Here is a 57,671-nt window from a genome sequence, read left to right on the forward strand (position 1 = left end):
TTTCCCGAAACGTCAGCAGGCCGTCAGATCCGCTGCCGCCGAAGCTGGTCAGCAGGGCGGGCTGCGCAGCACATTTCGGCGCTCGAGCTGTGACGACGCCGTGGGTTGCAAAGTGGACGATGCGATATTCATCCAGGTCATCGCGCGCTTCGATGCCGGTGTCGGTGAACTGATCGCGCGTCACGATCTGCACGCCGTTGGGATCGACGGTGGAGAAGATCGCCCCCGCCGTCTGCAATTCCTTGGCGGAGATCGGCGTTGCCCATGACGACAAAGGCAAGATGCAGTCGCGGTCGGCGGCTGCCGGAATGGGTACCGCGCCGCTCGCCGGGGGGGTGTTCTCGCCAAGTCCGAGATAGAGCTTCGACCCCGCCGCCGCCGGCGCGGCGCGCAGATCCGCAAAGGCGCGCGGCGAAACCGAGGTGCTGATGTCGCGGTCGCGGCCGAACCATTTGATCCCGCGAAAATCGAATTCCGCATCCCCACCGGCCGCGGCGCGCTTGGCGTACATGTCGACCGACGCCTGATCCATGACGAGCAGGTTGGCGGGCAGCTTGAGCATCGCCCCGTCGGGCTCGAACACCAGATGCTGGACGCCGGCGAGGTCGCCTTCAAACGGACGGAAAAGCTGGCCGTAAAGCTGGTGCGACAGGCCCACGTCGAAGGCGTAGGTCACGCGCTGGCCGTTATCGATTGTGGAGATTGTCTCGCGCAAAGCGTTGACTTGCTCGTCGAGCTGCTTGCCCGTGATCTCAAGCTTGACGGCGCGCGCGGAGTTCGCGCTGACGAGGAAGGCGTAGGCGTGATCGCCGACGATCGTCATGCGATAATAGGCCTCGCCCTTGCGCATGCTCTTCTGCAAGTCGGAAAGAGTGATGATATCGCCGGCGACGGCACGGTAGCGCGGGAAGCTGGCGAGCGCGGCCTGGCTCGCCGTTTGTTGCCGCTTGGCCTCGCGGACAGATGCGCGGAGGACGCGCATCCGGGCGAGTTCCTCCGGAGCAGGCTGCGCGTTGCTTTCGAGCCGCGCCAGCTCGACGCGGGCGCGCTCGAGTTGGCGAGTCAACGTGACCGACTGCCGGAAGAGGCGTGAGGCCTCCGATGTGCCGCCGCTCAACTCCCGAGCCAGGATCGCCTGCGTCTGCGCGAGGCCGGGACGCACCATCAACTGCGTCGTCGCAAAGATTTCGGCGGTCGCGGCCGGGTCGTTCTTGGCGAGCAGAATGTCGACATAGGGTCGAAGGACCTGCGCGAACGACGGCGGCAGGTTGCTGGTGTCCGGCTGCGAATGGACGATTTCGCGGAACATCGCTTCGGCCGGTGCGACTTGCCCGGACCGTGCGAGATAGCCGGCGAACCGCGCCCGAGCGTTCAGGAGGGCAGCCGAATCGGGATAGCTTCCTTCCAGCAGCGCAACGCCCTGACGATACATTTGCTCGGCTTCGGCAGCATTGCCCCCGCTTTCAGCAATCGCGGCAAGATCGCCGAGGATTTGCGCGCGCATCCAGATGATCGAAACAACCTTGCCACCGCGCACCGCCTGCAGCTTGCCGTCGGCGCGCCGCAGGGATTCGGTCGCCTGCGCGACGTCGCCGGTAAGACGCAGCGCGGTGCCGCGGAGCTGCGCCGCCTGTCCGTCGAGGATTTCGGCTTTCTCCTCGGGCAGAAGCTCGTCGGAACTCTCGCCGAGTTGCTGGCCCAGCTTCGAATCTGCGTTCAGCCGGCGCGCGGTCGGTGAGTCGATTTCGAGCGCCCGAGTCTCGGCGAGGCCGGCAATTTCGGACCCGCGAGGCAAGGGTTTGTCGAGCTCCGCCAGTGCGTCTTTCGCCCGGTTTTGGTTGAGCAAGTGCATCGCGCGATAGTTGCGCAACCGGCGAACGACGATTGGATCGGTGCCCACGGCTTCGGCAGCGCGCGCGAACAATGCGTCGGCCTCTGCATAGCGACCCAGGTTCGATTTTTGCAGCGCTTCGTTGGCAAGGCCTTCTGCCTTGCTCAGCGGCGCATCGCCAGCCCCGCTGACCGCTGCGAAAAATTCGGCCGCCTCGGCGTAGCTGCCGCTGTTGTTGCGGCGGTAGGCTTCCGCAAGGGCTCGCGACGGGTCGAGCGTGCCCGCCTGGACCCGGGCAAAGGCCGACGGATCGCCGGCACCCGTCGTCGCGATCGAAATCTCACCCTTGATCGCACGATCGGCAACCAGGCTGCGGAGCGCAAGCTGAAGCGCGCTGTCGTAGCCTGCCAAACCTTCGACGCTGTAGAACAGCTTGCCGCGTGTCAGCTGATACACGCGATATCCGACATCCGCCTCCTTCAACTTGCATTCGATTTGCTGAACCGGTCCCAGGCCGGCGACCGACCCCTGCGACGGCGCCGAGCAGGTCGCCTGGTCGGCGCGAACGCCGGCAAGCCGAGCCGCCGCCTGGTTGACACCGCGAAGCTTGTACAGCTTGCCGACCGGCATCGCCGCGTCCTTGCAGGTCAGGGCGTAGCCGGTGTCGAACATGTCGGTGAGGCCGGCGTCCGTGGCAAGGCTTTGCGCCGTGCAGAAGATCGTGCCGCCGCTTCCGACGCGGAAGCTGTCCCGCACGCTAAGCGATTGCGCGCCCAAGGACGCCGGGGCCGATCCTACGAGGGCAGCGACGGCGGCGGCGAATGCGATGACGGTCGTGCGCATGGTCAATCTCCGCTTACAGGCCGCCCGGGCCATCGTTGCCGCTGGTCACGGGTTGTTCGATCGGAACGTCGAGCGTGACCGGGCCGCTGTTGATCAGGCTCGTCCCGACGTTGACTCCGGCCCGCTCGTCTTCGCTCTCTTCCTCTTCTTCGCTTTCCTCTTCCGATTCTTCCTGCGTGCCTTCGTCGGTGCCGGCAGGATCGCTGAACTCCGCTTCCGTCGAGACAAGCGCGCTCGGGCCTTCCATCAAGCCGATCGGTCCCAGGATGACTTCGACGCCTCCGCCCTCGACCGGCGGTTGGTCCGGCCCGCAACCGGCCCCGGGGTCGCATCCATTGACGTTGGAGCCGTCGGCGAACTGATCATTTCCAGCGAAGGTCACGCCCTCCGCGAAATCATCGCCGCCGGACACCGTGCCGTCGGACTTGGCCTGCCGCCCGTAGATGACCACGGTCGCGGGGTCGGCGCCTTCATTGACGATGGTCAGGCCGCCGTCGCCCACGGTGAGGCCAGCCAGGTCGGACTCCGTGCCCGTATTCTGAACCATGAAGGTGCTTCCCAACATGGTCACGGTCATTTCACCCGCCTGCAGTGCGCCCGCGGGGTTGGCCGCGCCGCTGTTGGTCGCCAAGGCCGCATCGCGTCCGGGGAAATTCGGATTGGCGTTGAGCTGAGCCAGCACGTCGCTTTCGGCGACCCACACATCGTGCGCGGTAAGTTCGAGTACGCCCGACACATCCGTGCCGTTGGTCATCGCAATCCCGCCGCCGCTCGATGTGTCGACCTGGATCGAATCGCCGGCGTTGATGGCGAGGACGTCCGTCGCGGCCGCATTCAGGAACGCGACCGGGCCTTCCACGAACACCGAAGCGTCGGTGTTGAGGGTCACCGACTTGGCGCCGCCGCCATCCGTGTTGCTGCCGTCGATCTCGACGGCGCGCACGATGACGTCAGGCGCAGCCCCGCCGCTGCTGGAGGCCACTGCGTTGATAACGATTGCGTCGGAACTGAGTTCGCCTTCGCCGGTGAGGTGCCACTGGCCTTCCTGGCCCGGCTCCTCGCCGCCGATCAGGATGGCGAGATCGTCGCTCACGGCATTGAGGGTGATCAGCGTGGTCACGCCATATTCGCCCAGACCGCCCGCTTCATCGAAGAAGATCTGCGCGGAGGTGACCGAGATTTCGGGGGCGACAACCATTCCCCGGAAGCTGGCAAGGCCACCGGCAAGGAAAGCGGCGGTCGTATCCGCAGTGACATTGCCGACGGAAAGGTCGGTCCCCGCTGCCAAGTCGACAGTGCCGGCCGCGATATCGAGCACGGTCAAGGCCGTTTCCGCCGACAGGATGACGTCCTGCCCGGCAAGAATATTGCCGGTCAGTAATTCGGTGCCGGCCAGCCCTTCGATCCCCGCCAGAGCATCGAGATCGCCGGTGGTGATCGAGCCTGCGGCATCGAGCAGGATGTTCCCGCGCGATGTAATGCTCTCGGTCAATAGATCGCCGTCGGACGACAGCGCGATGTCATATTGGGTGGGCACGATCGCTTGCGTGCCGAATCCCTGGCCGACGATTGGCGGGGCCCCCGATTCGAGGATTCCAAGGCCCACGTTGCCGCCCGCATCTACCGTGATGCCGGTGCCGGCGAACACATTCCCCGCCGTCACTGCGCCACCTGCCAAAAGCGCAATGCTCCCGTCCGCAGAAAGGTCGAGCGCGACGAGGTCGAGGCCCGCCGAAAGCGCCAAGTCCCCGCCCACGAACACATTGCCCGCCGTCAGGCTTCCGCCCGCCGAGATCGACATCGAATTGTCGGCAAACAGGTCGCCGATGACGAAATCCCCGGCAAGCGCCAGCGCGATGCTTGGCGCATCGAGCGAAACCGCGTCGAGATTGCCCCCCGTCGTCAGGCTGATGCTTTCCCCTGCCGCCGATGTTCCCAACGTCAGGTCGCCGTCCGCAATGGCGTTGATCGCTGTTGCCGCCGAAAGAGCGCCAGTGGTGAGCGTTCCGCCGGCATCCAGGTAGATTTCGCCGTTCGCGCTGATGCTGTCGAACGACATGTTCGTTCCCGCGGCCGCGTAGATGTTGCCGGCGGTCACCGGGCCGGTGACCGTGACCGACCCTGCCGTGCGAACCGGCGTGAGCGGGAGGATCAGCGACGGATCGAATTCGGTGTTGGGCCCACCGCCGCCGAGCGCGAACATCGACCAATCGGCGATGTAGAGCGTTCCACCCGCGTCGGTGGTGATCGCGCCGAAATCGGCATTGCTGCCCGATAGGGTCATCACCAGCTCGCCGCCGCTGATGTCGCCGGTGCTGAGCGTGCCGGCGGTGGCAAAGCCGACCCAGCCGGGGCTGGTCACGTCGCCGACGCTGATCGAGGTCAGGGAGCCGATCCCGACCGCGAAATCGCTAAGCGGCACGTTCGGGCCGGCACTGATGTTGCCGAGGACGACCGCGCCATCAGCCTCGCCATTGACGTTGCTGACTGCGGCAATGTTGCCGCCAGTTACCGATCCGATCGCTTCGAATTCGAACCACAGCGCGTCGACATTGCCGAATTGCGCATTCCCCGACGTATTGATCTCCGCGCCGCCGGCAGCGGTCACGTCGGCCACCGTGACGTTGCCGGTCGCGTTGAGCGCGATGTCGCCGCCCGCTTGCAGGTTGCCGGCTGTCAGGGTGCCCCCTGAACTGAGGGCGAGGAAGCCGGTGACGTTGAGGTCGCCCGTAGTCAGATTGTCGATTGTCGCCAGCGCGATACTGCCGGCGTCAAGATTGGCGGTGTTGGCGATCTGGAAGGCCGCCGCGTCGAGCACGCCGGCCTGGATCAAAGCCGCGCTTCCGTCGCCGACAAAGCGGATCAGGCCGGGCGTCTGGATTTCCAGGGTGCTGTCGACGTCAAGCTGACCGCCGGTCAGCGCTTCGATCAGAATGTCGTCGCTCGAGGAGAGCAACATCGAGGTTGCGCTGATCGTGCCGAGCGCGCCGATTTCGATTCCATCTTCGTCGAAGCCCGGCGTTCCGCCGACCGACGTCAGGACTACGCTGCCGAGCGACAAGCTGCTCGTCGCGTCCGCGTCGATCAGGATATCGCCCGCGCCGAATCCGCCGTTGGACAAGGCGAACAGCGAGCCCAAGGTGATATCGCTGCCGTTGATCGCGTCGATCTCGATCGTGCCGCCGGCATAGTCACCGCGCGCGGTAAAGGTCGTGGCGCCGCCGCTGATGACGGAGTTGAAGGCGAGCAAGGTGACGCTGCCGCCGTTACCGACCGAGCCGGTGGTGCCCGTGCCCGACAGCCCGTTGGCGGAGGCCAGCAGGCTGCCGAAGCTGGCGCTGTCATCGAACACGCGGAAGCCGACATTGCCGCCCTGGCCGGCGCCGAACGTGCCGGCCCCGCTGGAATTGCCGCCCAAGCCGTCGGCATAAAGTTCGGTCGGGCCGTTGAGGGTGAGCGTCGAGCCCAGGTCGAACACCTCGACTTGCGCGCCGCCGCCGCCTTCAAGATTGTCCCCGCCGTAGCCGAAGCCGGCATTGATGCCGTCGCCACCATCGCCACTGCCGTTGATCGTCAGCACATTGGCCGTGACCGAACTGCCCGAATACACGCCCAGCGTGGCGTCGCCGCCGTAACCGTCGCCGCCATTGCCGCCCAACGCCGATCCGCCGGTGCCTTCGGCTTCGATATTGGTCGCCGTGCCGAGTTGGACCGTCGCGCCATTGTAGGCGAACAGCTCGGCGTTGCCGCCGATGCCGTTGCCGGCACCGACGTCGCCGTCGCCGCCTTCGCCTTCGGCGCTGAGGAACAGCTCGCCGGTGACCGTCAGACTGCTGCCGTCGACCTCGATCCGGGCCAGCCCGGCATCGGCGACGCCGCCGACCGTGTTCGTCGCTGTCCCGAGAATGCCGCCGCCGAACGCGTCGCCGCCAAGGCTGAGGTCGGTGAATGACGCGCTGCCACCGTTGAGGATAGCAATTCGCGCGGTGCCGCCCTGCGCGCCGCCGCCGGTACCGTTGGTCGCCGCTTCGCCGCCGGAGCTGTTGGCGGAGATGATCGCGGCGCCGGTCACGGTCAGCGACCCCCCGTCGACCGTCACGACTGCGGAGCCGCTATCGGCAAAGCCACCGGTGACGCCGTCGCCGCCGAACGAGTCCGCCGACATCGTCAAGGCGCCCGCGGTCAGGCTGGCCGCTGCGCCGGTGATGTTCAGCGTGAGACTACCCGCGTCTCCAAGCCCGCCACTGCCGCCCGTCGAGCTTCCGCCGATGGCGTTGACGTTGCCGGTCAGGCTGGCGACGTTAACCAAGCCTTGGATATTGAAGGTGACGGGGGCGCCCGTTGCGCTCCCGCCGTTGCCCGACCCGCCGTTACCGCCAGACACGAAGTTGTTTACCGACATGCCGCCGGCGAGCGAGATGCGCGACGTCGCATCGACGTTGATCGTCACATTGGCGCCGGTCGCCGATCCGCCACTGATGGTACCCGCGCCGCCGGTCGCGGTTGCGCCCGGGCCAAAATTTGCGGTTGCGATGGCCGACTGGACGACCCCGCCGTTGGTGATGTTGACGATCGCCGCGCCGCCGCTGGCGTTTCCGCCCTGCGCGCCAGCGCCGCCTTCGCCGCCGGCGAATACGCCAAGCCCGCCGAGCAGGTGCACGGTCGAACCGTCGACTTCGAAGGTCGCGGTCCCGCCGGAAGCGCTACCGCCATTTCCGCTGCCGCTGGCAGAGCCGCCGCCGGCGCCCGCGCCACCCGTCGCCGCAATCGACATCGTCGCGCCGTTGCGGGCGTAAATGGTCCGCGTCCCGCCGATCGCGTTGCCGCCGTGAACGTTGGCGACCGGGGTTGCGTAGTGGCCGCCCTGGGTGAAAGTGCTGGCCAGCAAAGCCGGGAGCGTCATCGTCGCATTGTCGGCGCCGATCGTGATGTCGCCGCCAAATGCGGTTCCGGCCGTGCTTCCGGCCAGCGTCGCTGAGCCGCCGTAGCCACGTGCATAAATGTTGCTGATCTGCGACCCAACGGGTGTCGGGAAGGTGATGCTTGCGCCGGCTGACGCCAAGATGCTGGCATCGCCGCCGGTGCCCATCCCACCATTGCCGCCGGAACTTGAGCCACCGATGCCGTTCGCCGACAGCGTGGCGTTCTGCAGGAAATATCCTGCGACCGGCTGCGTAAAGAAGAGCACGCCGATGTCGCTGCCGGCACCGCTGGCGAGGATTTCGGCAATGCCGCCGGTTCCGTTGCCGCCCGCGCCGGCGCTGCTCGAACCGCCGGTACCGTCGGAGCGGATCGATACCCTGGCCAGCGTTACATCGCCGCCGAGGGTGGCGTGGACACGGCCCGTTCCTGCCGTCGCGTTGCCGCCGATGCCGCCGCCGCCGCCGAGCGCGCCCGCGTCGAGCAGGGCCTGCCCGCTCGTGTTGAGGGTGCCACCCTCGGATTTCAGCAAAACACTTCCGCCTTGGGCGTTGCCGCCCGTCGCGCCATTGCCGCCGGTCCCTTTGGCCGTCGCGGTGAGGATGCCAAGGCTGACATTGCTGCCCGCTTCGGCGGTGACATCCACGGTCCCGCCGGTTGCCTGGCCGCCCAGTCCGCCGGTCGAATTGCCGCCGGTGGCGCCGGCCGTGAAGAAGTTGGTGCCGGTGAAGTTGGCGTTGCCGCCAAATTCCGAAACGACGCTGGCGATGCTGCCCGTGGCGCCGCCGCCATTCCCGGTCGTGCCGCTGCCGCCTGCCGCCTGGGCCTGCAGTCCGACGCCGTTGATCGCCAGCGTTGAGCCGACGCCGCTGGCGACATAATAAGCCGTGCCGCTGGTCGCCGAACCGCCGCTGACGCCGTTGCCGCCGCTTGCGCCAGCAGCCACGGTCACGTTGTTGCCGGTGACGGTGGCGCCGTTGAACGCGTTGAGCTTGGCCGTCCCGCCGGTCGCGGTCCCGCCGGCTCCGCCGGACGAGTTCCCGCCGGCGGCCGTCGCCGAAATGATGGTCGATGACGAGCCGAGGCCGAGCGAAACGCTACCGTCTGCCGAGACGTCGGCCAATCCGCCGGTCGCACCGCCGCCCGCGACCGAACCCGAACCGCCGGTGGCGTTGGCTGAGGCTTGAGTCACCCCGGTAAGGCTTAGCGTGCCGTTGGCTGCGATTTGCGCCGCGCCGCCGGTTGCGCCGCCGCCGACGCCCGAAGACCCCGCGCCGCCGGTGCCGTTGGCGGAAATTTCAGCCGCGCTCCCGGACACGCTCGCGCCGTCGAAGATGTTGAGCGACGCCGCGCCGCCTTGGCCCGAGCCGCCGTCGGCGCCCGCGCCGCCGATGCCGTTCGACCAGGCACGCAGGGTGGCGCCGCCGGTGATCGTGCCGTCGATGAACATCAATGCGTTGCCGCCGGCGGCGAATCCGCCAAGCCCGGTCGTCGCGAGCCCGCCGGTCGAACTGGCGTCGATCAGCGCAATGCCGCTCAGCACAGCGGTCGAGCTGCTGTCCATGTCGAAGCTTGCAGCGCCCTCGACGTTCTGGGTCGCATCGCCGCCGCTGGTGGTTCCGGCGCCCCCGTGGCCGCCGTTGAGATGGTGACGTTGCCGGAGGTCAGGTTTGAGGCGGACAGGCTCAACCTGGCATCGCCGCCCGTCGCGTCTCCGCCGTCGCCGTCGCTGGCCGCGCCGCCGGTTGCGGACGAATCGACCGTGGTCGAGGTCACCGTTGCATCGCCGTTGAGGGTGGCGAGCGCCATGCCGCCGGTCGCCGTGCCGCCGAACGTGGTGCCGGCCCCGCCAGTCGCGGTCGTCGCGACCGTGACGCTGCCGTCGAGCATGTCGCCGTTGAGGGTAAAGTAAGCCTGCCCGCCGGAGGCGTCGCCGCCCGCACCGCTGGACCCCGCGCCCCGGCCGCACGCGCGGTGACCTGCATCCAGGTTTCCACGTCGAGCGTGCCGTTGACGATAAGCTGCGAGTAGCCGCCCTGGCCGTCGCCGCCGGTCGACCCGGCGCCGCCACCGCCGAACGAGGTGACGACCAAGCCGACGAATTCATCCAAACTGGTGAAGGTCGCGACGCCATCGATCACGATGGTTGAGGAGCCGGCAAAGCCATCGCCGCCAATCCCGGTCGCCGTCGTGCCAATGCCGCCGTTGCCGCCGGCGCCATTGCTCTGCAGGCTCATCGCGGTCGCGGTCAGCGATCCGGCGATATTGGCCGCAATCGAGCCGCCAGACCCGGTGGCGCCGTCGCCGCCCGCACCCGAGGTAGCGGCGCCGCCGTCTCCGCCGACGGCAATGGAGAAGAGCCGTACGCGGCCAGCGGTGGCCGTTCCGCTTCCGAAATTGAAATTGGCCTCGCCGCCGACCGCCGTATTGCCCATCCCGCCGGTGGCGCCAGCGCCGCCGTTGCCGCCGCTGGCGAAGGCCGAAATGTCGGCGTCGCCCAACGTCAGCTGGACGGAAGCGCCCAACGCGAGTTCGGTCGGCGTATCCAGCGACGCCGTGCCGGCTTCCGCCAGGCCCCCGGAGCCGCCCGCGCCACCAGCATTGTCGAACCCGTTACCGCCTTCGGCTTCCGCCAAAATCTGGGTCAGGCCGATGACGTTCAGCTGGCCGCCATTCGCATCGATCTGCACGCGCGCTTCATTGGCAATGCCGTCGCCGCCCAGGACTCCGCCGTCGCCGCCAGTCGCGTTGGCGTTGACCTCCAGCGACCCCGCCGACACCGCACCGCCGCCGATCGACAGCATGGCCAGGCCGCTGTTGGCGAGCCCGCCGTTCTGGCCGCCGTTGCCGCCGGACGTTTGCGCCAGGACCATGAGGGCCCCGCTGGTCGACAAGCTTGCGGCATTGCCGATGATCACATTTGCACTGCTGGCGCTCGCATCACCGCCAGTGCCGGTGGTGGCCGCGCCACCCGTGGCGCTGGCTGAGACTTTCGACGCACCGGTGACGTTAAGCGATGTGCCAGCACCAAGCTCGAGCGTCGCGTTGCCGTCGATCATGTACGCGTCGCCGCCGCGCGTCGTGCCGTTGCCGCCGGTCGCATCGACGACCACGTTGAGGTTGCCACTCGTCGCGCTGCCGCTGAGCAGCCGGATTGTCGCATCTCCGCCGATCGCGTTGCCGCCCGCGCCGGCGCTCGCCGCACCGCCAATCGCATTGGCGGTCACGTCCGTGATCGACAATGATGCCGAGCCGCTGAGGTCGAACGCCGCGGTGCCCGAAACCGCATTGCCGCCCGACGTCGTACCCGCGCCGCCAGTAGTGAACGTCGCCACATTGACCCGCGCGCCCGTGATGGTGCCGGTAGAAACCAACGTGGCCGTACCGCCGGTGGCGTTGCCGCCGGCCCCCGCCGACCCCGATCCGCCAAGTGCGGACGCGGTCGCTTGGATATATCCGCCGGTATAGCTGCCGTTGATTGCCACGTTGACGGTGCCGCCTTGGCTCGCACCGCCGATCGCGCCGTTGCCGTTGCCGCCGAATGCCGTGACGAGCAGGCCCTGATTGGGGTTAGTCGACGTCGTGACAAGTGCGCCATCGATGATGGCCGTGCCGCTGCCGCCCTGACCGAAGCCGCCGTTGCCGGCGATGGTCGAGCCCGCGCCGCCGGCGCCCGCGTTGCCGGAATTGATGTTGGTGTAGCTGAAAGCGGTCAGCGTTCCGCTCATGTTGAACGTGCCGGTGCCGCCGAAGCCCGCGCCGCCGGCGCCGCCCGAACCGGCCGATCCGATCCCGCCCACGCCGCCATTGCCCTGGTTCGTGACGTTGACTGCCCCGGTCGCGAGCATGCTTGCGCCGCGCAGGTTGAAAATGTTGTTCCCACCGCGGCCTTCGCCACCGGCGCCGCCGAAGGTGCCGTTGCCGCCCGCGCCGGCGAACCCGGCCGCGCGGAGGTCGAAGGCGCCGTTGCTGGTGATGTTGACCGACGCCCCGCTGTTAAGCGTCGCTGCGACGTCGAGGATCGAGGTGCCGCCGCGGCCGATGCCGCCGGCACCGCCGACCGTCGTGGCATTGTTATTGCCCACGCCGCCGAAGCCCTGCGCCGCGATGATTCCCTGGCCGGTCGAGGTCAGCGACCCGCCGCCCGCGAGAAATTCGAGCCTGGCGGTGCCGGCGGCGCCTTCGCCCGCGGTCTCGCCGCCTGTCCCGCCGGTGCCGTTGGCGCGCACCTCGAGCGGGGCGGCGGTCAGCGACCCGTCGTCGATCGACACCGTGGCGGTGCCGCCGATGCCCTTGCCGCCGAACTTCTGCGCATTGCCGCCGTTGCCGACTGCTTCGACCCGGACCATGCCGGTCGAGCTGACGCTGCCGTCATTAGCGATGGTGAGAGTCGCAGTGCCGCCGGTACCGTTGTTCGCAACTCCGGTCGGTTCATTGGTGTGGCCGGCGAAGCCTGACGCATAAAGCTCAAGCACGCCGCTCCCGGTGACCGTGCCGCCAAGCACGTCCATGGTCGCGGTGCCGCCCTGTGCGGTGCTGCCGCGAACGTCGCCGTCTTGTCCCTGACCATTGGCGTTGACCTGGAAGGTGCCGAAGCTGAGCGCGCCGTTGGCGCCAACATCGACGTCGGCGATGCCGCCCGTCGCGAGGCCCGCAAAGCCCGTGGTGCTTGATCCACCGCTGCCCATCGCCATGACCAGCGCGCTGTTGGTGATGTTCACATTGGCGTTGACGTCCATTTCGGCCAGGCCGCCCAAGCCGTCGCCACCGTTGCCGAAGACGTTTGCGCCGTAACCGTTAGCCGTCAGCTGCAAATCGGTCGCCGACACTGTCCCGCCGGAAGAAGATTGCAGGTAGACTTCACCGCCTGTGCCGTCGCCGCCGGTCGCGCCGATGCCACCGCTGCCGTTAGCAAGAACCCACAGATTGCCTTCGACATCGAACAGCCCGCCGCTAACCAGCGCCTGCGCGTATCCGCCGAAGCCATTGCCGCCGGAGGAGGTGGAGCCGACGCCCGCCCCGCCGGTGGCATGCGCGCTGGCGATCGTGTTGCCGCCCGTCGTCAGCGAACCGTTGGGCAGCACCTGGAACAACGACGTGCCGCCGTACGCATTGCCGCCGACCTGGCCCGAACCGCCCGTTGCATTGGCGGAGAGGAACGCCGTGCCGCCGACGGAGACCGTGCCGCGCGCCGCCAGAAAGACGATCCCGCAATAGCCCTCGGTGCAGTGGCCGCCGCCATAGGCGGTTCCGCCGGGCGCGGACGTCAGGCCGCTGCCGGCTGCGCCGCCGGTCGCCGAAGCGTCCATGCTGAGGTTGCCGTTGATCGTGGTCCGGCCAAGCGCAAGCGTGGTGCCCGCCGGATTGAAGGTGCCGGTGAGGAGGTAGGCGCCGAGCGCATTGCCGCCGGCGCCGCCGAACATGGCGTCGCTGCCGCCGGCCCCGCCAACCGCGATGCCCTGCATCGTTACCGCACCGACGGTGATTTCGGCACCGCGGCTGTCGGCGATCAGGAAGGCGCCGCCGGTGGAATCCTGCCCGGTATATTGCCCGGCGGTGGCGTTCCCACCGTCGCCGCCCGGAACGTTATCGCCATTGCCCTGGCGCCCGTCGCCGCCATACGCCGCGACATCCATCGCCACGTTGCCGGCGGAAATCGTGGCGGTTGGACCGGCGGACAGCTGGGCCTGAACGAAGTTGGTGCCACCGAAGGCATTGCCCCCGTCGCCGCCCGAACCCCAGATTGCATCGCCGCCGCTGCCGACCGAATTGAGGTTGAGCGAACCCGTGATCGCGACGCCGCCCGCCGTGACATAAAGACCGGCATCGCCACCCCAGCCTTCGCCTCCCGAATAGCCGGTGCCGCCGATGCCGTTGGCATTGAGGAAGACGTCGCCTCCGATCGTCACGCTTGAATTGGGGGCCAGGCTTTCGATCGAGACCACGCCGGTCGGATCGTAGCCGGTTTCGGCACCGCCGCCGCGACCCTTGCCGCCCACGACTCCGAACGCATTGGTCGGATTGAGAATGTTTCCGCCCTGTCCGTTCGACGTTAGATTGACGTTGCCGGTGACATTGATCGACCCGCCCTGCGCAGCAAGTCGCGCAACGCCGCCCGTGCCGATCCCCGCGGCCGTGCCCGCGCCGTTGACGTTGCCCCCATAGCCATCGGCATTGCCCTGGAAATTGCCGTTGAACTGGATCGCGCCACCGCTTTGCGCGTGGACATTGATGGTGCCGCCCGTCCCGTTCCCCGCGACGCCGTCGGCGCCGCCGGTAGTGGTTCCGCCGAAGCCCGAGGCATCGGCAGTGACGCCACCCATCGTGACCGTGCCGTTGTTCAGCGCGTGGATGTAGATGTTGCCGCCCTTTGCATCGGGGCTGTTGCCGCTGATGTCGGGACCGGTACCGGGCGCCTGCGCCACCAAGACGGTGCTGCTCGCCACGTTGACGGCGCCGCCGTCGGCCTCGATCGTGATATTGCCGCCGGTGCCGAGAATGCCATTCCAACCGAACCCGTAGGTATTTGCGGTCAGGTTGCCGCCCAGGTTGATCGATCCGCCGCCGCTTGCCGAGAAACGAATGATGCCCGCCGTGCTGTCCGGGAAGACCGTCGTGTACGAATTGAGTATCGTGTTGCCGAGCACATTAAGCTGCCGCCCGCTCGATGCGCTGAACAGGATTTGGCCCTCGTTGGCGCGGAAGTTGACGTCGCCTTCGAACGTTAGGTTGCTCGTCGTGGTCGTCGCTGAAAAGTCCTTGTTGGCCCAGCCGCTGAGGTCCGAGCTGAACGTTCCGCCGGTAACCGAAATGCTCGATTGCTTGGCTTCGAACTGCTGGCCGGAGCGGAGCACGATCTGCCCGTTCTCGACGCCCGCCGTCACCGCATCGTCGAAGCCGACGGTGCCGCCCAGCAGCATCGTCAGCGCCTGGTTCTTGGGCACGGCGACCATGTAGATTGAATGATTGTCGGTGCTGGCGACGTTCGACGGGCCGGTGGTCGTTCCGGAGTGGACGACGCCGTTGCCGTCCCGCGTGCCAAGCGCGACGTTAATGTCGAACAGGCCTTGGTTGATCGTCATCGTCACGTCTTCGGCGGCGACGAGCGCGGCCGATCCGTTGACGCTGATAGTGCCGTCCTGAACGACGCGCGGGCCGATCATCGCGACATAGCTGCCGGCGCTATTGGCGTTGACCAGCGCGCCGCTTGCGAGCTGAACCGTGCTCGACTGATCCGCCTGGTTGAGGAAGCGCCCGAAGCCGTCGCTCGAGGTGGCGAAATCGATCGGGTCGAGGCTGGTCAGAAGCAGTCCGCCGACATCGACGCTGGCAGTCGATCCGACGAGGATTCCGCCGGGGCTGTAAAACCAGACCTTGCCGCCCTGCACATTGCCGTCGAGCCGGGAAATGATGCTGCCGTTAAGCGAGATTCCGCGCGTGGCGTCCGTCGGAACGACGCGATTGAGAATGGTGAAGTCGGACAGGCCGGCCTGGCCCTGGAACAATGCGGTGTTGGTCGAAGGCAGGAAGTCGATCGTGCCGGTGCCGGTCTCGTTCGGGTTCCAGTTGATCGTCGCCTTGGGCGCGGTGACGGTGATCGTATTGCCCGCGCCGACCGTCGCGCCGCTGCTCGATCCCACCGTGCCGTTGAACGGATTCGCGTCCGCCCGCTGCGGCGCGATCACGCCGATTGCAATGGCTGCCGTGGCGCACGACAACATCAGGCGACGGCGCTTGGTGATGCGCGTGCTGGAGGTGCGGGGCGAGAACGCGCTACGCTGGGTCATCTGAAACTCCATGGCCAGAGCCGGGTCGTCAGGGATATGAGAAGGCGGACGGCGGGGCGTTCGCGCTCGACGCCGATGCGGCTGAGCGGAACGGCGAGCGCGGTATCGAGCGCGAAGCGGTTGAACAGCAGTCGCGCGCCGGCGCCGACGGAATGCAGGCGGTTGGGCTGATCGACCTCGACTAGCTCTTCGATGTTCTGGACTTTGGCGTGGTCCCAAAAGCCGTAGCCTTCGATCGCGACGCTTTTGGCGCTTGCCGGCACGCGGCTGCCGATACGAAGCTCGACCTGCGTGCCGTAGCCGCGGTCGCCGAGCAGCGCGCCTGGATCGTAACCACGCCCAACGGTGTAGTTGCCGGCCGAAAATTCCTCGAAGCTGAGCAGGCCGTCCCACGCATATTGCGCGCGAGCGCCGAGTGCGACGGTGACGAGGCGGGCGGGGCGGAGCTCGCCATAGCCGCTGTAGCGCAGCACCAATGCGTCGGACTGGCCTTCGAGCCGGCTTGGCGGGATGTCGCCGGGGTCCAGGCAATCGTCGCCCTCGGGACCGCAGTCGTCGCTTGCGCCGAAGATGTTGAGCCCCTTGCGCAGCTCGACCAGGTTGGACACGCGCCAGAACGGCTCAACCAGCGAGCGTCCGGGCTTCGAGAAGTCCATGCTGACCGCGTCCCAGCCGACGCGCGCAAAGCCGACACGCAGCCGGTCCCGTGTAAGGTCGATGTCGTCGAGCTCGACGTCCTGGTTGATGATGTCGAGGCCGAGCGAGCCGCGCACGGTGCTCGCCTGGCGCCGCACGAATGGATAGCCGATCTCGGCCGTGCCGAGCAGCGTCCGCGCCTTGACATCGGCATCGGGCACCGACGGGTTGGCCCAGGCGTAGGTGAAGGATCCCGACGCGCTCAGGCCTTCCGCGCCCAGCCGGAAGTCGTGGCCGACCTGGATCGTCTGCTGCTCCTCGAAATCGGATGTGCTGAACATCGAAACCGTGGTCCGGTCGGCAAGGCCGGTGAGGCCATAGAGCTGCCCGCGCAGCAAGCCGCCGAAACGGCCCAGTTCGCGCGATCCCGAATTCTGGATATTGGCGTCGGCAAATGCGGTGATCCGCTGCACGGTGACGTCGCCGATCACCTCGCCGGGCGCGGTGCCGGCAGGGCGGAGGGTCAGGCGAACATTGTACCCCGGCAGGTCGCTCGCCAGCAGGAGGTAGCGCTCGGCCTCATAGCGGTTGAATACGGGCTTCTCCGCCAGTTGATTGAGATAGCCGGCGATGGTCCGCTCCGCGCCTGAGGCATTGCCGCGGACACGCACGCCCGTGATTTTGGCCATCAGGACGCGGAAGCGCACGACGCCATCCGCAATGCGCTGTTCGGGCACTTGCACTGCGGCGATGTACCCGGCTTCGCGAAGGATCGTGGCAGCTCGATCGCGCACTTCGCAAACGACCGAGATCGGCTGCTCGGATCCGACGAGGGGGGCATACGCCGGCGCAAGTTCGGCAACGGTCAGGCCCTGCAAGCCTTCGAACTGGACGTCGCGCAATGTGAAGCGAATATCTTTGAGGTCGGGACTGTCGAGTGCGCAGGGCGCCCGCTCGATACCGCCTTCCACCTCCAGGCGCGGTGCACGCGGTGTGGGTGCGGTCGTGTCGGGGCGAGTGACCTCTTCCCGGGTCGGCGGCAAAACCTGAGACGCCGTTTGGGCCGCCGCGCTGTTGGCGGACGCGATCATCGCCGTGCCGAGAAGAAATTTCCGAGCAATTCCCGACGCCAAAGGCGCCGCAGTCACAGAAAAGATTTGTCGTCCCAAGGGGGTGCCCCTTTCCCCAAAGTTCCCCGGCGACTCGCGTCCCCACGCGAGAAGTGCGAAAGTTTAGAGCAGGTTAACCATTCGGCAGCAAGCCCGAATTAACTGCAGTTAACTTATTGACGCGTCTATGAAGTCCCGGATCGGGACTGACCTTCGGAAGATCGTCCACCGAGTCTTCGATACGCCTCCGCAACCGCATCGACGCAAGGCGCGTTCACCCGCCGATGTATCGATCCAACCTCGACCGGAAGGCCCGGGCGGTGCCCTGCTGGCGGCCGCCGGAATCAATGCGGGGCTCCTGCTTGCCTTCCTCCAATTGTCGGGACGCGTCGATCTTTCGGACCCGCAGAGCGTCTTGCAGACGATTGACCTCGTCGAGGAAGCGCCGCCTCCACGCCCGCCGCCCCCGCCGCAACGACCACGCGAACAGCAACGACCCAAGGATCCTGAAGGCGGATCGCCGGCCAACATCCGCAGCCAGGCGACTCCGGTCGTCGCCCCCACGCCGATCGTCGAGCCGCAGCGGCCCAACCCGATTGCGGTCACTGAGACGCCCAACCAGGGCGCCGCACCGACGCAAGGCGCCGCCGCCGTGCGCGGACCGGGCACGGGCGCGGGCGGCGTGGGGACGGGCACCGGCACGGGCTCGGGCAGCGGGTCAGGCGGCGGCGATGGCGGCGCGATCGGGCCGCCGCGACTGGTGACGCCGGTGCTGCGCGGTCGCGATTTTCCGCGCGAAACCCTCGAACAATGGCCGCGCGGGGCGCAGGTGTTCCTGCGCTTGCGCGTCGATGCCCGCGGCTTCGTCAGCGAATGCGCGGTCGACCGCAGCAGCGGCGTGCGCGCGATCGACGGAGAAATTTGTGCGCTTGCCTATCAGCGGCTGCGCTTCCGCCCTGCGGTGAACCGATATGGCCAGCCGGTTGCGGGATGGTTCGGATACCGGCAAACGGCCCCGCGATAGACGCAGCGCAAGGCCTGACCGATGATTGAAGCCGAATGGTGGGAATATGACGATATCGACGAGCTTGCCGATGCGGTGGCCGGCGATGTCGGCTTCATCATCGAAAGCGCGGTCGATGCGCGCGGCGAAGCACTGATCGCGCTTCCCGGCGGCACGACGCCGCTGCCGATCTTCCGCAAGTTGGCGAGCGCCAAGCTGCCGTGGAAGCGGGTGACGATCATCCCGACCGACGAGCGGCTGGTCCCGCTCACCGATGAACGGGCGAACATCCGGGCGATTGCACAGAACTTCCTGCCGTCGGGGGCGCGGGTGTTCCCGATCACCAGCGACATTGCCGACCACAAGCTGGCCGGCAATTCGGCCAACGCCAAGCTCGCCGAGCTCAAGTTCCCGCTCGACCTCGCCTGGCTTGGCGTCGGGTCAGACGGCCACACCGCGTCGATCTTCGCCGGCCCCGATCTCGACGAGGCGCTGAATGCGCCCAAGGGCCGCCATGCCGTGGGGGTCATGCCCGATCCTATGCCGCAGGACGCACCGGTCGCCCGCGTTACGCTGACGCGTTCGGCGATCCTGTCGGCGCGCACCGTCCTGCTGACCGTCACCGGTGCAGAGACGCGCGAATTGGTGGAAGGCGCAATCGCCGATGGGCAGAGTTCGAAGCTGCCGATCGGCCGCGTGCTGGCGGAAGCGGAGCAGCCGATCGACATCCATTGGGCACCGTGAAGCGGCTGCTCGGCGCGGCGCTGATCGGCGCTGCTGCTTCGGTCCCGGTCGCCGCCGAGCCGATCACCGCAGAACGATTGATGACCCACATCCGCATCCTCGCCGACGACAGTTACGAGGGTCGCGAAGCAGGGACGCCGGGCGGGGAGCGGGCCGAGGCCTATATCCTCGACGCGTTCGCCAAGGCCGGATTGCGGCCAGGTGCCGGGAGCAGCTGGCGCCAAACGATCGACATCGTCGCTCGAACGCCGGTTGCGACGCGCCTGGCTTTCTCGAGGAACGGAACAGCTGTCGCGCTGCCGGCGGATTCGATCGTGCTGACCGGAGCCGACACCGCAGTGGACCTGGCCACGGCCCCGGTCCTGTTTGCAGGCTATGCGACCGAGCCCGAGCTGGCCGGCATCTCCGTCAAGGATGCCGTGGTCGCCATGCTTCAAGGCCAGCCGCCAGAATCGCGCAGCGTCGGGTCGTGGCAGGATCGGCGCCAGGCGCTCCTCGATGCGGGGGCCGCGGCGGTCATTCATGTCGAACCGGCCGACCGCCCGTGGGATGCGGCGGCCAAAAGGTCGCAGCGCGTCATCGCCCCGGGCAATGACGCGTTTGGACCAGCGCGCGGCCCAATGTCCCATGCGGCAGCAACCGTCCTGCTTGGCCGCACCATGCTGGGCGCGGCGGCGCGGCGGGGGTTCAGGGCACGTCGCCTTCCGTTGACTGTATCGGGTCAGGTCACCACGCGCATCGACCAGATCGATCCCGCGAACATCGTCGGCATGGTGAAGGGGAGTGGGGACGGCCGCGAGCCGGTAGTGATGATGTCGCATTGGGACCATACCGGAATCTGCCGGCCCCCCGGCGCGCCCGACCGTATCTGCAACGGTGCGATCGACAATGCGAGCGGGATCGCGGTCCTGATCGAAACCGCGCGCGAGATCGCCGCCGGCCCGAAGCCGGTCCGCGACATTTACTTCCTCGCCACCGCGCTCGAAGAGGCCGGCGGCTTCCTTGGTGCGACGGCCTTTGCGCAGCGGCCCGCCGAGCCGCGGCCGGTGGCGGTCCTCAATGTCGATACCATCGCCATTCACCCGCGCGGGCTGCCCGTCGCGATTATCGGGCGAGGGCGTTTTCCCTCGCTTGACCGAGTCATTGACGCGACGTCGCGCCAATTGGGGCGCAAGGTCGATCTCGACGACGAAGCCAATGTGATGATCGAGCGGCAGGACGGCTGGGCCTTCACAAAGCTCGGCATCCCCAGCGTCATGGCCTCGGGATCGTTCAGCGACATGAAGCTGCTGACCGCCTATCTCGGCACGACCTATCATCAGCCGAACGACGACCTGAAGCAGAAGATCGAAATCGGCGGCGCGGTCGAGGATGCCGACCTGCATGTCGCGCTTCTCCGTGCGCTCGCCGATCCCAAGATTTACCCGACGCCCTAGATCTCCTCGAGCGGGCGCCCGCGCGTCTCCTTGAGGAACAGCAGCGAGACGATCGCGGAGATGGCGGTGAAGACAACCGCGTACCACAGGCCGGAATAGATGTTGCCGGTGATGGCGACGATGGCAAAGCTGGTGACGGGCAAGAAGCCGCCGACCCATCCGGTGCCGACATGATAGGGCAGGGACATTGCCGTATAGCGCACGCGCGTCGGGAACATCTCGACCAGCGCCGCGGCCTGCGGGCCGTAGAGCGCTGTCGCGGCGACCACGAACAATAGCAGGATGCTGATCAGCAGCGGCAGGTTCGCGGCCTTGGGATCGGCGCTCGGCGGATAGCCCGCCGCCTGCAGCGCGCCGCCGATCTCCGCCGCCGTGAGGCTCTTGAGCGCGCGCAGGTCCGCCCCCGCAAGGCCATCGCCGTTCTTGATCGGGACCATGCTGGACCCGGCGACGACCCGCGTCTCGCCATCGGCTGATGGGCGGGTCGTGTAGGAAATGCCCTTGGTGACCAAAGTGCTCTTGGCGATGTCGCAGGCGCTGGTGAACTTGGCGGTGCCCACCGGATCGAACTGGACCGAGCAGGTCGCGGGATCGGTCTCGACGATCACCGGCGTTGCACGCTGGGCCGCAGCGAGCGCGGGGTTGGCGCCCTGCGCGATCAGGTGCGAGCCAGGGAAGTAGAGCGCGAGCGCAAGCAACATGCCGCCGACCATCACCGGCTTGCGCCCGATGCGGTCGCTGAGCCAGCCGAAGAAGACGTAGAGCGGCGCGCTGACGATCGTCATGACGATCAGCAGCAAGTCCTTGGTCGCGCCGGGCAGGCCGAGCGAGCGTTCGAGGAACACCTGCATGTAGAAGAAGGTGAAATACCAGACCGCGCCCTGCGCGCACATAATCCCGAAGAACGCGAGGAAGACGCGCTTCAGATTGTCGCGCCGGCCAAAGGCTTCGCGCAGGGGCGCCTTGCACACTTCGCCGTCCTCGCGGAGCTTGGCGAAATGCGGGCTCTCGGCAAGCTTGACCCGCATGTACACAGAGATCGCGAGCAGGATCGACGACAGCAGGAAGGGGATTCGCCAGCCCCAGTCGGCAAAGGCGTCTTCGCCCACCACCGTGCGCGTCGCGACGATGACGAGGAGCGCGGCGAGCAGGCCGAAGGATGCGGACGACTGGATCCACCCCGTGGCGGCGCCGCGCCGATCGTTGGGCGCATGCTCGGCGACATAGATTGCCGCCCCGCCATATTCCCCGCCCAGCGCAATCCCCTGACAAATGCGCAGGATGATGAGCAGGATCGGCGCGACCACGCCGGCCATCGCATAGGTCGGCAGCAGGCCGATGAGGAAGGTCGCCGCGCCCATCAGGCTGACCGTCACCAGGAACGCGCCCTTGCGCCCCATGCGGTCGCCGACAACGCCGAAGATCAATGCGCCGAGCGGGCGAAAGGCGAAACCCGCCGCGAACAACGCCAGCGCCGCGATCAGCGCCTGGGTCGCATCGAGCCCGGCGAAGAACACCTTGGAAATGACCGGCGCAAGGCTGCCGAAGATGAAGAAATCATACCATTCGAACGCCGTGCCCGCCGACGAGGCGACGACCACGCGCTTCATCGACCAAGCTTCATGTCCTTCGGATTGCGCAACGCTCGCCATTCATCTCTCCCCTGAATGAAGGGATAGCGCGTGAAAACCGGCGCGCAACGGCCATTGAGGGCCTTGCGAATCGCCGACGGCAACCGCGGAAAGTCGCACTAAGGTCTTACTCACCATGCGTGCGCGCGCGCTTGCGCGCGAAGGGCGCGCGATGCGTGTCTTTGCAAGGTGATTGGGCGCCAGCATCCCGCAGCTTGGAGCATATTCGCACCGCTGTAGGACAGGAAATTCGGCGGGGTTCAGTCCAGCTTGCGGATCACTTCATCCAGCCGCGCGACCTGGATGCCGAATTTGCGGACGTTGAAGCTGTTGCGCAATGTCCGCCCGTCGGGCTGCAGGGCGAGCGTCTGATCGACCGCCATGCCGTTCTTCATCGTGTAGCGGATGCGGGCCAAGCCGCCCGCGACCTCGACATCGACCGGGCCGCGCGCGTCGGTGAGTTCGCCGGTGTAGCGGCCGGCACCGTTGGGGCGGAGCGTCCAGCTGCGTCGGCGCGGGGCATTGTCGCCTTGCCGGATCTCCTGGACGAGGACGAGCCCGCCGTTGCCATCGCGCCTGCCAAGGCTGCGCACGCGGATCTGCTCACTCTTCCCGACGAGCAGGTCGAGCGTGCCTTCGCCCATGCTCCTACCCGCGAAGAAGGCGACGGGGTCGAGGGTGGCGCCCGGCGCGGCTGCGGGCGTGCTGTCGTCCATGCATCCGGCAAGCGCGAGCGGGAGCAGCGCCGCCGCGGTCCGCCTCACTGTCGCCCGGTCAGCAGCGCGTCGACGACGCTGGGGTCGGCGAGCGTCGAGGTGTCGCCGAAGCCTTGCGTTTCGCCCTCGGCGATCTTGCGCAGGATGCGGCGCATGATCTTGCCCGAGCGGGTCTTGGGCAAGGCAGGGGTGAAGTGGATCTTGTCGGGGGCGGCCAGCGCGCCGATGTCGTGGCGGACTTCCTGGATCAGCTCCTTGCGCAAATCGTCATTGCCCTCTTCCCCGGCATTGAGCGTGACGAAGGCGTAGATCGCCTGGCCCTTGATGTCGTGCGGGAAGCCGACGACCGCGGCCTCGGCGACCTTGCGGTGCGACACGAGCGCGCTCTCGACCTCGGCGCTACCGATGCGGTGGCCGCTGACGTTGATCACATCGTCGACGCGGCCGGTGATCCAATAATAGCCGTCCTCGTCGCGGCGGCAGCCGTCGCCGGTGAAATATTTCCCGCGATAGGTGCTGAAATAGGTTTCGAAGAAGCGCGCGTGATCGCCCCACACCGTGCGCATCTGTCCCGGCCAGGATGAGGTAAGGACGAGGTTGCCGCTGGCCGCGCCGTCGAGCGTCTTTCCCTCAGCGTCGACCAGTTCGGCGGTGATCCCTGGCAGCGGCTGCGTCGCCGATCCCGGCTTCATCGGTGTCGCGCCGGGGAAGGGGGAGATGAGGATCCCGCCGGTCTCGGTCTGCCACCAGGTGTCGACCACCGGGCAGCGGCCGTCACCGACCACGCGCCAATACCATTCCCAGGCGTCGGGATTGATCGGCTCGCCGACCGTGCCGAGCAGCCGCAGCGAACTGCGCTTGTGGCGCGTGACCCAATTGTCGCCCTCCCGCTCGAGCGCGCGGATTGCAGTCGGCGCGGTATAGAAGATGGTGACGCCCAAGCGGTCGATCGTTTCCCAGAAGCGGCCGAAGTCGGGGTAGTTGGGCACGCCGTCGAACATCACGCTGGTCGCGCGGTTCATCAGTGGGCCGTAGACGACATAGCTGTGGCCGGTGATCCAGCCGATGTCGGCGGTGCACCAGAAGATGTCGTCCTCGCGACAGTCGAAAATCCAGTCGAAGGTCGTCGCCGCCCACACCGCATAGCCGCCAGTGGTGTGGACCACGCCCTTGGGCTTTCCCGTCGATCCGGACGTGTAGAGGATGAACAACGGGTCTTCGGCGTTCATCGCTTCGGGCGCGCAGTCGGTGGCGAGCGCGCCTCGCCAATCTTCATAGAAGATGTCGCGGCCGTGCTTCATCGGCACGTCTTCGCCGGTGCGCTTGACGACGATGACGGTGGGCACGTCGCCCATTTCCAGCGCCGTATCGACGTTGCGTTTGAGCGGGATGTACTTGCCACCGCGCACACCTTCGTCGGCGGTGATCACGCAGCAAGCATCACAATCCTTGATTCGCCCCGCGAGGCTTTCGGGCGAGAAGCCGCCGAACACCACCGAATGGATCGCCCCGATCCGCGCGCAGGCGAGCATCGCCGCCGCCGCTTCGGGGATCATCGGCATGTAGATCATGACGCGGTCGCCACGCGCGATCCCGCGCTGCTTGAGCAAATTGGCGAAGCGGCACGTCTCTTCGTAGAGCTCGCGATAGGTGACGGTGCGGCCGGTCCCCGGCTCGTCGGCTTCGAAGATCAACGCGGTGCGGTCGCCGTGCGCGGGGAGATGGCGGTCGAGGCAATTGACCGACAGGTTGAGCTGGCCGTCGCCGTACCAGCGGATGGCGAAACCCTCTTCGGCGAACGACCAATCGCCCGCCTGCGACGGCGCCTTCTCCCAGTCGAGGCGCTGCGCTTGGTCGAGCCAGAAGGCATCGGGATCGGCATCGAACGCGCGGCGGAGCGCAGCCAGTTCGTCCGGGCCGATCCGCGCCCGGAAGTCTTGAGGGACGGGGTGCGTTTCGGCGCTCACAAACCCCGGCTCATGTCGATCACGAAGCGGTAGCGGACGTCGTTCTTGAGCAGGCGCTCATAGGCCTCGTTGACCTCCTCCATCGCGATGAACTCGCACTCGGGATAGATGTCCTTCGCGGCGCAGAAATCGAGCATCTCCTGCGTTTCCGGGATGCCGCCGATCGCCGATCCGCCGACCGCGCGGTTCCACCAGATGAGGTTGATCCCGCGGAACGGCGGCATCTCGGTCAGCGCGCCGACGATCACCATCCGCCCCGAACGGCCGAGCAGCTGGAGATAAGGGTCGATCTCATGGCCCACCGGCACGGTGTTGAGGATGAAGTCGAAGCGCGCCCCCGCCGCAGCCATCTGCGCCGGGTCGGTCGAGACGATCACGTCATGCGCGCCGAGCGCCCGCGCATCCTCGCCCTTGGCCGGGGTGGTGGTGATGATGGTGACGTGCGCGCCCATCGCCGCGCCGAGCTTGACCCCCATGTGGCCGAGCCCGCCGAGGCCGACGACGGCCATCTTGGTGCCTTCGCCGACCTGGTACTGGCGCAGCGGCGAGTAGGTCGTGATGCCCGCGCACAGCAACGGCGCGACGCGCGCCTGGTCCATGCCGTGGGGCACCTTGAGCACGAAATGGTCGCGCACGACGATATGATCGGTGTAGCCGCCCTTGGTGATCTCCTGCGTGTGGCGGTCGGGGCTGTTGTAGGTTTGCGTGCAGCCTTCGCGGCAGAACACTTCCCAGCCTTCGAGGCACTGGTCGCAGGTCATGCAGCTATCGACCATGCAGCCGACCGCAACGATATCGCCGACGCGATGGCGGGTGACCTCGTTGCCGATTGCGGTGACTTCGCCGACGATCTCATGCCCCGGGATGTTCGGATAAGCGGTCCCGCCCCAATCGTTGCGCGCGGTGTGCAGGTCGCTGTGGCAGATGCCGGCGTAAGTGATGCGGATGGCGACGTCGTCGGGGCGAAGCGCGCGGCGTTCGAAGGTCATCGGGCGAAGCGGCTGGTCCGGCGCGTCGGTGCCCCAACCCTTGGCCGGGGTCGGCCCGCCCGTCGTTTCGATCGCCGGGGTCGGCTCAGCAGTGGTCGCCATGATCTTCTCCTATCGCGGTCGTTCCAATATTCTCTTCGCCTGCACCAAGTGGGGCCGGTCGACCATCTTTCCACCGACCGAAAGCACGCCCGCGCTCGGTTGTGCCTCGAACGCGGCGACGATGGCCTCGGCATGGCGGATCTCGGCCTTGGACGGGGTGAAGGCGGCGTTGATGATCGGCACCTGCGCAGGGTGGATGGCAAGCTTGCCGGTGAAGCCCTCGCGCCGCGCCGCCTCGGCTTCGCGCTTCAGGCCCTTGTCGTCCTTGAAATCGGCGAACACCCCGTCGACCGGCTGCACGCCCGCAGCAACCGCGCCGGCCAGGCAAAGCGAGCGCGCGAGCTTGTAGGTGAAGCTAAGCTCCCCCTCCGCATCATATTTGGATGCGGCGCCAAGCGCGGCGGACAGATCCTCGGCGCCCCAACTCATCGCCACCAGTGGCGATCCGGGGAGGCGATAGCTGAGCAGGCCGAACAGGCTCGCCGCAGTCTCGGTGACGATGGCGTGGACGGGGATGTTGCCGGTGCGGTGCGCCAACTCGGTCACGTCGACCCCGCTTTCGGCCTTGGGCAGGACGATGCCGTGCACGTAGGCGCTGCGGATCAGGCGCAGATCGTCCTTGTGATATTCGCTGCCGAGCGGATTGACGCGCACCCACCAATGCGGGCCGTTGGAGCGCTTGGGCAATTCCTTGATGATCTCGCGCGCCGCCTTCTTGCGGTCGGGCACGACGCTGTCTTCGAGGTCGAAGATCACCGCATCGGCTTCGGTCTCCAGCGCCTTGGCGACCTTCTTCTCGCTGTCGGCGGGGACGAACAGCCAGCTGCGCGGCTCGGCCGTGCTGGTCATGCCGGCGACTTGTGGAGCAGTGCCGATCGCTTCATCGTGCAGACGACCTCGCCGCGCTGGTTGATCGCGCGATGTTCCCAGGTGACGATCCCCGCAGTCGGCCGGGAACCGCTCTCACGCACGGCGATTACCTCGCTTTCGATGCGCAGCGTATCGCCGCAGAACACCGATTTGGGAAACTTGACCTCGTCGAAGCCGAGATTGGCGACGAGCGTGCCGAGCGTGGTGTCGGCGACCGAAATGCCGACCGTCAGGCTGAAGGTAAAGCAGCTGTTGACGAGGATCTGTCCGAACTCGCTGTCCTTCGCGGCCTCGGCGTCGAGGTGCAGCGGCTGCACATTGTGAGTTAGCGTCGAGATCAGCAGATTGTCGGTCTCGGTGACGGTACGGGTGACGGCATGTTCGATGCGGTCGCCGACCTGCCATTCGTCGAAGTAGCGTCCGGGCATGGGGCGGCTCTAGGCTGGGAGCAGAAGCTCGGCAACGGCTTCGGTGATCGCGGCGCCGTCGAGGCGGTAGGCGGCGTACAGGTCCGCGAGTGTTCCCGTCTGGCCGAACTTGTCGATGCCCAAAGGCGCGACGCGCTGGCCGAGCACGCCGCCGAGCCACGACAGCGACGCAGGCGCGGCGTCGGCGATGGTCACCAGCCCCGCACCACGGCCGAGCTGCGAGAGCAGTTGCTCAATATGGCTGGCGCTGCGCGTTCCGCCCCAGCGGGCCGCCTGTGCCTCGGTCCAGCCGCGGTGGAGGAGGTCGGGGGAGGTGATTGCGAGCAGGCCAAGGCCGGGGATGTCGTCGCGCAGTTCCTCCCAGGCGGCAAGCGCTTCGGGCATCACCGCGCCCATCGCGACGATCGCGGCTTCGGCGTCTGCGCCGGGTTCGCGTAGCCAATAGCCGCCGGCGATCGCGCCCTCGCGCCAGCCGTCGCCCTCGCGCGCGACCTGGCGGATGTTGCGGGTGGACAGGCGCAGATAGGTGCTCTCGCCGTCGGGATCGTCGATCAGGCGGAAGGCGGTTTCCATCATCGCCGCAAGCTCGTCGGCGAAAGCGGGTTCGTAATGGCGTAGCCCCGGCTGGCCGAGCGCGATCAGCGGCGGATTGATCGACTGGTGCGCGCCGCCCTCCGGCCCCAGCGTGATCCCGCTTGGCGTCGCGACGAGCAGGAAGCGCGCATCCTGGTAGCAGGCGTAGTTCAGCGCATCGAGGCCGCGGGCGATGAACGGGTCGTAGAGCGTGCCGATCGGGAAAAGGCGGTGATCGAACAGGTCGCCAGCCAATCCGGCAGCGGCAAGCATCAGAAACAGGTTGTTCTCGGCAATGCCCAGTTCGATATGCTGGCCCTTATTTGTCCCCGACCACTTTTGCGCAGATGCAATCTTTGCCTTCGCAAAGACGTCGGTCATTTCGCTTCGGCGGAAGAGGCCGCGCTGGTTGACCCAGGCGCCGAGGTTGGTCGAGACGGTGACATCGGGCGAAGTGGTGACGATGCGGTCGGCCATGTCGCTGCCGCCCTTGGACAGGTCGAGCAGGATGCGGCCGAACGCGGCCTGGGTCGATTGTTCTTCACCCGATGGGGCGGGGATGGCCGGAACCGTGACCTGCCCGAATGCACGGGCACGCTTGTCGCGGGCGACGCGGCTACGTTCGATCAGCGCTTCGACCCCGGTGCGGGCATTGTCGCCGATGCCTTCGAGCGGCTCCCACTCGCTGCCTTCGCGCACGCCCATGCCTTCGCGCAGCGCGGCGAGCTGGGTCGGGTTCATCAGGCCGGCGTGATTGTCCTTGTGCCCGGCGAAGGGCAGGCCGAAGCCCTTGACCGTCCAGGCAATGAACAGCGTCGGCACGTCGTCGTTCGCGGCGTCGAACGCGTCGACCAGCGTTTCCATGCAATGCCCGCCGAGGTCGGTGAACAGCGACGCCAAGGCGTCATCGTCATGCGCCTTGAGCAGCGTTTCGGCGGGCTTGCCAACCTCCGCTTCGATCCGCGCCCGCCACGCCGCGCCGCCTTGGTAGTGGAGCGCGGACAAGTCCGCATTGGGCAGCTGTTCGAACCACGCCTTGAGCTTGGGCGCACCATCGAGCGCGGCCTTGAGGCGCTTGCCGTAGCGAAGCTCGGCGATGCGCCAGCCGCAACTGCGGAAGATTTCGTCGAACCGCTCGAACATGCGGTCGGTGCTGGTCGCGTCGAGGCTCTGGCGATTGTAGTCGACGATCCACCACAGGTTGCGGACGTCGTGCTTGTGCCCTTCGATCAAAGCTTCGTAGATATTGCCCTCGTCGAGCTCGGCGTCGCCGATCAGCGCGACGAAACGGCCGCGATCCGCCTCGTCGAGCTTGCCGTGCGCGGTGAGCAGATCCTGCACCAGGCTGGCAAAGAGCGTGATCGCGACGCCAAGGCCGACCGAGCCGGTCGAAAAATCGACCGGGATGCGGTCCTTGGTCCGGCTGGGATAGGATTGCGCGCCGCCGAAGCCGCGGAAATTCTCCAGCGCCTCGCGGCTCTGGGAGCCGAGGAGGTAGTGAATGGCGTGCAGCACCGGCCCGGCATGCGGCTTGACCGCGACGCGGTCGTTCGGTCCGAGCGCATGAAAGTAGAGCGCGGCCATGATCGCGGTCATCGACGCGCAGCTCGCCTGATGCCCGCCGACCTTGAGCCCGTCGTCGCTTTCCCGGACGTGGTTGGCGTGGTGGATGGTCCATGCCGACAACCAGCGGAGCCGCTCGTCGAGCAGCTTGAGCGAGGCAATGTCGGTGGTCAGCGGCTTCAGCAATCCAAACTCCGTCCAGGCTGAGCTTGTCGAAGCCCGATCCCGCCTTCGCCCTAAGGACAAGACCACCCCTTCGACAAGCTCAGGAAGCGCCTCGGCAACAGCGAATTATCGGAAGGTAACTGGGGGCTCGGGCGCCTCAGGCGTAAGCGGGCGCATCCAGCGGGGGCTGATCAGATGACCGAGACCGTTCTTGCGCCGACGGCGGCGCGGCGCATTGAATCGCTCGATTTCGTGCGCGGCTGCGCCCTGTTCGGCATCTTGCTGATGAACATCGTCGGGATGGGACTCGGGCCGGCGTATGACAATCCGACCATTCAGGGCGGGGCCACCGGGATCAACCTGACCACCTGGTACGTCGTCAATGTCGGTTTCGAAGGCACGCAACGGGCGTTGTTTTCGATGCTGTTCGGCGCCGGAGTCATCCTTCTTACCGAGCGGCTCGAGAAAACGCAGGGCGCGGCCGGGTACGACATCTTCTTCCGGCGCAACCTCTGGCTGATCGCGTTCGGCCTGGTCAACGCCTGGGTGCTGCTGTGGGTCGGCGACATCCTCTATTATTATGGGATCACGGCCTTGTTCCTGTTTGCCTTCCGCAAGCTCAGCGGCAAGGCCCTTCTCGCCTTTGGTCTCGCCTCCTTCGTGATCGGCTCGGCGTGGAGCGGGATCGAAACCGCCCATGCGCTCGAAAAGCATTCGAAATACGAGCAGGCGGCCAAGGTCCCCGAAGCCAGCCGCACCCCCGCGCAAAAGGAGACGATCGCCGAATGGAAAAAGGAGGAGCGTGCCGGACCGCCGCCTGTCGTCATCAAGGAGATGAAGGCGTCGATTGCCGGATCCTATTGGGGCGCGCTCAAGACCTACGCCCCGCGCATCGCCGAATTTCAGTCATGGTCGCTGTACCGCTATTTCTTCGACATCTTCGGCATGATGATGATGGGCATGGCGCTGTTCCGCCTTGGCGTGCTGACCCTGGACGTGCCCGGCAAAGTCTATGCCGCAATGGCGGCTGGAGGCTACGCCATCGGCGTCCCGCTCAACATGTATGAAGCCAATTGGATCATGGACCATGGCTTCACGAGCCTGGCCTACCATCAGGCCAATATTACCTACGATTTCAGCCGGCTGGCGATGACCGCGGGGCACCTTGGCGTACTGATGCTGTTCTTGAAATCAGGGGTCTTCGGCTGGCTGAGACGGTCGATGGCCGCGGTTGGGCAATTGGCGCTGACGAATTATCTGACGCACTCGCTGGTCGCGCTGACGGTCTTCGTGCTGCTCGGCTATTGGGGCGTTTTGCAGCGCCACCAGCTCTATTTCATCGTCCTTGCGGTGTGGACCTTCCAGATCCTCGCCAGTCCAGTCTGGCTGCGGCACTTTCACTTTGGCCCGGCCGAATGGGTGTGGCGCACGCTGACCTACGGCAAGGCGCCGCCCTTCCGGCGCGCGGCGGGCGGCGGGCCGATCGGCGCCGCGCCGCTGCCCGCGGCGTAGCGGCGGGGGGCCTAGCGCTCGTCGGGCCCCGTGCCGATTTGCGTGCTGCCGTCGCTGCGGACGGTGACGATAGGGACGAGATCGGTGCCGCAGCTGTAGGGGCCGACGTTTTGACAGGCCAAGCGCGGATCGAACGCGCGGGGCGCACTTGATGCCTCCGGCAGCGCCATGCGCATGTCTTGAGGCAACCGATATCGTTCGTTCGCGCGGCGGCCTTCGACGATGATTTCGTCGGGGTCGGGCGGTTGCGGAGCCGCCTGCGCGGCGAGCGGCGTGGGCGACAACGCAACGAGCCATAGCCATTTGGCAGGACGGACGCCGCGCTTCATGCGCCGATCATGACCTGTACGAAGACGGTCGGCAACCCGGCGCCCGTTCACGCGTAGCTGCCGGATACAAGCGGAGGCATCGATGAAACCCATCCTCACCGTATTCGCGGATTCGCCCGACGGCGGACAGGGAGTGGCGCGGGACATGCGCGTGCGCTGGGCGCTTGAGGAGGTCGGGCAGGATTATGACGTCCGCACGGTGCCGTTCGCCAAGCTCAAGGAATCGGAGCACCGCGCGCGCCATCCGTTCGGCAAGATCCCGACTTATGAGGAGGGCGAGCTGACGTTGTTCGAATCCGGCGCAATCGCGCTGCATCTTGCCGAATCGCGCCCCGGCCTGTTGCCGGGCGATGCCGAGGCCCGCGAACGCGCGATCGTCTGGCTGTTCGCCGCGCTCAACACGGTCGAGCCGCCGATCATCGAGCGCGAGGGCTATCTGATCATGGAGAAGGACAAGCCGTATTTTCGCGACCGCCTGACGCTTCTCGACGACCGCGTGCGCGAGAGGCTGGCGGAGGTTTCCGCATTTCTCGGCGAACGCGACTGGCTGGAAGGCGAATTCACCGTCGGCGACCTGATGATGATCGAGGTGCTCATCCGGCTGAAGGATCCGACGCTTCCGGGAACGTCGCTGCTTGAGGAATTCCCCACGCTCGCACGCTACGTCGAACGGGGCGAAGCGCGTCCGGCGTTCAAGCGCGCCTTCGATGGACAGCGGCAGGTCTTTCTCGAATCCCAGGAAGCGTGAAGCGCTTCCCGACTCAGGTTCGCCCGATTAGGGTCGGATCATGCAGCAATATCTCGACCTCATGCAGCGCATCCTCGACGAGGGCGTGGAGCAGCAGGACCGCACCGGCACGGGCACGCTGTCGCACTTCGGGGCGCAGATGCGCCTCGACCTGGCCGACGGCTTCCCGCTACTGACGACCAAGAAACTGCACCTGCGCTCGATCATCGTCGAATTGCTGTGGTTCCTGCGCGGGGACACCAACATCGCCTGGCTGAAAGAGCGCAACGTGCGCATCTGGGACGAATGGGCGGACGGGCAGGGTGACCTTGGCCCCGTCTACGGCAAGCAGTGGCGCGACTGGGAGACGGCGGACGGCCGCCATGTCGACCAGATCGCGAACCTCGTCGAACTGATCAAAAGCGACCCCTATTCGCGGCGGCAGATCGTCACTGCTTGGAACCCGGGCGAACTGTCGCGGATGGCGCTGGCGCCGTGCCACTGCCTGTTCCAGACGCAAGTCGCTGCTGGGCGGCTCAACCTGCAGCTGTATCAACGCAGCGCCGATATCTTCCTCGGCGTGCCGTTCAACATCGCCAGCTATGCGCTGCTCACCCACATGCTGGCGCGCGAATGCGGGCTGGCGCCCGGCGTGTTCGTGTGGACCGGCGGCGATTGCCACCTCTATTCCAACCACCTCGACCAGGCGCGGCTGCAATTGAGCCGCGAGCCGCGGCCGCTGCCGCAACTGGTGATCAAGGATCGCGGGCAGGGCCTGTTCGATTACCAGCCCGAGGATTTCGTGTTCGAAAGCTACGATCCGCACCCGCATATCGCCGCGCCCGTCGCGGTTTGACAGCGTCCCGTCGCGGCGCCGACGAAAATTTCGTGAGCGAAATGGAGCGCATCGCGTTTGGCGGCGTTCAACGGCGGTTAGATAGGGAGACGATCCATGTTTCAGAAGATCGCAACGGCAGCACTTATCGGCGCTGCACTGATTGTTTCGGCGTGCAACACCGTGCGCGGCGCAGGCGAAGACGTGAAGTCGGTTGCCAATTGCACCGAAAATGCCATCGACGGCACGGGCACCTGCTAATTCAATGTGACGCTGGACAAGTCATGGCCGTCATGGCCATGATTGTTCCGCCCCCACAATGAAGGAGCGATGCATGTTTCAGAAGATCGCAACCGCCGCACTGATCGGCGCTGCGCTCATCGTCAGCGCTTGCAACACGGTGCGCGGCGCCGGCGAGGACGTTTCGTCGGTTGCCAACTGCACCGAAAATACGATCGAGGGCCGCACCTGCTAAGCTGACGGCGCCTGGTCAAAAGCAAAAGCCCCGCCGGGTGATGTCCCGGCGGGGCTTTTTTTGTCGATCGGCTCGACGGTCGCTTACTCGCCGGCGTTGGTCTCGGCGTCCGTCAGATAGTCCCCGGCGTCGGCGTCGGTGCCATGACCGGAAGGCACGACCTCTGCCAGCGGATCGGGGCCCGAGGCGCTGGCGTCGCGCGGGCTTTGCGCAAGCTCGGCGGCATGCTCCTCGGCGGCCGAGTTCGGCGCGATCAGCGCCTCCTGCAGCTTGCGCTGCTGCGCCCGCAGCGCGGCATCGCGGCTGGTTGCCGTGACGCGCAGGCGGTTCATGCCCGCGCCGGTACCCGCCGGGATGAGGCGGCCGACGATGACATTCTCCTTGAGGCCCTGGAGGATGTCGCGCTTGCCCTGGACCGCCGCCTCGGTGAGGACGCGGGTGGTTTCCTGGAACGACGCGGCCGAGATGAAGCTGCGGGTCTGCAGCGACGCCTTGGTGATGCCGAGCAAGACCGGGCGGCCTTCGGCCTTCTTCTTGCCCTTGCCGAGCTTGGCATTTTCCTCGTCCATCTCGTCACGGTCGACCTGCTCTTCCTTGAGCAGGGTGGTGTCGCCGCCGTCGGTGATCTCGACCTTTTGCAGCATCTGGCGAACGATCACCTCGATGTGCTTGTCGTTGATCTTCACGCCCTGCAGTCGATAGACCTCCTGGATCTCGCTCACGAGATATTCGGCCAGCGCCTCGACGCCCAGCACCTCGAGGATGTCGTGCGGATCGGGTGACCCGCCGACGAGGTTGTCGCCGCGCTTCACGAAGTCGCCTTCCTGGACTTCGATCATCTTCGACTTGGGCACCAGATATTCGACCGGATCCGAACCATCCTCGGGCACGATCGCGATCTTCCGCTTGGCCTTATAGTCGCGCAGGAAGGTGACCTTGCCGCTGACCTTGGCGATGATCGCATTTTCCTTCGGCTTGCGCGCTTCGAACAGCTCGGCAACGCGCGGCAGACCGCCGGTGATGTCGCGCGTCCGCGCCGCTTCGCGCGGCATACGGGCAAGCACTTCGCCGGCTTCGACCGCCTGGCCGTCCTCGACCGCGACGATCGCGCCGGGGGCAAGGCGATAGACGCCGTCTTCGCCCTTCTTCTTGCCGGTCAGGGTCAGACGCGGCTGGAGCGACTCCTTCTTCGACTTGGCGAGATCGTCGGTCACCACGCGCTGCGTGATGCCGGTCGATTCGTCGAGCTGCTCGGTCATCGTCCGATTCTCGATCAGGTCCTGGTACTTCACGGTACCGGCCTTTTCGGTGATCACCGGGCTGAACGAGGGGTCCCATTCGGCGATGCGGTCGCCGCGGCTGACGATATGCCCGCTTTCGCACAGCAAATGCGCGCCGTAGGGCACGCGGTGCGTCGAGAGTTCGCGGCCGTCCATGTCGAGGATCGCGATTTCGCCCGAGCGCGACAGCGAGATATGCCGTCCGCGCGGGTCGACGATCGCCGGCATGTCGCGGAACTCGACCGTGCCGTCGACCGGCGATTCAAGGTTCGACTGCTCGTTGAGCTGCGCCGCGCCGCCAATGTGGAAGGTACGCATCGTCAGCTGCGTGCCCGGCTCACCGATCGACTGGGCGGCAATGACGCCGACCGCTTCGCCGATGTTGACCGGGGTGCCGCGCGCGAGGTCACGCCCGTAGCACTTGCCGCACACGCCCTGCTTCGAGGCGCACACCAAAGGCGAGCGGATCTTGACGCCCTGCAGGCCGATCGCCTCGATCTGCGCGACCATCGCTTCGTCGAGCAACGCGCCCTCGGGGATGATGACGTCGCCGGACTTGGCATCGACCACGTCCTCGGCCGTGGTGCGGCCAAGAACGCGCTCGCCGAGCGAGGCGATGACCGCGCCGCCCTGGACGATCGCGCGCATTTCCAGCGCACGGTCGGTGCCGCAATCCTCCTCGATGATCACGGCGTCCTGCGACACGTCGACCAGGCGGCGGGTCAGGTAACCTGAGTTCGCCGTCTTGAGCGCAGTGTCGGCAAGACCCTTGCGGGCGCCGTGGGTCGAGTTGAAATACTCAAGGACGGTCAGGCCTTCCTTGAAGTTCGAGATGATCGGCGTTTCGATGATCTCGCCCGACGGCTTGGCCATCAGGCCGCGCATGCCGGCCAGCTGCTTGATCTGTGCCTGCGAACCACGAGCGCCCGAGTGGGCCATCATGTAGATCGAGTTGAGATCCTTCTGCCGCCCGTTGTCGAGCTTCGGCTGGGCCGAAATCTCCTTCATCATCGCGGTCGCGACCTGATCACCGCAACGCGACCAGGCGTCGATCACCTTGTTGTACTTTTCCTGCTGGGTGATCAGGCCGTCCTGATACTGCTGCTCGTAATCCTTCACGAGCTTGCGCGTATCCTCGACCAGATCCTCCTTGGCGGCGGGGATGACCATATCGTCCTTGCCGAAGGAGATGCCGGCCTTGAAGGCGTGGCGGAAGCCGAGCTGCATGATCGCGTCGGCGAACAGCACGGTCTCCTTCTGACCCGTGTGGCGATAGACGATGTCGATAACGTCGCCGATCTCCTTCTTGGTCAGCACGCGGTTGACCGTTTCGAACGGCACCTTGTGGCTTTTCGGCAAGGTTTCGCCGAGCAGCATGCGACCCGCGGTCGTCTCGAACCGCTTCATGTAGGTCTTGCCCTGCTCGTCGGTCTGCGGAACGCGGCTGACGATCTTGGTGTGCAGCGTGACCGCACCGGCGGCGAGCGCCTGGTGAACCTCGGCCATGTCCGACAGTATCATGTTCTCGCCGGGCTCATTATCCTTCTCGAGGGAGAGGTAATAGAGGCCCAGGACCATGTCCTGCGACGGCACGATGATCGGCTTGCCGTTGGCGGGCGACAGGATGTTGTTGGTGGACATCATCAGGACGCGCGCTTCGAGCTGGGCCTCGAGGCTCAGCGGCACGTGCACGGCCATCTGGTCGCCGTCGAAGTCGGCGTTGAACGCGGCGCAAACCAGCGGGTGAAGCTGGATCGCCTTGCCTTCGATCAGCACCGGCTCGAACGCCTGGATGCCGAGGCGGTGGAGCGTCGGCGCGCGGTTGAGAAGCACAGGGTGCTCGCGAATGACTTCGTCGAGGATGTCCCAGACTTCCTTGCGCTCCTTTTCGACCCACTTCTTGGCCTGCTTGAGGGTCATCGACAGACCCTTGGCGTCGAGGCGCGAGTAGATGAACGGCTTGAACAGCTCGAGCGCCATCTTCTTCGGCAGGCCGCACTGGTGCAGCTTGAGCTCCGGGCCCGTGACGATAACCGAACGGCCCGAATAGTCGACGCGCTTGCCGAGGAGGTTCTGGCGGAAGCGGCCCTGCTTGCCCTTAAGCATGTCGCTCAAGGACTTGAGCGGACGCTTGTTGGCCCCCGTGATCGTGCGGCCGCGGCGGCCGTTGTCGAACAGGGCGTCGACGGCTTCCTGAAGCATGCGCTTTTCGTTGCGGACGATGATGTCCGGCGCGCGCAGCTCCATCAGCCGCTTCAAACGGTTGTTGCGGTTGATCACGCGGCGATAGAGATCGTTGAGATCCGACGTCGCGAAGCGGCCGCCGTCCAGCGGCACGAGCGGGCGAAGTTCCGGCGGAATGACCGGAACGACTTCCATGATCATCCACTCAGGACGGTTGCCCGATTCCAGGAAGCTTTCGACGACCTTCAGGCGCTTGATGATCTTCTTGGGCTTCAATTCCGACTTGGTGGTCTCAAGCTCGTCGAGCAGTGCCTTGCGCTCGCCTTCGAGGTCGAGGTCCATGAGCATGACCTTGACCGCTTCGGCGCCGATGCCGGCGGAGAAGGCGTCTTCGCCATATTCGTCCTGCGCCGACAGGAGTTCGTCCTCGGTCAGCAGCTGGTACTTCTCAAGCGCGGTCAGGCCCGGCTCGATGACGACATAGCTTTCGAAATAGAGGATGCGCTCCAGCTGCTTCAATTGCATGTCGAGCAGCAGGCCGATGCGGCTCGGCAAGCTCTTCAGGAACCAGATGTGGGCGACGGGCGCGGCCAATTCGATATGGCCCATGCGCTCGCGGCGGACCTTGGACACGGTCACTTCAACGCCGCACTTTTCGCAGACGATGCCCTTGTACTTCATCCGCTTGTACTTGCCGCACAGGCATTCGTAGTCCTTGATCGGACCGAAGATGCGCGCGCAGAACAGGCCGTCACGCTCGGGCTTGAACGTGCGGTAGTTGATCGTCTCGGGCTTCTTGATCTCGCCGAACGACCAGGAACGGATCTTGTCGGGCGACGCGATGCCGATGCGGATTTCGTCGAAGGTTTCCGGCTTGGCGATCGGATTGGCGAAGGGGGTCAGTTCGTTCATCTTTAGCTCCTGACCCCTCCCGCGAAGGGGAGGGGTTGGGTGAGTAGGTCAGTTATTCGGCGGCGAGTGCGGTCGGCTCCGCGTCGGGATCCTCGACGCTGTCGAGTTCGACGCTGAGGCCCAGGCTGCGCATCTCCTTGACGAGCACGTTGAAGCTCTCGGGAATGCCCGCCTCGAACGTGTCGTCGCCCTTGACGATCGCTTCGTAGACCTTGGTCCGGCCGATGACGTCGTCCGATTTGACCGTCAGCATTTCCTGCAGCGTGTAGGCGGCGCCGTAGGCCTGGAGCGCCCAGACCTCCATTTCGCCGAAGCGCTGGCCGCCGAACTGCGCCTTGCCGCCCAGCGGCTGCTGAGTGACGAGCGAGTAGGGGCCAATCGACCGCGCGTGGATCTTGTCGTCCACCAAGTGGTGCAGCTTCAGCATGTAGATATAGCCCACGGTGACCTTGCGATCGAACGGCTCGCCAGTGCGGCCGTCGAACAGGGTCACTTGCCCGGACGAGTCGAGACCCGCCTTCTCGAGCATCGCCGACACGTCGGCTTCGCGCGCACCGTCGAACACCGGGGTGCCCATCGGGATACCGCCGGTCAGGTTGGAGGCAAGCTCCATCACCGCATCGTCGTCCCGCGCGTCGATCTCCTTGGCGTAATGGTCGCCGTAGATATCCTTGAGCTTGGCGCGGATCGCCTTGGCGTCCTTGCCGGTGACGTCCTTGCCGCGCTCGTGCATGCCTTCCAGCATCTCCTGGACCTGCTGGCCAAGGCCGCGCGCGGCCCAGCCCAGGTGAGTCTCGAAGATCTGCCCGACGTTCATGCGGCTCGGCACGCCCAGCGGGTTGAGCACGATGTCGGCATGCGTCCCGTCTTCAAGGAACGGCATGTCCTCGATCGGCAGGATGCGGCTGATCACGCCCTTGTTGCCGTGACGGCCGGCCATCTTGTCGCCCGGCTGCAGCTTGCGCTTTACGGCGACGAACACCTTGACCATCTTGAGCACGCCCGGCGGCAGTTCGTCACCGCGTTCGAGCTTCTCGACGCGGTCTTCGAAGCGGCGGGTGATCACCGCGGCGGCCTCGTCATACTGCGCTTTCAGGGCTTCGATGTCGGCCTGGCGCTTGTCGTCCTTGACCGCGATCTTCCACCAGTCGTGACGGTCGGTCGCTTCGAGCGCGGCATCGTCGATGGTCGAGCCCTTCTTGATCGACTTGGGCGCCGCGGTTGCGACCTGCTTTAGGAGCATTTCCTTGAGGCGCGAGAAGGTGGCGCGGTTGAGAATGCCGCGTTCGTCGTCGGCGTCCTTCTTGAGCCGCTCCTTTTCCTCGGTCTGGATGGCGCGCGTACGGTCATCGATGTCGATGCCGTGGCGGTTGAACACGCGCACTTCGACGACCGTGCCGGCAACGCCCGGCGGCAGGCGCAGCGACGTATCGCGGACGTCCGACGCCTTTTCGCCGAAGATGGCGCGGAGGAGCTTTTCCTCCGGCGTCATCGGGCTTTCGCCCTTGGGCGTGATCTTGCCGACCAGAATGTCGCCCGGCTCGACCTCGGCACCGATGTAGACGATGCCCGCTTCGTCGAGGTTGCGAAGCGCTTCCTCGCCGACGTTGGGGATGTCGCGGGTGATGTCTTCCGGCCCCAGCTTGGTGTCGCGGGCCATGACCTCGAACTCTTCGATGTGGATCGAGGTGAAGACGTCGTCCTTCACGATCCGCTCGGAGATGAGGATCGAATCCTCGTAGTTGTAGCCGTTCCACGGCATGAACGCGACGAGCACGTTGCGGCCGAGCGCAAGCTCGCCGAACTGGGTCGACGGGCCGTCGGCGATGGTTTCGCCGGCCTCGACCGAATCCCCGACCTTCACCAGCGGGCGCTGGTTGATGCAGGTATTCTGGTTCGACCGCTGGAACTTCATCAGCGTGTAGATGTCGACGCCCGATTCACCGGCGCGAAGATCGCCCGTGGCGCGGACGACGATGCGGGTCGCGTCGACCTGGTCGACGATGCCCGAGCGGCGGGCCGCGATGGCCGCGCCCGAATCGCGCGCGACCGTCTCTTCCATGCCGGTGCCGACCAGCGGCGCGTCGGCCTGCAGGAGCGGAACCGCCTGGCGCTGCATGTTCGAACCCATGAGCGCGCGGTTGGCGTCGTCGTTCTCCAGGAACGGAATGAGCGACGCCGCAACCGACACCAGCTGCTTGGGGCTGACGTCCATCAAGGTGATCTGCTCGCGCGGGGCGATCAGGAAGTCGCCGGCGCGCCGCGAAGAGATGATCTCCTCGGCGAAGCTGCCGTCGGGGTTGAGCTCGGCATTCGCCTGCGCGATCGTGTGCTTCGCTTCTTCCATTGCCGACAGATAGATGACGTCGGTCGTCACCTTGCCGTCGATGACCTTGCGGTACGGCGTTTCGATGAAGCCGTACTTGTTCACCCGGCTGAAGCTGGCGAGCGAGTTGATAAGGCCGATGTTCGGGCCTTCCGGCGTTTCGATCGGGCAGATGCGGCCGTAGTGCGTCGGGTGAACGTCGCGGACCTCGAAGCCCGCGCGCTCACGCGTCAGGCCGCCCGGCCCAAGCGCCGACACGCGGCGCTTGTGAGTGACTTCGGACAGCGGGTTGGTCTGGTCCATGAACTGCGACAGCTGCGAGGAGCCGAAGAATTCGCGCACCGCGGCCACCGCCGGCTTGGCGTTGATGAGGTCGTTGGGCATGACCGTCGACACGTCGACGCTGCTCATGCGCTCCTTGACCGCGCGCTCCATGCGCAGCAGGCCGACGCGATACTGGTTCTCGAGCAGTTCGCCGACCGAACGCACGCGGCGGTTGGCGAGGTTGTCGATGTCGTCGATCTCGCCCTTGCCGTCCTTGAGGTTCACCAGCTCCTGCACGACCGCAAGGATGTCCTCGCGGCGGAGCGTGGTGACGGTGTCCTCAGCGTCGAGGCCGAGGCGCATGTTGAGCTTGACGCGGCCGACCGCGCTGAGGTCGTAGCGCTCGGGATCGAAGAACAGGCCGTAGAACAAGGCGTCGGCGGTCTCGCGCGTCGGCGGCTCGCCGGGGCGCATGACGCGATAGATGTCGGACAGCGCGCTGTCGCCGTCTTCCGACTTGTCGGCCTTGAGCGTGTTGCGGATCCACGGGCCCGTGTTGACGAAGTCGATGTCGAGCAGCTCGAGCGTGTCGACGCCCGCCTGGTCGAGCTTGGCGAGATTCTCCTCGCTGACTTCGTCGCCGGCTTCGATGTAGATCTCGCCGGTCTTTTCATTGATGAGGTCGTAGGCGCTGTAGCGGCCGTAGATTTCCTCGGTCGGGATGATGAGGTTCTTCAAGCCGTCCTTGGCCGCCTGGTTGGCGCGGCGCGGCGTGATCTTCTCGCCCGCCTTGAAGACGATCTCACCGCTGTCGGCATCGACCACTTCGTGGCTGGGCTTCATGCCGCGCCATTGCTCGGCGGCGTAAGGGATCTGCCAGCCGTTCTTGCCGCGCACGTAGCTCACGCGGTTATAGAATTGGTTGAGGATCTCCTCGCTGGTCAGGCCGAGCGCGTGGAGCAGCGCCGTGACCGGCAGCTTGCGCTTGCGGTCGATGCGGACATTGACGATGTCCTTGGCGTCGAATTCGAAATCGAGCCAGCTGCCGCGATAGGGGATGACGCGCGCGGCGAAGAGATACTTGCCGCTGGCGTGGGTCTTGCCGCGGTCATGGTCGAACAAAACGCCAGGCGAGCGGTGCATCTGGCTGACGATGACGCGCTCGGTGCCGTTGATGATGAAGGTGCCGTTCATGGTCATGAGCGGCATGTCGCCCATGTACACGTCCTGCTCCTTGATATCGATGACCGACTTGGCCTCGGTCTCGGGATCGATCTCGAACGTGGTCAGGCGCAGCGTGACGCGCATCGGCGCGGCATAGGTCAGCCCGCGCTGGCGGCACTCGTCGGTGTCGTACTTCGGCGGCTCGAGCTCATAATGGTCGAAGTCGAGGTGTGCGGTGCCCGCGAAATCCTGGATCGGGAAAACCGACCGGAGCGTCTTTTCAAGGCCGGAAACATAGCCGCGCGACGGATCGGAGCGAAGGAACTGCTCATAGCTTTCACGCTGAACCTCGATGAGGTTCGGCATGTCGCTGATCTCGTGGATGTTGCCGAAGATCTTGCGGATACGCCGCTGCTTGGTCGTGACCCCAATGGACTTGTGAGGGGCGTCGATCGCTTTGGTGGCCATGTGCTTCCCTGCGCTGCGCGGGGACGCAAGGGTGCGCCCCGCAAATGCTCCCGGCCGGGCCGGGCGTGGTGTGGAGCGCTGATCCCGGCAATCCTCTCCATGCGTACGACCCGTGCGCTGTTCGGGCCCTGTCCCGGAGAGGACGGGAAAAGCCCCGGGGCGCACGAATCCGTGCGGCGGAGCCGTCTATTTGTTGGATAGGGCCGATATAATGCGATTCCCGCGCTTGTGAAGAGGGAAAAGCGCCGGATCGAGGAACTGCGCCGCGTCCCCGCGGGTTTGCCGGTCAAGTCCTCGAATTCGAGTAGGTTTTTGAAATGCGTCGCTTCAGCTTCACGACCCTGGCCATGGTGATGATGGCCATCCTCGCCAACCCCGATTCCGATCCGCAGCGCTTCGACGCCGATCTCTCGCCCGCGGCCGCGGCGATGATGAGCGGTGCGACGGACAGCTCGGCCAGCGCGAACGGCTGACCCGGTCCATCCTCCCTCATAAACTTCAGCATTGGGCTGCCCGGCGGTCATTACCCGGAGCTGGTCGCTAGCAAATTGCCGCACGCGAATTTGCTGCGCCGGCGATCCCCGTTGCAAGTTGATCTTGCACAACTCATCTCCAGCACCCCAAGGCTCGCCGCCAGTCGCCTCTCGCGCAAAGGGTTTGAAGGATGAGCGAAGCCAGGTTCGCCGACGAATATTACACCGTGCGTGACGGGCTTCGGCTGCACTACCGCGACTATCCCGGCGGCAGCGACGACCTGCCGCCCTTGCTGTGCCTGCATGGCCTGACTCGCAACGCGCGCGACTTCGCCCACCTGGCCGAGCGCTATTCGCCAAAGCATCGCGTGCTCGTGCTCGAGTTTCGCGGGCGCGGCGACAGCGAGTGGGACCCGGATTCGGCGCGCTACAACCCGCTGACCTATGCCGGCGACGTGATCGAACTGCTCGACCACCTTGGCCTGCGCCAGGCGATCTTCGTCGGCACCTCGCTCGGCGGGCTGGTGACGATGGCGGTCGCGGCGCTTGCCCCCGACCGCATCGCGGCGGCGATCCTCAACGACATCGGGCCCGAAATCGACCAGGTCGGGATCGACCGCATCCAGACCTACCTCGGCCTAGATCGGCGCTTCGCCTCTTGGGAGGAGGCCGCGCAAGCGGTGTCGGTCAGCCAGGGATTGTCGTTTCCGGCTTACGGGCCAGCGGATTGGGAAGCGATGGCCCGGCGCAACTGCCGCGAGCGCGATGGCGAGATCGTGTTCGACTACGATCAGGCGATCGCGCTTCCGTTCAAGAATGGCGGGACGACGCCCACGATCGACATGTGGCCGCTCTATTCGGCGCTGGCGCAAAAGCCGCTCCTGGTTGTCCGTGGGGAGATCAGCCAGCTGCTGAGCGAGGAGACCTTCGCCAAGATGCAGGCGGCGGCGCCGCACGCGGCCTTCGCCACGGTGCGCGGGATCGGCCATGCGCCGGAGTTGTTCGAGCCCGAGGCGATCGCGGCCATCGACGCCTTCCTGGGGTCACTGACCGACGAAATCGAACGCACGAGCGCCGCGGCTTCGGGTTGAACCGCCACGTCCAGCGGCTAAGGCAGCCCATGCTAGCCGAAGGAAGATGATGGTGACGGAGATCCTCCCTCCGCGTTCGCGCAAGGTAAAAATCCTGGCCACTTTGGGTCCCGCATCGAGCGACCCGAAGACGATCCGCAAGCTGATGGCGGTCGGGGCCGATGCCTTTCGCATCAATATGAGCCACGGCGACCGGCGCCAAAAGGCGAAGCTGGTCGACTCCATTCGCGCGCTGGAGAAGGAACTGCGGCGCCCGACCACGATCCTGTTCGACCTGCAGGGGCCCAAGCTACGCGTCGGCACGCTCGACGGCGGCGAGGCGATGCTTGAAAAAGGGCAGCGCTTCACCCTCGATCGCAATCCGGCGCCGGGCGATGCCACACGGGTCGAACTGCCGCATCCCGAGCTGTTCGAGGCGATCAAGCCGGGCACGCGCGTGCTGATCGACGACGGCAAGGTGCGGCTTCAGGTCGTCAGCCGCGCCGAGAATGAGATCGTCACCGAGGTCGAGGTCGGCGGACGGATTTCGGACCGCAAGGGCGTCAATGTGCCCGATGTATTGGTGCCGATCCCCGCGCTGACCAAGAAGGATCGGGAGGATCTTGCCTTCGCGCTAGAGCAGAAGGCCGATTACATTGCCTTGTCCTTCGTCCAGCGCGCCGACGATGTGGCGGAAGCGCGCGCGCTGATCGGCGACCGGGCGGCGTTGATGGTCAAGGTCGAAAAGCCCGCCGCGATCGATGCGCTCGAAGACATTCTGGCGCTGGCCGACGCGGTCATGGTCGCGCGCGGCGACCTTGGCGTCGAGCTTCCGCCCGAAGGCGTCCCGCCGCTGCAGAAGCGGATCGTTGCCCGCGCCCGCGAACTCGGCAAGCCGGTGGTCGTCGCGACGCAGATGCTGGAATCGATGATCACCTCGCCCACGCCGACGCGGGCCGAGGTCAGCGACGTCGCCAATGCCATTTATGACGGTGCCGACGCCGTAATGCTGTCCGCCGAGAGCGCTGCGGGCCAATATCCGTGCGAGGCGGTCGAGATGATGGACCGCATCGCGCGCTCGGTCGAAGGCGATTCAGCTTATGCCGAGCGCGTCCACTTTACCGCGACCCCGGCCGAGCCCACCACTGCCGACGCCTTGGCCGAAAGCGCCGGGCAGATCGTCGACACGATCGATGTGCGCACGATGGTCTGCTTCACCAGCTCCGGCTCGACTGCGCGGCGGATCGCGCGAGAACGATCCAAAGTGCCGCTGCTGGCGATGAGCCCGAGCCAGTCGACCGCGCGTCGGCTGGGACTTTTGTGGGGCGTGCACGCCGTCCACACCCGCGACATCGGCAGCTTCGAGGAAATGGTCGAGAAGGCCAAGCGCATGGCGCTGCGGCACAAGCTTGCCGATGGCGGGGATCGGCTGGTGCTGATGGCCGGCGTGCCGTTCGGCACCGCCGGGTCGACGAACGTGCTTCACGTCGTGCGGCTGACCGGCGACGAGCTCGACCGCTACCGCGCTTCAGCGGGGAAGTAGGGCGGGCACCTCGTCCGCGATTTCGCGCGCGAGGAAGCCGAGCGGGCCGATCTTCTTGCTGAGCGCGCGACCAGCTTCGCCATGCAGCCAGACCGCCCACAGCAAGGCGCTCAGCGGGTCGGTCCCGCGTGCAAGCAGGCCGCCGGCGATCCCGGCAAGCACGTCGCCGCTGCCCGACACGCCAAGCCCGGCCGCGCCATCGGCATAACGCCACACCTTTCCCTCGGGCGTGACGACATGGCTCGTGACGCCTTTCACCAGCACGATCGCGCGGTAGAGCTGCGCCGCCTCGCGCCCATTCCCGACGGGGTCGCGCTCGACCTCCTCGGGCGTGCAGTCGAGCATCGCCGCCATTTCACCGGCGTGCGGCAGGAGCACGGGAAGGGTCGGACGCGCCTTGTCGGGCGGGTCGAGGGGCTCGAGCGCGCGCAGGAGCGCCGCGTCGAGGGCGAGGCGCGCGGGCGATTCGAGCAAGGCGTCGGCGATGCGCTTGCATACGTCGCCTTCTTCGACGCCCATGCCCGCGACGACCGCGTCGGACTCCTTGGCCAATGCGGCGATGTCGTCGACGGCGGAGCCCGCGAAGCCGCCGTCGCGATGCTCGGTCAGGCCGATGACCATCGCTTCGGGCATGGCGATGCCGAGCGGCGCCGCGACGCTTTCGACCGTCGCGACCTTGAGCGTGCCCGCGCCGGCGCGCATTGCCGCCCTTGCCGCCAGCAAGGCGGCGCCGGGGACGTCGCGGCTGCCGGCGAGGATCAGGATGCGGCCCTTGCTATGCTTGTCGCCCCCGACCACCGGCGGCAGCGGATGCGCGTCGAGCGCGGCGCGGTCGAGCGGGCGGATGTCGCTCACCGCGTGCCTGTCATCGCTTCGGGCTCGGCAGTCTTGGTCGTCCCTTCCTGCTCCATCGGCGCGCCGTGGTTCCACAGCACCAGCTTGGGCACGCAAAGCGACAGATGGTTGGGCTCGAAATCATAAGCGGCGATCCCGCAATTGAGGATCTCGGACTGCTTATCGATGGCCAGGATGTCCGCTTCAGTCAGCTCATCGAGGATGTAGCGGAAGCACAGCACAACGACCTGGTGGCAGACGACGAGCACCCGCTTGTCGGCATATTGCAGGTTAATCGTGTTCATCACCGAACGAAGGCGCAGGATGACATCGGCCCAGCTCTCCCCGCCGGGCGGCCGGTGATAGAATTTGCCCATCTTGGTGCGGTGCGCGGCCTCGTCGGGGAATTTCTCGCGGATGCCGACCGTGGTCAGGCCGTCGAAAATGCCGAACTCGCGCTCGCGCAGGCGCTCATCGATGACCGTCGGCTTCGCGCCGCCGGCCAAGCCGCCGGCCTTGCAGATCGCTTCGGCGGTCTGGCGCGCACGGATATACGGCGAGGAGAGCAGGATCTCGGGCTTTTCCTCCTCGGGCAGCCCCGCGAACCATCGCCCGGTCGCTTGCGCCTGTTCATGGCCAAGGTCGGACAGGGGCACGTCGACATCGCGCAGGTCGAGGTCGATGACGCTCAGGCCCGCTTCATGCGCGGCGTCGCGCGCGACATTGCCCTGGCTCTGCCCATGCCGCACCAGCCACAGGCGGTCGGGCCAATTCTGACGCACGGGCATGCAGACCCTCCTTTCAGTCAGGCTAGGGAAAGCACGAAGCCGCTTTTTTCTCCGTCGGCGCGCGTTCGGCGTCGGTGGAGGACGATGTTGCGATATCCCTTGTGCCTTGCGGCAATGACGTTGGTAGCCGCCTGCGCCACGCGCACAAGCGAGGTGGCGTCTTCCGCGATCCCGCCTCCACCGCCGCCGGTGACGATTTCGCACCCGGTCTTGCCGACGGGCGCATCGATGATCGGAACGAGCACGTTCGCAACGATCCTCGAGGCACCGCCAAGCCCGACCGGCGATGTCGCCCCGCAGCGCAACGACTTCGTCAGCCAGGAACATTGGTACGCGCGCGAGAACGGCATCAGCGTCGCCGAAGCGAAAAAGCGCATGGCAGATCAGCAGGCGATCAGCGCCGAGTTCGAGGGGCTGCGCGCGCGCCTGGCGGCGAACGAAAGCGACAATTACACGGGCGTGCGCATGGTCCACCAGCCCGACTGGGGCTATATTTTCTACTTCAAGCGCGACGCCGCCGCGACGCTCGCCCGCCACACGCGCAACCCGCGCTTCCGGGCAGCGCCGGGCCGCTTCACCGATGCCGAAATCAAGGCGTTGGTCCAGCCCTGGGCGGAGCGCTTCGGCAAGGCCGGGATCATGGGCGGCTACGGCGTCGACGGCACCACCGGCACGGCGCAGATGATGATGAGCGTCGACCGCGAGGAATATCGCGCGATCGCGGCGCGCGAAGGCTGGGGTACGCCGCCCGACGGAATTGCGCTCGAATTCAGCCGCTCGTTGGCAATCCCGGCTGTCGACCCGCGCGTTGCGGGCCTCCTTCGCGGGTTCGCTTATGAATCGCGCGCGACGGTGATCCAGCTCGAAGCGGGCTTTTCGGGCCGGATCATCCTTCATGACGGCTGCTTGCGGCTCGGCAAGGCCGACGGGCCGCTCGTGGTGTTCCACCGCGAAACGGGCATCGGGCTCGACCGCCAAGGATATCTTGCGCTGATCGACCGCCACAGCGGCAAGCCGCTCGGGCGCATCGGCGAAATGATGAGTTGGGCCGGACCGAACGAGGCCAAGGACTATGTTGGTCTCGACGCGCTCAAGGCGGCGTGCGGCGGCAACGGGTCGGTGATCAACGCCGGCAGCCCCGAGAGCCGGGCGCGGTTCGAGGCGCGTCATCCTTCGTCCCGGTCGCGGGGCTAGCCGCGCCCAGGGCTCGATTCGCGCGCCCAAGCATTGATGCGGCCTCATGACCGGACAACATGGCCAGATGTTTGCCAGCTTCTTCCAGGCTGGGTTCGAATGTTCGTCGCATCGGCGGCGCGATGGCGTGCGCCTCGACCTCATCCGCGCCACCGGGCACGATCGGCATGCGCTGGGCGATTATCGCCAGTGCCGCGAACACGGGCTGCGCACCATCCGCGATGGCCTGCGCTGGCACCGGATCGAGACCGCGCCGGGCCACTATGATTGGTCGAGCTGGCTCCCGATGCTCGAAGCGGCGGAGGAAGCGGGGGTCGAAATCATCTGGGACCTGTTCCACTACGGCTCGCCCGACCATGTCGATCAGGCCGGCCGCGACTTTTCCAAGCGCTTCACCGATTTCGCCATGGCCGCGCTGGAGGTGCGCAAGTCGGTCACCGACGCCGCGCCGCGGGTGTGCCCGCTCAATGAGATCAACTTCCTCGCCTGGGCGGTGGACGACGGTTACATCCCGTCCGACGGGCCCGACGAACGCGGCTGGATGAAGGAACAACTGGTCCGCGCGGCCATCGCGTCGTCGAAAGCGATCAAGCGAGACTACCCGGACAGCATCGTCATTTCGGCCGAACCGCTGATTCACATCGCGCCGCATGACCGGCGCCGAAGCACCGTGCGCGCCGCCGAAGCCAATCTCCGCGGCATGTACGAAGCCTATGACTGGATCATGGGTTTCGAAGCGCCCGAATTGGGCGGCGATCCTTCGCTGATGGATGTCGTCGGCCTCAACTTCTACCCGCACAACCAATGGTATTTCGAAGGCCCGACTATTCCCCTGGGCCACCATGAATATCGCCCGCTGGCCGACATGCTGGTTGAAATGGCGACGCGTTACGGCAAGCCCCTGATGCTGTCGGAAACCGGGGCCGAGGGGTCGGGCCGGGCGTCATGGCTGCACTATGTCTGCGGCGAGGTGCGAGAGGCGATGGTCAAAGGCGTGAAGGTGGAAGGGATTTGTCTTTACCCGATCACCGCCTACCCGGGCTGGGACAACAGCCGCCACTGCGATGCCGGATTGTTTTCAACCATCACGGCCAACGGCACGCGGCACGTGGACGGGCGCCTGCTGGCTGAGCTTGAAGCGCAGCGTGCGTTGTTCGGGAGCGGAGACGCGAAGACGCCGCGGCTTTCCCTGGCTAGGTAATCGGCGCCGGTTGCGGGCCTTCCGACGGGGTGCCGACGAACGGCCAGCCGTCGCGCCAGATGATGCGGTCGATAAGGAGGATGCGGCGGCTGTTGATCAGGTCGTCCTGATGCTGGCGTGGCCGGTTCACGTCGATCGCATGATAGACGATCCAATGCTGTCCGGCCTTGTCGGTGACGATCGCATTGTGCCCGGGCGCGAGCCAACGCTCGCTTTTGAACAGCATCAGGCTGTGGGGGATACCGCGCGCCTCCTCGAGTGTCTCGAACGGGCCGGTGGGGAGGGTGAGCGGGCAACCATCACGCCATATTCGGCATCCGGCCCGCAGCAATTGTCGCCCGAGTAGAACAGATAATAGAATCCGTCGTGGGCGATCACCCAAGCGGCTTCCACCAGGCGCGGGAATGCGCCGGGCAGGGGATTCGGCCAGATCAGATCGACCGGCACGCTGTCAGGCGCGAAGGACAACCCGTCGGCGCTCAGTTCCTGCACGCGAATCGGCTGGAAGCCCGATCCCCAATAAAGATAGCGCTTGCCCGACGCGGGATCGTCGAGGACCATCGGGTCGATATATTCGAAGCCCAGTCCCAGCAGCAGCGGCATGCCGGCATCGACGAACGGCCCCGAGGGCGATGTTGCGGTCGCAATGGCCAGGCAATGACCGCGCTCGGGCACATCGCAGACATCCGGCGTCGCCGAATAATACATGACGTACCGGTCGCCATCGCGAACGACATAGGGCGCCCAGAAATCCTGCGTTTCGCGCGCCCAGCCGGGACGGTCGGGAAAGGCGTCGCCCAGATGCTGCCAATGGACCAGGTCGCGTGAGCGAGCGACCTGGATGTTGACCCACGCGCCTTGCCGCTTCGTCTGCGTGGCATAAGCATAATAGAAGCCGTCCGGGGCAAGCAGCACGGATGGATCGGGGAAATCCTCGTCCAGGATCGGGTTGGCGTAGGTCCCGGTGACGGTAGCTGGGATCGCTAGGTCAGGCGCATTCACGCAGCGGCAACGGCATCCGCGTTGTGAGGTTCCCGCTTCCCGTCCATCCGCCGGAAGGTCGCCAGCGCCTGCCCGACGATCTGGTCCATATTGTAATAGCGGTACGTCGCCAGGCGCCCGACGAAGGTCACACCCTCCGTCTCGTCGCCAAGCGCTTCGTAGCGCTTGAACAGTTCCTGGTTCTCGGCACGCGGGATCGGATAATAAGGATCACCCTCGGCCGACGGATATTCGTAGGTGATCGTCGTCACCGGCGCCTGCTGGCCGGTCAGATGCTTATATTCGCTGATCCGCGTGTAGGGAACGTCCGGGGCAGGATAATTGACCGTGCCCGTGTCCTGGAAGCGCTCCTGCTCGAGCGTCTGATGGTCGAACGTCAGGCTGCGGTAGGGCAATTTGCCGAAGCGGTGATCGAAATATTCGTCGATCGGCCCTGTAAAGATCAAATGCCCGTAGTCGACGCTGTCGCGGACCTCGCGGAAATCGACCCCGGTGCGCACCTCGATATTGGGGTGGTCAAGCATCCGCTCGAACATCCGCGTGTAGCCCTCCGCCGGCATCGCCTGGAAGCTGTCGGTGAAATAGCGGTCATCGGTGTTGGTTCGCGTCGGGATGCGCGACGTGACCGACTTGTCGAGCTCGCTTGGGTCGAGGCCCCATTGCTTGCGCGTATAGCCCTGGAAGAACAGCTCGTAGAGCTCGCGCCCGACGGCATTGACGACCACGTCCTCGGACGTTTGGATATCCGCCACCGGCTCGGCGCGCGACGCGAGATAGGCGGCGGCGTCCTCGTCGGTCTTGAGGTCGAGGTCGAACAATTCGTTGAGCGTCGTCCGGTTGATCGGGATCGGCACCAGCCGGTCACGCACGACTGCGCGGACGCGGTGCTCGTACGGCCGCCATTCCGTGAACTGCGACAGATAATCGACGACCTGGTCGCTGTTCGTGTGGAAGATGTGCGGCCCGTACTTGTGATAGAGGATGCCCGCCTCATTGGGCTCGTCATAGGCGTTGCCGCCAATGTGCGGCCGCCGGTCGATCAGCAGCACCTTGGCGTCATGCTGGGAGGCAAGGCGCTCGGCAAGCACGGAGCCGGCAAAGCCGGCTCCGACGATCAGATAATCGTAATGCTCGCGGCCCGATTGGTCGCCGATCATTCGGCCGCCACGAGCAGCGCGGGATTGTCGACTTGTTCGCCCATGACCTGGTCGATCAGGCCCGCCATGCGCGCCTGGACGATGTCCCAGCTGGCCGCGGACAGCATCAGGTCGGCTTCCGCCAGCCAGCCGCTTTCAGGATCGCGGCTAAGCGCAAGCGCCTTGTCGCATGCCTCGGCAAAGCCTTCGGCGTCCCCGGCGATCTGCACCCCTTCGAGGTGGCCGTAATGGCGCACGACGTCGCGCACCGGGGTCGACACGACAGGCTTCCCACCGGCGAGATATTCGGGCGTCTTGGTGGGCGAGATGAATTCGGTCGATTCGTTCATCGCGAAGGGCATCAGCGCCACGTCCCAGCCAGCAAGATAGGCCGGAAGCTGGCCGTAGGTCTTGCTGCCGAGATAGTGGATGTTGGGCCGCTTGGGCAGATCCTCGTCCGAGATCTTGACCACCGGGCCGACCATCACGAACGACCAATCGGGGCGCATTTCGGCGACCTTGGCAAGAAGGTCGACATCGAACCGCTCGTCGAGGACGCCGTAGAAGCCAAGGCGCGGCTTGGGCAGCTCTTCCTGGTCGGCTGGGTCGAACAGGCGTGCGCGGGCTTGGGCGAAGTGCGCGCGATCGACCGACGAGGGGAAGCAATGGACGCTGTGATGGCGGTCCTTCTTCGCCTCGTACAGGCTCGACCCGCCCGTGAAGACGAGGTCGGCGCGGTCAATGAGTTCCTGCTCGAGCTCGAGCAATTTGACCGGCGCAAATTTGAACTTGGACAATTCGTCCATCGCATCGAACACGGTCACGTCGGCCGCAAGATGCCGCGAGAACGGCAGCATCATGGGCGTGTAATACCAGCTGAGCAGCGGACCCTTGATCGTCGCGACATGCGCATCGAGCAGGCGCGCCAAGGCGGCATCGCGCGCGTCCTCGGGCATGCCCTCGGGCAAATGGGGCACGACAATGCGCACGTTGGCGACATCGTCCGCCTCGCGCACCTTGAGGAACGGCGTCTCCTTGCGGCCGATCTCGACCGGTTCCTCCCAGTAGATGACAGGCATCGTCCGCGCGAAGCGGCTCATCAGATGCTGCGGGCGCTGAAACACGAAATTCCACCGCAAGTGCGAAAAGCAGATCAAGGTTGGGGCGTGCGGATCCTTCGCCGGTTGTTCGGACGAAGTCTCGACAGGCACGCCGACGCGCGTAAGCATTTCTCTGTTTACCCCTATGAATGGACCCAACATCTGAACGGCAGGCCGCCGACGCTGGTTCCGTCGAACTAATCGAAGTTAGGTAATAATCCCACATATTGCAGTGCAGCACGCGCCAGCGCGCCCGATTGACGCGCCAAGCCGCCCTGTGGAACAGCGCGGGGAACAGGGAGGCCATCTTGGCGACAACCATCGAGGAACTGGAAAAACGCCGCGAACAGGCCCGTTTGGGCGGTGGCGAGAAGCGCATTGCGGCGCAGCACGCCAAGGGCCGGCTGACCGCACGGGAGCGGCTGAGCGTGCTGCTCGATTCCGGCAGCTTCGAAGAATATGACATGTTCGTCGAACATAATTGCGCCGACTTCGGGATGGAGACGCAGAAGATCCCCGGCGACGGCGTCGTCACCGGATCGGGCACGATCAACGGCCGGCTGGTCTATGTTTTCGCGCAGGATTTCACCGTGTTCGGCGGGTCGCTGTCGGAACGCCATGCGCAGAAGATCTGCAAGATCATGGACATGGCGATGAAGGTCGGCGCGCCGGTCATCGGCCTCAACGACAGCGGCGGTGCGCGCATCCAGGAGGGCGTCGCCAGCCTCGGCGGCTATGCCGAGGTGTTCCAGCGCAACGTCCTCGCCAGCGGCGTCGTGCCGCAGATCAGCCTGATCATGGGGCCGTGCGCGGGCGGCGCGGTCTATTCGCCGGCGATGACCGACTTCATCTTCATGGTGAAGGACAGCAGCTACATGTTCGTCACCGGCCCCGACGTGGTGAAGACGGTAACCAACGAGGTGGTGACGCAGGAGGAACTGGGCGGCGCGGTCACGCATACGACCAAGTCGGGCGTCGCCGATGTCGCGTTTGAGAACGACATCGACGCATTGCTCGCGACGCGCGAATTCTTCGACTTCCTGCCTTTATCCAACCGCCACGATCTGCCCGAGCGGCCGAGCGAGGACCCGGCCGAGCGCATCGAGGACAGCCTCGACACCCTGATCCCGCCGAGCGCGGCAACGCCCTACGACATGCACGAGCTGATCCGGAAGGTTGCCGACGAGGGCGATTTTTTCGAGCTCCAGCCCAAGCATGCCGCCAACATCCTGACCGGGTTCATCCGCATCGAGGGGCGCACGGTCGGAGTCGTCGCCAACCAGCCGATGGTGCTCGCCGGCGTGCTGGATATTGCGTCATCGAAGAAGGGCGCGCGTTTCGTCCGTTTTTGCGACGCCTTCGACATCCCGATCCTGACCTTTGTCGACGTCCCCGGCTTCCTCCCCGGCGTCGCGCAGGAGCATAACGGGATCATCAAGAACGGCGCCAAATTGCTGTTCGCCTATGCCGAGGCGACCGTGCCCAAGATCACCGTGATCACGCGCAAGGCCTATGGCGGCGCCTATGACGTGATGGCCTCCAAGCACCTGCGCGGCGACCTCAACTACGCCTGGCCGACCGCCGAGATCGCGGTGATGGGCGCCAAAGGCGCGGTCGAAATCATCTTCCGCAAGGATGCCGGCAACGCCGAGGAAATCGCCAAGCGCACGGCGGAGTATGAAGAGCGCTTCGCCAACCCCTTCGTCGCCGCAAGCAAGGGCTTCATCGACGAGGTGATCATGCCGCACTCGACGCGGCGTCGCGTGGCGATGGGGCTACGCAAGCTGCGCAACAAGCAGCTCGAGAATCCGTGGAAGAAACACGATAATATTCCGCTGTGAGCGCCTACACCGCCACCATCCGCTGGACCCGCTCAGGCGAGGGCGACTTCGTGAAGGGGCAGTACAGCCGCGCGCATGAGTGGGTGTTTGATGGCGGCGCGGTGGTGCCGGCGTCGGCGAGCCCGCACATCGTGCCGGCCCGTGGTTCAACGCGGCGGGGGTCGATCCGGAGGAGGCGTTCGTGGCGTCGTTGTCGTCGTGTCACATGCTGTTCTTCCTCGACTTCGCGAAGCGGGGCGGCTGGACGGTTGAGGGCTATGTCGATGAGGCCGATGGCGTGATGGGCAAGCGTGCCGACGGCAGGATGGCGATGACCCGCGTGACCCTGCGGCCGAAGGTCGAATGGGCCGGCGACGCGCCGGATGCGGCGGCGATCGCGGATCTTCACCACCGGGCGCATGACGCCTGCTTCATCGCCAATTCGGTGACCAGCGAGGTCGTCATTGACCACTAACCGCTCGTCCTGAGCGGAGCGCGAAGCGCGGAGTCGAAGGGCGCGTGGCACGACCGCCTTGCCAGCGCCCTTCGACTTCGCTCAGGACGAACCAATGTTGTTCAAGGACAAAGCACCATGAAGCTGGGCAGACTGAACCATGTCGGCGTGGCAACGCCGTCGATCGAGCGGAGTCTCGAGACCTACCGCACCCTGTTCGGCGCCGAGCCGCATGGCGAGCCGTTCGACCTGCCCGCACAGGGCGTCCGTGTCTGCTTCGTCGATGCGCCCAACAGCCAGATCGAGCTGATCGAGCCGCTGGGCGCGGACTCGCCGATCGCCAGATTCCTCGAAAAGAACGCGGAAGGCGGGCAGCATCACGTTTGCTTCGAGGCGGAGGACATCGACGAGGCGCGTGCGCATTTCGAGGGCAAGGGCGTCCGCATTCTCGGCCCCACCCGCATCGGCGCGCACGGGACGCCGATCTTCTTCCTCCACCCCAAGGACATGGGTGGCGTGCTCACGGAAATTATGGAAACTCCGAAGCATTGACGGCTAAGGACCGTCGCGCATGACCGACAAACCGTCAAAGAGCGATTGGGAAGCCCTCGCCGCCAAGGAATCGCGCGGCCGTGACCTGAGCCGCGAGACGGTCGAGGGCATCACGCTCAAGACCGTCTACGGCCCCGAGGACGCGGCCGGGATCGACAGCGGCTTTCCCGGCCTGCCGCCCTACACGCGTGGGCCCTATGCGACGATGTATGCCGGGCGCCCGTGGACCATCCGCCAGTACGCCGGCTTCTCGACCGCCGAGGAATCCAACGCCTTCTACCGCCGCAACCTCGCCGCCGGGCAAAAGGGCCTCTCGGTCGCCTTCGACCTCGCCACTCACCGTGGCTACGACAGCGACAATCCTCGCGTCGCGGGCGATGTCGGCATGGCAGGCGTTGCGATCGATAGCGTCGAGGACATGAAATTGCTGTTCGACGGCATTCCGCTTGGCGAAATGTCGGTGAGCATGACGATGAACGGCGCGGTGTTGCCGGTGCTCGCTTTCTTCATCGTCGCGGGGGAGGAACAGGGGGTCGAGCGCGCCGCGCTGACCGGGACCATCCAGAACGACATCCTCAAGGAGTTCGCGGTCCGCAACACCTACATCTACCCGCCCGAGCCGAGCATGCGGATCGTCGCCGACATCATCGCTTATTGCGCGGCAGAGATGCCCAAGTTCAACAGCATCTCGATCAGCGGTTATCACATGCACGAAGCCGGGGCGACGGCAGTGCAGGAGCTCGCCTACACGCTCGCCGACGGCATGGAATATGTCCGCGCCGCGCAGGCCAGCGGGCTCGATATCGACGCTTTCGCGCCGCGCCTGTCCTTCTTCTGGGGCATCGGCATGAACCTGTTCATGGAGGTCGCCAAGCTGCGCGCGGCGCGGACCCTGTGGGCACAGATCATGACCGATCTCGGCGCGAAGAATGAGAAATCTAAGCTGCTGCGCACGCACTGCCAGACGAGCGGCGTCAGCCTGACCGAGCAGGACCCGTACAATAATATCGTCCGCACCACGGTCGAAGCGCTCGCGGCGGTGCTCGGCGGCACGCAGTCGTTGCACACCAACAGCTTCGACGAAGCCATCGCGCTGCCGACCGATTTCAGCGCGCGCATCGCTCGCAACACGCAGCTGATCCTGGCCGAGGAAAGCGGCGTCACCGCGGTCGCCGACCCGCTCGGCGGCAGCTGGTACGTCGAGGCTCTCACGCGAGAACTCGAGGAGAAAGCGCAGGCGCTGATCGACGAGGTCGAGGCGCACGGCGGGATGACCAAGGCGGTTGCCGAGGGCCTGCCGAAGCAGCGCATCGAAGAAGCCGCCGCTGCGCGCGCGGCCAAGGTCGATACGGGCGAGACGGTGATCGTCGGAGTCAACCGCTACCGGCTGGCTGAGGAGGATGAGATCGACATCCTCGCGGTCGACAATGCCAAGGTGCGCGCGGGCCAGATCGCTCGGCTGGAGCGCGTGCGGGCGGGGCGCGACGAGGCGGCGGTTCGGGCGGCGTTGGATGCGTTGACTGCGGCGGCCAAAACTCCGTTTGTCCTGAGCGAAGTCGAAGGGCGCGGTTCGGACGTCGGTGCCAGCGCCCTTCGACAAGCTCAGGACGAACGAAACTTGTTGCGGTTGGCGGTGGAATGCGCCCGCGCCCGCGCCACGCTCGGCGAAATCTCCGACGCGCTCGAACGCGCCTTCGGCCGCTACGCGACCAAGCCCGCGCCGGTCAGCGGCATCTATGGTCAGCGCAGCGACGAACGCTGGAGGGGCGCGGTCGCGGGGACGCAAAGCGTTGCGCAGCGGCTCGGCCGCGCGCCGCGCATCTTCGTCGCCAAGATGGGGCAGGACGGACACGACCGCGGCGCCAACCTCGTCAGCTCGGCATTCGGCGATCTCGGGTTCGAGGTCATCGCGGGCGCGCTGTTCCAGACGCCGCGCGAAACCGCCGAGCAGGCGATCGCGGCGGATGTCGACGTGGTCGGCGCGTCGAGCCTGGCCGCGGGCCACAAGACTTTGATCCCCGAACTCATCGGCCATTTGCGCGACCTGGGCCGCGCCGACATCAAGGTCGTGGCCGGCGGAGTCATCCCGCCGCAGGATTATGCGATCCTGCGCGAAGCCGGCGTTCAGGCGATCTTCGGCCCCGGCACCAACCTCGCCGACGCCGCCGACGAAGTGCTGCGCCTGCTCGGCCACAACCGCCCGCCGGCAGGCGAAGCGCTCAATGAGGCTGCGGAGTAGGGGCGGCAGATGGAAATAAGCTCAGAAGAACGTTTGGCCGCGACCGGCGACGGCGCGCTGCTGCTCTACGATTACTTCAAGCATATGACGACGCTGGCGCTGGTCACGCTGGGCGGCATCCTCGCCATCCCGCAGTCGATCGGAACCCAGATGACCGTTCGCGAACTGCTCCCGTCGCTCGGCCTGATCGCCCTGTCGGGCGCCTTTTCGCTCTACGCAATGGAAGCCATCATCAAATCGCGTCTGGAGAGCCGTCCACTGCCGAAATCGATGCGCTGGAACCGCTTGATTGTGGGCGGCACGTTCGGCATCGGCGTCGGTGCCTTCCTCGGCTTGTTCATGGACCTGATCCAATGATGACGCCGCGCACTCTTCATACGGAGCTTGTTTCAGCAGCCATTTTCGGGAAGGTCGAAGCAATCGACGTGACGGCGTAAGGGGCGCGATGTTCAAGAAAATCCTGATCGCCAACCGCG

The 57,671-nt window shown here is 66.1% G+C and carries 40 protein-coding genes and 1 pseudogene (2 of these 41 running past the window's edge); 19 read left to right on the forward strand and 22 right to left on the reverse strand.

What is annotated here, in order from left to right:
• The 5 genes in view from H9L13_RS04360 to H9L13_RS04380 are tightly spaced (at most 13 nt apart) and all read right to left on the reverse strand, a layout consistent with a single transcriptional unit that may run on beyond the window.
• Positions 1 to 2,674: the 5' portion of a CHAT domain-containing protein gene (locus H9L13_RS04360; RefSeq protein ID WP_235091176.1), read on the reverse strand. It extends 401 nt beyond the left edge of the window; 2,674 of the gene's 3,075 nt are visible here — the first part of the coding sequence; its start codon is at positions 2,672 to 2,674; its stop codon lies off the left edge, out of view.
• Between the two features lie 13 nt (positions 2,675 to 2,687).
• Positions 2,688 to 9,158 (reverse strand): beta strand repeat-containing protein, encoded by a 6,471-nt coding sequence (locus H9L13_RS04365; protein WP_187539344.1) that lies wholly within the window; start codon positions 9,156 to 9,158, stop codon positions 2,688 to 2,690.
• Positions 9,131 to 9,403 (reverse strand): hypothetical protein, encoded by a 273-nt coding sequence (locus tag H9L13_RS04370; protein WP_187539346.1) that lies wholly within the window; start codon positions 9,401 to 9,403, stop codon positions 9,131 to 9,133. The genes H9L13_RS04365 and H9L13_RS04370 overlap by 28 nt, the downstream gene beginning before the upstream one ends.
• Positions 9,367 to 15,381, reverse strand: a complete 6,015-nt coding sequence (locus H9L13_RS04375; protein WP_187539348.1) for a beta strand repeat-containing protein — start codon at positions 15,379 to 15,381, stop codon at positions 9,367 to 9,369. The genes H9L13_RS04370 and H9L13_RS04375 overlap by 37 nt, the downstream gene beginning before the upstream one ends.
• Complete coding sequence (locus H9L13_RS04380; RefSeq protein ID WP_187539350.1) at positions 15,378 to 17,108, reverse strand: ShlB/FhaC/HecB family hemolysin secretion/activation protein; 1,731 nt, start codon at positions 17,106 to 17,108, stop codon at positions 15,378 to 15,380. The genes H9L13_RS04375 and H9L13_RS04380 overlap by 4 nt, the downstream gene beginning before the upstream one ends.
• 205 nt (positions 17,109 to 17,313) lie before the next feature.
• Between H9L13_RS04380 and H9L13_RS04385 the strand changes: the two genes are divergently transcribed.
• Genes H9L13_RS04385 through H9L13_RS04395 form a run of 3 tightly spaced genes read left to right on the forward strand, consistent with a single transcriptional unit; the run spans position 17,314 to position 20,309 of the window.
• Complete coding sequence (locus H9L13_RS04385) at positions 17,314 to 18,150, forward strand: energy transducer TonB (protein WP_187539352.1); 837 nt, start codon at positions 17,314 to 17,316, stop codon at positions 18,148 to 18,150.
• A 21-nt stretch (positions 18,151 to 18,171) separates the two neighbouring features.
• Positions 18,172 to 18,873, forward strand: coding sequence for a 6-phosphogluconolactonase (gene pgl / locus H9L13_RS04390; protein ID WP_187539354.1), 702 nt, complete (start codon positions 18,172 to 18,174; stop codon positions 18,871 to 18,873).
• Entirely contained in the window at positions 18,870 to 20,309 is a 1,440-nt protein-coding gene (locus H9L13_RS04395; protein WP_187539356.1) for a M28 family peptidase, read from the forward strand. Before pgl ends, H9L13_RS04395 begins: the two co-directional genes overlap by 4 nt.
• Here the strand turns inward: H9L13_RS04395 and H9L13_RS04400 are convergent.
• The 7 genes from H9L13_RS04400 to H9L13_RS04430 all read right to left on the reverse strand — a co-directional run bounded on the left by H9L13_RS04400 (position 20,306) and on the right by H9L13_RS04430 (position 29,334).
• Positions 20,306 to 21,961: an MFS transporter gene (locus tag H9L13_RS04400; protein ID WP_187539358.1), complete on the reverse strand. Its 1,656-nt coding sequence runs from the start codon at positions 21,959 to 21,961 to the stop codon at positions 20,306 to 20,308. The two genes, H9L13_RS04395 and H9L13_RS04400, sit on opposite strands and share 4 nt — an antisense overlap.
• A 239-nt stretch (positions 21,962 to 22,200) precedes the next feature.
• The gene (locus tag H9L13_RS04405) at positions 22,201 to 22,656 is read right to left on the reverse strand and encodes a DUF3833 family protein (RefSeq protein ID WP_187539360.1); all 456 of its coding nucleotides are present in this window, start codon (positions 22,654 to 22,656) and stop codon (positions 22,201 to 22,203) included.
• Between the two features lie 44 nt (positions 22,657 to 22,700).
• Positions 22,701 to 24,623, reverse strand: a complete 1,923-nt coding sequence (gene acs, locus H9L13_RS04410; protein ID WP_187539362.1) for an acetate--CoA ligase — start codon at positions 24,621 to 24,623, stop codon at positions 22,701 to 22,703.
• The gene (locus tag H9L13_RS04415; protein ID WP_187539364.1) at positions 24,620 to 25,714 is read right to left on the reverse strand and encodes an NAD(P)-dependent alcohol dehydrogenase; all 1,095 of its coding nucleotides are present in this window, start codon (positions 25,712 to 25,714) and stop codon (positions 24,620 to 24,622) included. The genes acs and H9L13_RS04415 overlap by 4 nt, the downstream gene beginning before the upstream one ends.
• A gap of 9 nt (positions 25,715 to 25,723) precedes the next feature.
• Positions 25,724 to 26,563, reverse strand: coding sequence for an HpcH/HpaI aldolase/citrate lyase family protein (locus H9L13_RS04420; protein ID WP_187539366.1), 840 nt, complete (start codon positions 26,561 to 26,563; stop codon positions 25,724 to 25,726).
• Entirely contained in the window at positions 26,560 to 27,012 is a 453-nt protein-coding gene (locus tag H9L13_RS04425) for a MaoC family dehydratase (protein ID WP_187539367.1), read from the reverse strand. The genes H9L13_RS04420 and H9L13_RS04425 overlap by 4 nt, the downstream gene beginning before the upstream one ends.
• Before the next feature lie 9 nt (positions 27,013 to 27,021).
• Positions 27,022 to 29,334: a transketolase gene (locus H9L13_RS04430; RefSeq protein ID WP_187539369.1), complete on the reverse strand. Its 2,313-nt coding sequence runs from the start codon at positions 29,332 to 29,334 to the stop codon at positions 27,022 to 27,024.
• 174 nt (positions 29,335 to 29,508) lie between these two features.
• Between H9L13_RS04430 and H9L13_RS04435 the strand changes: the two genes are divergently transcribed.
• Complete coding sequence (locus H9L13_RS04435) at positions 29,509 to 30,825, forward strand: DUF418 domain-containing protein (protein ID WP_187539371.1); 1,317 nt, start codon at positions 29,509 to 29,511, stop codon at positions 30,823 to 30,825.
• 11 nt (positions 30,826 to 30,836) lie between these two features.
• Here H9L13_RS04435 and H9L13_RS04440 read toward each other — a convergent pair whose 3' ends face one another.
• The gene (locus H9L13_RS04440; protein WP_187539373.1) at positions 30,837 to 31,154 is read right to left on the reverse strand and encodes a hypothetical protein; all 318 of its coding nucleotides are present in this window, start codon (positions 31,152 to 31,154) and stop codon (positions 30,837 to 30,839) included.
• An 82-nt stretch (positions 31,155 to 31,236) separates the two neighbouring features.
• Here H9L13_RS04440 and H9L13_RS04445 point away from each other — a divergent pair, with 82 nt between their 5' ends.
• The 4 genes from H9L13_RS04445 (at position 31,237) to H9L13_RS04460 (ending at position 33,191) form a co-directional block, all read left to right on the forward strand.
• Positions 31,237 to 31,902 carry a glutathione S-transferase family protein gene (locus tag H9L13_RS04445; protein WP_187539375.1) on the forward strand — a complete coding sequence of 222 codons (666 nt, stop codon included), beginning with the start codon at positions 31,237 to 31,239 and terminating at the stop codon, positions 31,900 to 31,902.
• Between the two features lie 40 nt (positions 31,903 to 31,942).
• Positions 31,943 to 32,737: a thymidylate synthase gene (locus H9L13_RS04450; protein WP_187539377.1), complete on the forward strand. Its 795-nt coding sequence runs from the start codon at positions 31,943 to 31,945 to the stop codon at positions 32,735 to 32,737.
• A gap of 96 nt (positions 32,738 to 32,833) precedes the next feature.
• Positions 32,834 to 32,977, forward strand: coding sequence for an entericidin EcnA/B family protein (locus H9L13_RS04455; protein WP_187539379.1), 144 nt, complete (start codon positions 32,834 to 32,836; stop codon positions 32,975 to 32,977).
• 73 nt (positions 32,978 to 33,050) lie between these two features.
• Complete coding sequence (locus H9L13_RS04460) at positions 33,051 to 33,191, forward strand: entericidin EcnA/B family protein (protein WP_187539381.1); 141 nt, start codon at positions 33,051 to 33,053, stop codon at positions 33,189 to 33,191.
• A gap of 83 nt (positions 33,192 to 33,274) precedes the next feature.
• Here the strand turns inward: H9L13_RS04460 and rpoC are convergent, their stop codons facing one another.
• A complete protein-coding gene (rpoC, locus tag H9L13_RS04465) occupies positions 33,275 to 37,567 on the reverse strand; it encodes a DNA-directed RNA polymerase subunit beta' (RefSeq protein ID WP_187539383.1) in 4,293 nt (1,430 codons plus the stop codon).
• A 52-nt stretch (positions 37,568 to 37,619) separates the two neighbouring features.
• A complete protein-coding gene (gene rpoB / locus H9L13_RS04470) occupies positions 37,620 to 41,789 on the reverse strand; it encodes a DNA-directed RNA polymerase subunit beta (RefSeq protein ID WP_187539385.1) in 4,170 nt (1,389 codons plus the stop codon).
• 317 nt (positions 41,790 to 42,106) lie between these two features.
• Between rpoB and H9L13_RS04475 the strand changes: the two genes are divergently transcribed.
• The 3 genes from H9L13_RS04475 to pyk all read left to right on the forward strand — a co-directional run bounded on the left by H9L13_RS04475 (position 42,107) and on the right by pyk (position 44,875).
• Entirely contained in the window at positions 42,107 to 42,262 is a 156-nt protein-coding gene (locus H9L13_RS04475; RefSeq protein WP_187539386.1) for a hypothetical protein, read from the forward strand.
• Between the two features lie 191 nt (positions 42,263 to 42,453).
• Entirely contained in the window at positions 42,454 to 43,353 is a 900-nt protein-coding gene (locus H9L13_RS04480) for an alpha/beta fold hydrolase (RefSeq protein WP_187539388.1), read from the forward strand.
• 46 nt (positions 43,354 to 43,399) lie between these two features.
• Positions 43,400 to 44,875, forward strand: a complete 1,476-nt coding sequence (gene pyk / locus H9L13_RS04485; protein ID WP_235091182.1) for a pyruvate kinase — start codon at positions 43,400 to 43,402, stop codon at positions 44,873 to 44,875.
• On the opposite strand, the gene H9L13_RS04490 is transcribed toward pyk, so the two are convergent.
• From H9L13_RS04490 to H9L13_RS04500, 3 genes are read right to left on the reverse strand one after another with little or no spacing between them, the layout of a single operon-like run.
• Positions 44,861 to 45,730, reverse strand: coding sequence for an NAD(P)H-hydrate dehydratase (locus tag H9L13_RS04490; RefSeq protein ID WP_187539390.1), 870 nt, complete (start codon positions 45,728 to 45,730; stop codon positions 44,861 to 44,863). The two genes, pyk and H9L13_RS04490, sit on opposite strands and share 15 nt — an antisense overlap.
• On the reverse strand, positions 45,727 to 46,497 hold the full coding sequence (locus tag H9L13_RS04495) for a histidine phosphatase family protein (RefSeq protein ID WP_187539392.1): 771 nt from the start codon (positions 46,495 to 46,497) through the stop codon (positions 45,727 to 45,729). Before H9L13_RS04495 ends, H9L13_RS04490 begins: the two co-directional genes overlap by 4 nt.
• A 17-nt stretch (positions 46,498 to 46,514) precedes the next feature.
• Positions 46,515 to 46,742 carry a hypothetical protein gene (locus H9L13_RS04500; protein WP_187539394.1) on the reverse strand — a complete coding sequence of 76 codons (228 nt, stop codon included), beginning with the start codon at positions 46,740 to 46,742 and terminating at the stop codon, positions 46,515 to 46,517.
• Between H9L13_RS04500 and H9L13_RS04505 the strand changes: the two genes are divergently transcribed.
• Both H9L13_RS04505 and H9L13_RS04510 read left to right on the forward strand, forming a co-directional pair.
• Complete coding sequence (locus H9L13_RS04505; RefSeq protein WP_187539396.1) at positions 46,726 to 47,691, forward strand: hypothetical protein; 966 nt, start codon at positions 46,726 to 46,728, stop codon at positions 47,689 to 47,691. The genes H9L13_RS04500 and H9L13_RS04505 overlap by 17 nt on opposite strands.
• Positions 47,692 to 47,737: 46 nt before the next feature.
• The gene (locus H9L13_RS04510; RefSeq protein WP_187539398.1) at positions 47,738 to 48,892 is read left to right on the forward strand and encodes a glycoside hydrolase family protein; all 1,155 of its coding nucleotides are present in this window, start codon (positions 47,738 to 47,740) and stop codon (positions 48,890 to 48,892) included.
• Here H9L13_RS04510 and H9L13_RS04515 read toward each other — a convergent pair.
• From H9L13_RS04515 to H9L13_RS12715, 4 genes are read right to left on the reverse strand one after another with little or no spacing between them, the layout of a single operon-like run.
• On the reverse strand, positions 48,885 to 49,118 hold the full coding sequence (locus H9L13_RS04515) for a family 43 glycosylhydrolase (RefSeq protein ID WP_244954826.1): 234 nt from the start codon (positions 49,116 to 49,118) through the stop codon (positions 48,885 to 48,887). The genes H9L13_RS04510 and H9L13_RS04515 overlap by 8 nt on opposite strands.
• Positions 49,118 to 49,894 (reverse strand): glycoside hydrolase family 43 protein, encoded by a 777-nt coding sequence (locus H9L13_RS04520; RefSeq protein WP_187539402.1) that lies wholly within the window; start codon positions 49,892 to 49,894, stop codon positions 49,118 to 49,120. Before H9L13_RS04520 ends, H9L13_RS04515 begins: the two co-directional genes overlap by 1 nt.
• Positions 49,891 to 51,051, reverse strand: a complete 1,161-nt coding sequence (gene glf / locus H9L13_RS12710; protein ID WP_187539404.1) for a UDP-galactopyranose mutase — start codon at positions 51,049 to 51,051, stop codon at positions 49,891 to 49,893. Before glf ends, H9L13_RS04520 begins: the two co-directional genes overlap by 4 nt.
• Positions 51,048 to 52,259: a glycosyltransferase family 1 protein gene (locus tag H9L13_RS12715; protein ID WP_187539406.1), complete on the reverse strand. Its 1,212-nt coding sequence runs from the start codon at positions 52,257 to 52,259 to the stop codon at positions 51,048 to 51,050. The genes glf and H9L13_RS12715 overlap by 4 nt, the downstream gene beginning before the upstream one ends.
• 179 nt (positions 52,260 to 52,438) lie before the next feature.
• Here H9L13_RS12715 and H9L13_RS04535 point away from each other — a divergent pair, with 179 nt between their 5' ends.
• The 6 genes and pseudogenes from H9L13_RS04535 to H9L13_RS04560 form a co-directional block, all read left to right on the forward strand.
• Positions 52,439 to 53,971 (forward strand): acyl-CoA carboxylase subunit beta, encoded by a 1,533-nt coding sequence (locus tag H9L13_RS04535; RefSeq protein ID WP_187539407.1) that lies wholly within the window; start codon positions 52,439 to 52,441, stop codon positions 53,969 to 53,971.
• A 181-nt stretch (positions 53,972 to 54,152) separates the two neighbouring features.
• Positions 54,153 to 54,425, forward strand: coding sequence for an OsmC family protein (locus H9L13_RS12600; RefSeq protein ID WP_223176481.1), 273 nt, complete (start codon positions 54,153 to 54,155; stop codon positions 54,423 to 54,425).
• A 117-nt stretch (positions 54,426 to 54,542) separates the two neighbouring features.
• Entirely contained in the window at positions 54,543 to 54,956 is a 414-nt protein-coding gene (mce, locus tag H9L13_RS04545) for a methylmalonyl-CoA epimerase (protein WP_187539409.1), read from the forward strand.
• Positions 54,957 to 54,975: 19 nt separating this feature from the next.
• Entirely contained in the window at positions 54,976 to 57,195 is a 2,220-nt protein-coding gene (gene scpA / locus H9L13_RS04550; protein ID WP_187539411.1) for a methylmalonyl-CoA mutase, read from the forward strand.
• A 33-nt stretch (positions 57,196 to 57,228) separates the two neighbouring features.
• Positions 57,229 to 57,552 carry a hypothetical protein gene (locus H9L13_RS04555; RefSeq protein WP_187539413.1) on the forward strand — a complete coding sequence of 108 codons (324 nt, stop codon included), beginning with the start codon at positions 57,229 to 57,231 and terminating at the stop codon, positions 57,550 to 57,552.
• Between the two features lie 88 nt (positions 57,553 to 57,640).
• A pseudogene (locus H9L13_RS04560) lies at positions 57,641 to 57,671 on the forward strand (ATP-binding protein) (it continues 1,978 nt past the right edge of the window).

The sequence above is a fragment of the Sphingomonas lutea genome, assembly GCF_014396785.1.
In the GTDB taxonomy this organism is placed as follows: domain Bacteria; phylum Pseudomonadota; class Alphaproteobacteria; order Sphingomonadales; family Sphingomonadaceae; genus Sphingomicrobium; species Sphingomicrobium luteum.

What these genes read in the sequence shown, in the direction of transcription:
- H9L13_RS04365 (WP_187539344.1), bottom strand. Translation starts at nt 9,158, where the DNA reads ATGGACAGCAGCTCGACCGCTGTGCTGAGCGGCATTGCGCTGATCGAC.
- H9L13_RS04370 (WP_187539346.1), bottom strand. Translation starts at nt 9,403, where the DNA reads ATGGCGCTCGCCACCCTCAACGGCGATGCAACGGTGACCTCGACCACG.
- H9L13_RS04375 (WP_187539348.1), bottom strand. Translation starts at nt 15,381, where the DNA reads ATGACCCAGCGTAGCGCGTTCTCGCCCCGCACCTCCAGCACGCGCATC.
- H9L13_RS04380 (WP_187539350.1), bottom strand. Translation starts at nt 17,108, where the DNA reads ATGATCGCGTCCGCCAACAGCGCGGCGGCCCAAACGGCGTCTCAGGTT.
- H9L13_RS04385 (WP_187539352.1), top strand. Translation starts at nt 17,314, where the DNA reads ATGAAGTCCCGGATCGGGACTGACCTTCGGAAGATCGTCCACCGAGTC.
- pgl (WP_187539354.1), top strand. Translation starts at nt 18,172, where the DNA reads ATGATTGAAGCCGAATGGTGGGAATATGACGATATCGACGAGCTTGCC.
- H9L13_RS04400 (WP_187539358.1), bottom strand. Translation starts at nt 21,961, where the DNA reads ATGGCGAGCGTTGCGCAATCCGAAGGACATGAAGCTTGGTCGATGAAG.
- H9L13_RS04405 (WP_187539360.1), bottom strand. Translation starts at nt 22,656, where the DNA reads ATGGACGACAGCACGCCCGCAGCCGCGCCGGGCGCCACCCTCGACCCC.
- H9L13_RS04415 (WP_187539364.1), bottom strand. Translation starts at nt 25,714, where the DNA reads ATGGCGACCACTGCTGAGCCGACCCCGGCGATCGAAACGACGGGCGGG.
- H9L13_RS04420 (WP_187539366.1), bottom strand. Translation starts at nt 26,563, where the DNA reads ATGACCAGCACGGCCGAGCCGCGCAGCTGGCTGTTCGTCCCCGCCGAC.
- H9L13_RS04425 (WP_187539367.1), bottom strand. Translation starts at nt 27,012, where the DNA reads ATGCCCGGACGCTACTTCGACGAATGGCAGGTCGGCGACCGCATCGAA.
- H9L13_RS04435 (WP_187539371.1), top strand. Translation starts at nt 29,509, where the DNA reads ATGACCGAGACCGTTCTTGCGCCGACGGCGGCGCGGCGCATTGAATCG.
- H9L13_RS04440 (WP_187539373.1), bottom strand. Translation starts at nt 31,154, where the DNA reads ATGAAGCGCGGCGTCCGTCCTGCCAAATGGCTATGGCTCGTTGCGTTG.
- H9L13_RS04445 (WP_187539375.1), top strand. Translation starts at nt 31,237, where the DNA reads ATGAAACCCATCCTCACCGTATTCGCGGATTCGCCCGACGGCGGACAG.
- H9L13_RS04450 (WP_187539377.1), top strand. Translation starts at nt 31,943, where the DNA reads ATGCAGCAATATCTCGACCTCATGCAGCGCATCCTCGACGAGGGCGTG.
- H9L13_RS04455 (WP_187539379.1), top strand. Translation starts at nt 32,834, where the DNA reads ATGTTTCAGAAGATCGCAACGGCAGCACTTATCGGCGCTGCACTGATT.
- H9L13_RS04460 (WP_187539381.1), top strand. Translation starts at nt 33,051, where the DNA reads ATGTTTCAGAAGATCGCAACCGCCGCACTGATCGGCGCTGCGCTCATC.
- rpoC (WP_187539383.1), bottom strand. Translation starts at nt 37,567, where the DNA reads ATGAACGAACTGACCCCCTTCGCCAATCCGATCGCCAAGCCGGAAACC.
- rpoB (WP_187539385.1), bottom strand. Translation starts at nt 41,789, where the DNA reads ATGGCCACCAAAGCGATCGACGCCCCTCACAAGTCCATTGGGGTCACG.
- H9L13_RS04475 (WP_187539386.1), top strand. Translation starts at nt 42,107, where the DNA reads ATGCGTCGCTTCAGCTTCACGACCCTGGCCATGGTGATGATGGCCATC.
- H9L13_RS04480 (WP_187539388.1), top strand. Translation starts at nt 42,454, where the DNA reads ATGAGCGAAGCCAGGTTCGCCGACGAATATTACACCGTGCGTGACGGG.
- pyk (WP_235091182.1), top strand. Translation starts at nt 43,400, where the DNA reads ATGATGGTGACGGAGATCCTCCCTCCGCGTTCGCGCAAGGTAAAAATC.
- H9L13_RS04495 (WP_187539392.1), bottom strand. Translation starts at nt 46,497, where the DNA reads ATGCCCGTGCGTCAGAATTGGCCCGACCGCCTGTGGCTGGTGCGGCAT.
- H9L13_RS04505 (WP_187539396.1), top strand. Translation starts at nt 46,726, where the DNA reads ATGATCGGAACGAGCACGTTCGCAACGATCCTCGAGGCACCGCCAAGC.
- H9L13_RS04510 (WP_187539398.1), top strand. Translation starts at nt 47,738, where the DNA reads ATGACCGGACAACATGGCCAGATGTTTGCCAGCTTCTTCCAGGCTGGG.
- H9L13_RS04515 (WP_244954826.1), bottom strand. Translation starts at nt 49,118, where the DNA reads ATGCTGTTCAAAAGCGAGCGTTGGCTCGCGCCCGGGCACAATGCGATC.
- glf (WP_187539404.1), bottom strand. Translation starts at nt 51,051, where the DNA reads ATGATCGGCGACCAATCGGGCCGCGAGCATTACGATTATCTGATCGTC.
- H9L13_RS12715 (WP_187539406.1), bottom strand. Translation starts at nt 52,259, where the DNA reads ATGCTTACGCGCGTCGGCGTGCCTGTCGAGACTTCGTCCGAACAACCG.
- mce (WP_187539409.1), top strand. Translation starts at nt 54,543, where the DNA reads ATGAAGCTGGGCAGACTGAACCATGTCGGCGTGGCAACGCCGTCGATC.
- scpA (WP_187539411.1), top strand. Translation starts at nt 54,976, where the DNA reads ATGACCGACAAACCGTCAAAGAGCGATTGGGAAGCCCTCGCCGCCAAG.